The sequence below is a fragment of the Saccharothrix sp. AJ9571 genome, assembly GCF_021725495.1.
Taxonomy (GTDB): Bacteria; Actinomycetota; Actinomycetes; order Mycobacteriales; family Pseudonocardiaceae; genus Amycolatopsis; species Amycolatopsis magusensis.
Map to the genome: position 1 here is coordinate 2,904,843 of NZ_CP091382.1, position 54,935 is coordinate 2,959,777.

A 54,935-nucleotide genomic window follows, 5' to 3' on the forward strand; every position below is an offset into this window, starting at 1 on the left:
TGTTGTCCCGCAAGAAGGACAAGGTCGACGACCTCGCCGCCACCGCCGGGCACAGCCTGGCGCAGCAGGCCATCCGCCGGATGTCGCGCAGCCCGGTGGCGATCACCGGCGCGGTGATCACCGGGTTGTTCGTCCTGCTCGCGGCGTTCGCGCCGCTGCTCACGCCGAAGGACCCGTACGAGCGCTACCTGCAGAGCGAAGTGGCGCTGGGCCAGGGGATCATCCCCGGTCCGCAGGCCGGCTTCCCGCTCGGTGTCGACGACTTCGGCCGCGACCTGCTCTCCCGGATGCTCGTCGGCGCGCAGCAGACCCTGCTCGTCGGCGTGATGGCCACGCTGATCGGCCTGGTCATCGGCATGATCATCGGCGGGATCGCGGGTGCGTTCGGCGGCTGGGTCGACACCGTGCTGATGCGCCTGGTGGACGTCATGCTGTCCATCCCGAGCCTGCTGCTGGCCATTTCGATCGCCGCGCTGGCGGCGAAGCCGAGCCAGTGGACGGTGATCATCGCGGTCGCCATGGTGAGCGTGCCGATCTTCGCCAGGCTCCTGCGCGGCACCATGCTCGCGCAGCGCTCCAGCGACCACGTGCTGGCGGCGACCTCGCTCGGCGTCAAGCGGCACACCATCGTGCTGCGGCACATGCTGCCGAACTCGCTGGGCCCGGTCATCGTGCAGGCCACGCTGACGCTGGCCACCTCGATCATCGAGGCGGCGGCGCTGTCGTTCCTCGGCCTCGGCGACCCGGACCCGACCCGTGCGGAGTGGGGCCTGATGCTGGGCAAGGCGGCCAGGCAGTTCCTGGACATCCGCTCGGAACTGGCCTTCTACCCGGCCATCGCGATCATCATCGTGGCGCTGGGCTTCACCCTGCTCGGGGAGTCCATGCGCGAGGCACTCGACCCGAAGAACAGGCGGTGAGATGACATGGCTCTGCTCGAAGTACGCGACCTGAAGGTCGTCTTCCAGCGCAAGGGCGAGCGGCCGTTCACCGCGGTGGACGAGGTCAGCTTCGACGTCGAACCCGGCCAGACGGTCGGGCTGGTCGGCGAGTCCGGCTGCGGCAAGTCGGTGACCTCGCTGGCGATCATGCGGCTGCTGGCCAAGCGCGGCAACAAGGTCACCGGTTCGGTCAAGTTCGAGGGCACCGACCTGCTGAAGCTCGGCGAGGGCGAGATGCGGGACCGGCGCGGCCGGGACCTGGGCATGGTGTTCCAGGATCCGCTGTCCTCGCTGAACCCGGTGATCCCGATCGGCATCCAGGTCACCGAGGTGCTCGAACGCCACCGCGGCATGTCCCGCAAGGCGGCCATGGTCGAGGCCGGTGACCTGCTGGCCAAGGTCGGCATCCCGGACCCGACCCGGCGCCTGACCGAGTACCCGCACCAGCTTTCCGGCGGGATGCGGCAGCGCGCGCTGATCGCGATCGCGCTGGCCTGCCGGCCGCGGCTGCTCATCGCCGACGAGCCGACCACCGCGCTCGACGTGACCATCCAGGCGCAGATCCTGGCGCTGCTGCAGGAACTGGTGCGCGACACCGGCACCGCGCTGATCATGATCACGCACGACCTCGGCGTGGTGGCCGGCCTCTGCGACGAGGTGAACGTGCTCTACGGCGGCAAGATCGTGGAACGGGCCGAGCGGCACGCGCTGTTCGCCGAGCCGCGGCACCCGTACACCCACGGGCTGCTCGCCTCCATCCCGCGGCTGGACGCCGGGCGCGGGGAGAAACTGGTCCCGATCCGCGGTTCGGTGGCCGACAACATTCCGTGGGACAACGGGTGCGCCTTCGCGCCCCGCTGCCCGAACGCGCTGGACACCTGCCGCCAGGTGACCCCGGCACTGGAGCCGGACGGGGCCGGGCTGCTGCGCTGCCACAACCCGGTGGCGCTGCCGAAGGCGACCGCGGGGGAGGGAGCCCGATGAGCGAGAACAACGACGTGCTGGTCAGCGTCGAGGGCCTGAAGGTGCACTTCCCGATCAAGCGCGGCGTGGTGATCGACAAGACCGTCGGTTACGTCTACGCCGTGGACGGGGTGGACCTGTCGATCGAGCGCGGGGAGACCTACGGGCTGGTCGGCGAGTCCGGCTGCGGCAAGTCCACCCTCGGGCGGGCGATGCTGCGGCTGACCGAGCCGACCGAGGGTTCGGTGGTCTTCGACGGCACCGACGTGGCCAAGCTCAAGGGCGAGAACCTGCGCAAGATGCGCCGGCGGATGCAGATGATCTTCCAGGACCCGCTGTCCAGCCTGGACCCGCGCCAGTCGGTGGAGTCCATCCTGGTCGAGGGCATGCGCGCGCACGGGCTCGACAAGGGCAAGGAGCAGACCGCGGCGCGGTTGCGCGAGCTGCTCAACTCGGTCGGCCTGCCGGAGAGTTCGCTGCGGAAGTACCCGCACGAGTTCTCCGGGGGACAGCGCCAGCGCATCGGCATCGCGCGGGCGCTGGCGGTCGAGCCGGACCTGATCGTGGCCGACGAGCCGGTGTCCGCACTGGACGTCTCGGTGCAGGCGCAGGTGGTCAACCTGATGGAGGAGCTGCAGGACCGCCTCGGGCTGACCTACCTGGTGATCGCGCACGACCTGGCCGTGGTGCGGCACATCTCCGACCGGATCGGCGTGATGTACCTGGGTTCGCTGGTGGAGGAGGCCGACTCCGACGCGTTGTACGAGGAGCCGCTGCACCCGTACACCCGGGCGCTGCTCTCGGCGATCCCGGTGCCGGACCCGGTGGTGGAGGACAGCCGCGAGCAGATCCTGCTCGCCGGTGACCTGCCCTCGCCCGCCAATCCGCCGACCGGCTGCCGCTTCCACACGCGGTGCCCGTGGAAGCAGGAGACGCTGTGCGACACCGAGCGCCCGCAGCTGCGGGTCCTCGAGGGCGCGGCGCCCGGTCACCGGGTGGCCTGCCACTGGGCCGAAGACATCCGCGACGGCCGGATCAAGCCGCACGAGGTGCCGGCGGAACTGGTGGAGGTGGACGCGGGCGTGAACCCCGACGTCCCGCACGTGGCCTCGGTCGTCGAGGCGATGGACGTGTAGGGCTATTGCGATAACGGCCCCACCGGGTTTCCGCCGGTGGGGCCGTTTTCATGGCAACATCACTGTTATGCGGGTCACAGTGCTGGGGGCGTCCGGACGGACGGGGATCCACGTGGTGCGGATGCTGCTGCGGCAGGGTCACACGGTGCGGGCGGGCGTCCGCGGCAAACGTCGTGGCGAGGAAGCCGCCGCGCTCGGTGCCGAGCCGGTGATCGCGGACCTGGCCTCCTTCCCGGAGGCGCTGGTCGACGCCTGCGCCGGGGCCGACGTGGTGATCAACACCGCCGGGGCGGCCGATCCGGACCCGTCCGCGGTGAACCTGGTCGACCGCGACGGCGCCATCGCCGCGGTCCGCGCGGCCGAGAAGGCGGGTGTGGTCCGCTTCCTCCAGCTCTCCGCGCAGTTCGCCGACTCCCCGGACCAGGGCGACCGGCTGGTGCGCTCGTTCCTCCTGGCCAAGCAGGCTTCCGACAGCATCCTGCGCCGGTCCAGCCTGACCTGGACGGTGGTCCGGCCCGGCACGCTCACCGACGACCCGTTCACCGGCCGGGTCCGGCTCGCCGGGCACCTCGAGCCCGGGCGGATTTCGCGGCAGGACGTGGCCGCGGTGCTGGTGGCGTCACTGAGCGAGCCGCTCACGGAGAACCGCGGGTTCGACGTCCTCGCCGGTGAGGTTCCGCTCGGCACGGCGCTGGCGTCGATCAGCTGATCCGCTGGTCGAGCCGAGCAGTACCCCGCCCACCAGCACCAAGCCCGCCAGGATTTCCACCGGGTGCGGCCGTTCGCCGAGGAACACGAACGCGCCCGACATGCCGACCACCGGCACCAGCAGCGAGAACGGCGCGACCCGGCCCGCCGGGTAGCGCTGCATCAGCAGGGTCCACAGGCCGGAGCCGATGATGGTGCCGAAGAGCACGATGTAGGCGAGCCCGGCCATCGAGGTCCAGCCGGTGGGGGTGGCGATCGTGGTCAGCGCGGTCCAACCGGCTCCCGGGCCTTCGACCAGCATCGACAGCGCGAGCATCGGCAGCGGCGGCACCACGGACATCCACAGCGTGAAGTGCAGCGCGTTCGACGGCTTGGCGCGTCGTGTGCTGAGGTTGCCGACGGCCCAGCTCAGCGCGGCCAGCAGGGTGAGCAGCACCGGCAGGAGCGCGGCCGTCTCGGCCTGCTGCGCGGCGATCGCCGCCATCGCACCCATCGCGACGACGATGCCGACGGTCTGGCGGCGGCTGAACTTCTCGCGCAGGAACACCGTCCCGAGCAGCACGGTGAACGGCGCCGACGCCTGCAGCACCAGTGACGCCAGCCCGGTCGGCATGCCGATGTCCATCGCGATGAACAAGAAGGCGAACTGGCCGGTGCCGAAGCCGAGGCCGTAGCCGAGCAGGTGACGCAGCTTCACCTTCGGCCACGGCACGAAGAGGATGGTCGGCACGGCGATGACGGCGAACCGCAGCGCGCCGGCGAACAACGGCGGGAAGTGCCCGAGCAGGGCGTGGATGGCGAGGAAGTTGCAGCCCCAGAGCACGGCGACCAGCAACGCGGTGAAGAGATCTCGGCGGGCCATGCGTCCACTGTGCAGCCCACGATCGTGAAGGACCAGCGAGAATATTTGCAATGACCTTGAAGCGCGTCTTCAGGATTGCTCTAGGCTGCCGCGCATGGACATCGGGCGGTTGCGGACCCTGCGCGAGTTCGCCGACCGGGGCAGCGTGACGGCGGCGGCCAGGGCGTTGCACTGCACGCCGTCGGCGGTCTCGCAGCAGCTCCGGGCGTTGCAGGCGGAGGTCGGCCTGCCGTTGACCGAACCGGCGGGCCGCGGGCTCCGGCTCACCGACGCGGGCCGCGCGCTGGTCGCCCGGGCCGACGAGGTCCTCGCCGCGCTGGAGCGGGCGGAGTCCGAACTGGACACCTACCGCAGCGTGCCGCGCGGCCGGGTCCGGTTGGCGATGTTCCCGTCGGGCGCGCTGTTGTTGCTGCCGGGCCTGCTGCACCGGGTCGCCGAGTTCGACGGGCTCGAGCTGGACGTGCGCGACATCGACATGACCCGGCCCGAGGTGCCGGGCCTGGTCGCCGACTTCGACCTGGTGGTGACCCACCGCGACGAGCACGCGCCACCCTTCGGCTCCGACCGGCACGACGTGGTCCACCTGCTGCGTGAGCCGCTGGACGTGGCACTGCCACCGGGACACCGGCTCGGCGGTGAGGAACGCGTCGACCTCGCCGACCTGGCGGGGGAGCGCTGGATCGGGGTCGACGTCGGGTTCCCGGTGGACGACGTGCTGCGGTCGCTGACCGTGCGGACCGGCGTGCAGCCGACGGTGTTCCAGCGGATCAACGACTTCCGGGTGATCGAGGCGCTGGTCGGGGCCGGGCACGGGGTGGCGCTGCTGCCGCGGTACGCGATCAGCCGCTCGGCGGGCGACTGCCTGCTGCGGCGCCCGCTCGCCGGGATCCGCGCCGCCCGGCACATCGAGGTGGTGCTGCGCAAGGGCGCGGCGAGCCGTCCCGCGGTGGCCGCCGTGCTCGACGCACTGCACGCCGAGGTCGCCGCGACGACCGGGACTTCCGGGCGAATTCCCGGAACCATGCCAGGTTCTGTCATGGTTCGGGCCGATGCTGGGTCTCGTTGATGAACGACGAGAACGGAGCACGCATGGGAAGCGCACTGTCGGGCAAGGTGGCGCTGGTGGCCGGGGGTACCCGCGGCGCGAGCCGGGCCATCGCGGTCGAACTCGGCCGCCTGGGGGCGACGGTGTACGTCACGGGCCGCACCACCAGGACCCAGCGGTCCGAAGTGGACCGCCCGGAGTCCATCGAGGACACCGCGGAACTGGTGGAACGCGCGGGTGGCAAGGCGATCGCGATCCGGGTGGACCACCTGGAGAGCGCGCAGGTGGCCGAGCTGGCGGCGCGGGTGGACCGCGAGCAGGGGAAGCTGGACATCCTGGTCAACGGCCTGTGGGGCGGTGACGGGTTCCTGGAGTGGGACGCGCCCATCTGGAAGCACGACCTGGAGAAGGGCCTGCACCAGCTGCGGCTGGGCGTGCACTCGCACCTGATCACCAGCCACCACCTGCTGCCGCTGATGATCCGGCAGCCGGGTGGGCTGGTGGTCGAGATGACCGACGGCACGCAGGAGTACAACGCGAACTACCGCAAGGGGGCGACGCTGCCGTACTACCTGGCGAAGGCGAACGGGCACCTGCTGGCGATCGGGCAGGCGGCGGAACTGGAGCCGTACGACTGCACGGCGATCGGGTTCACCCCGGGCTGGCTGCGCTCGGAGGCGATGCTGGAGGCGTTCGGCGTCACCGAAGCCAACTGGCAGGACGCGACGGCCGAACACCCGCACTTCTGCATCTCGGAAACCCCGACGTTCGCGGGCCGCACCGTCGCCGCCCTGGCCGCAGACCCGGACCGGGGCCGATTCGCGGGTCAGACGGTGAGCAGCGGCCAGCTGGCCCAGCTGTACTCGATCGACGACATCGACGGCAGCCGCCCGGACGCCTGGCGCTACATCACCGAAGTCGAATCAGTCGGCAAACCCGCCAACCCCACCGGCTACCGCTAACCAATCCCCACCCCCGCCCGAGTCCCACGTTCGCGCACCCGAGTTCGACATTCGTGCATTCGAGTCCTACGTTCGCGCACCCGAGTTCCACACTCGTGCATTCGAGTTCGACATTCGAGCGCGCGAATTCCACGTTCAGGTAGCCGAGTTCCACATTCGGGCAAACGAGTTCTACGTCGGGGTAGCCGAGTCCCACGTTCAGGGGCCGAGTTCTACGTTCGGGCGGGCGAGCCTGCGTTCGGCCGTGGAGCCACCAGCCATGTCACGAATGTGGCTTTCGGGACGCCAGACGTCCCGAAAGCCACATTCATGACACCGGTCCGCGACACGTTCACGTGGATTACGAACGTATCCGCGACGTTTCTCCTGCACCGCGCGAGAAGGCATCACTATCGGCTGTTCTGCCTGCTCGACTACGAGGCGAAAGGCGTGAGCAAGTATCGGCGCCGCAATCCGCGGTCGTTCAGCTGATCAGGGCGCGTCGCCGGCTGATGTGTTCGGCGACGTCCTCCGGGGCATCCGTCATCCCGGTTCGCAGTGGCTGCGTGACCTTCGCCTGCTCATCGGCGGTCAGCGGCTCCAGTGTGATGCGCAGGCCGAGTGCCGCCGCGATTTCGGCCAGCGTGCCGATCGTCGGGTTGCGCTGGCCGGGCGACGACAGGAGCCGCCGTACCACCGAAGGGGTCTCGCTGATCGCCCGCGCCAGCTCGGCCTTGCTCAGTTCGTCGTCCCGCCGCGCCTGGTCGAGGCCGTTGATCAGCCGGTCGACGGTCTCGATCCGGACGCTTTCGACGATGTGGGCCCGCAGCAGTTCCGGGTCACGGAGGTCTTCCACCAGGTCGTCCCAGAACTGGGACCTCGTCATGGGACACCTCCGGCGTAGCGTGACATTTATGCTACGCCTGGCTGGCCGGATCGGCAATGGCGGGCCGCGGGGCGTTTCGGGTGGCCATCGCGGCGCCGACGTCCGCCAGCGCCGCCCGGACCGAGGCGGGTGAAAGGACCTCCACCTCACTCCCCAAAGAGGTCAGCTGTCCGACGGCGATGTGCTCGGTTTCCATCATCAGCCGCGCCTGGATCCAGCCGTCCGCGAGGGGGTGGTGTTCCAGCAGCGACGAACCCATCGACTCCAGCCCCAGCACCTGTGGCAGCCGCCGGAAGGCTCGGGCGCTCAGCCGTAGGGTGACCTCCAGCTGCATGGTCCACCGCTCGAACTCCGCCGACGACTGGCGCCACCAGCCCGCCAGGTCGAAGTCCGCGGGCCGCGGAAAGCGCTGGTCGAGTAGCTCCGCGTCGGTGATCCGGCCCACCCGGTACGTGCGGATCGCGTCGTCCTCCGGGACCCGGGCGACCAGGTACCAGACCCCCGCTTTGAGCACGAGGCCCAGCGGCTCGAGCAGGCGTTCGGTGAGCTTGTCCCGCCGCTGGTAGGAAATCCGGAGCTGCCGCGACTCCCACACCGCCCGCGTCACCACGGCCAGCGAGCCAGCCGAGTCCTCGCCGCGGAACCAGCCGGGCGCGTCCAGGTGGAAGCGCCCGGCCACGTGTTCCGCCTGCTCACGCAGCTCCTTCGGCAGGCTCGCCGACACCTTCGCGTGCGCCGCCGACACCGCGGTTCCCAGGCCGAGCGCGCCCAGCGCCTCCGGGACGCCGAAGGCGAAGATCGCCACGGCCTCCCGCGAGGTCAGCCCGTCGAGGCGGGCGCGCCAGCCATCGACGAGGCGCACCCCGCCGTTGCGGCCCTGCTCGGTCCACAGTGGAACGCCGGCGTCGCGGAGCGCGGCCAGGTCGCGGTGCATGGTCCGCTCGGACACGCCGAGCTCGCCGGCCAGTTCCGCCGCCGTCGCCCCGCGTTTGCGCTGCAGGGTGAACAACAGGGCGACCAGCCGCTCGGCGCGCACGTCCGCCTACCGGTGCGAGCGGTTCACCGCGGACACCACGGCCCGCAGCGAGGCCGTGACGATCGACGGGTCCACGCCGACGCCCCAGAACACGCGGTCGTCGATCGCGCATTCGATGTAGGACGCCGCCTTCGCGTCGTCACCCGGGGTGAGCGTGTGCTCGCTGTAGTCCAGCAGCCGCAGGTCGAAGCCGACCCCGGCCAGCGCGTCGAAGAACGAGGCGATCGGGCCGTTGCCGCGGCCGGTGATCTCGTGCTCGTCGCCGTCCACCCGGACCGTCGCGGCGATCTCGTACTCACCGCCGCCGTTGTCGGTCACGTGCTGGCGCACCAGCTCCAGCGGCACCTTCGGCTCCAGGTACTCGGCCGAGAACGCGGTCCACATGGTGGTCGCGTCGACCTCGCCACCGGCGGTGTCGGTGTGCCGCTGGATGGTCTTGGAGAACTCGATCTGCAGCCGCCGCGGCAGGTCCAGCTGGTGCTCGCTCTTCATGATGTAGGCCACGCCGCCCTTGCCGGACTGCGAGTTCACCCGGATCACGGCCTCGTAGTTGCGGCCGACGTCCTTCGGGTCGATCGGCAGGTACGGGACCTCCCACGGGTGCTCGTCCACCGGCACGCCCGCCTTCTCGGCGGCCTTGCCCAGCGCGTCCAGCCCCTTGTTGATCGCGTCCTGGTGGCTGCCGGAGAACGCGGTGAACACCAGGTCACCGCCCCACGGGCTGCGCTCGGGCACCGGCAGCTGGTTGCAGTACTCGACCGTGCGCTTGATCTCGTCCATGTCGGAGAAGTCGATCTGCGGGTCGATGCCCTGGCTGTACAGGTTCATGCCCAGCGCGACCAGGTCCACGTTGCCGGTGCGCTCGCCGTTGCCGAACAGGCAGCCCTCGATCCGGTCCGCGCCCGCCTGGTATCCCAGCTCGGCGGCGGCGATGCCGGTGCCGCGGTCGTTGTGCGGGTGCAGCGACAGGATCACCGAGTCGCGGCGCTCCAGGTTGCGGTGCATCCACTCGATCGAGTCGGCGTAGACGTTCGGCGTGGCCATCTCGACGGTGGCGGGCAGGTTCAGGATCGCCGGGCGCTCGGGGGTCGGCTTCCAGATGTCGGTGACCGCGTTGCACACCTCGGCGGCGTAGGACAGCTCGGTGCCGGTGTAGGACTCCGGCGAGTACTGGAAGCGGAAGTCGGTGTCGGAGTACTTCGCCGCGTACTCGACCACCAGGTCCGCGGCCTGCAGCGCGATCTTCTTGATGCCCTCGCGCTCCTCGCGGAAGACCACGCGGCGCTGCAGGATCGAGGTGGAGTTGTAGATGTGGACGATCGCGCGCGGGGCGCCCTCCAGCGCCTGGAAGGTGCGCTCGATCAGCTCCGGGCGGCACTGGGTCAGCACCTGGATGTGCACGTCGTCGGGGATGGCGCCTTCGTCGATGATCTCGCGGACGAAGTCGAAGTCGGTCTGGCTGGCGGCCGGAAAGCCGACCTCGATCTCCTTGTACCCCATGCGCACCAGCAGTTCGAAGAACTTGCGCTTGCGGGCGGGCGACATCGGGTCGATCAGCGCCTGGTTGCCGTCACGCAGGTCGACCGCGCACCACAGCGGCGCGCGCTCGATGCGGCGGTCCGGCCAGGTGCGGTCGGCTACTTCGATGTTTTCGACCAGTTCGAACCACGGGCGGTAGCGGTGCACCGGCATGGAGGTGCCGCGCTGGGGATTCCACGGGGGCTGGTCCGCCGGGGCGGGCCGGGAGGGCTTGCGAATCCGGCTGGCCGCGGGCTTTTCGGGCGTGCTCATGATCTGGCTACTCCTGCTGCTTCGGACTTCGGGGAACGACCGGCGCGGTGTTTTGCCAGCACCACAAAGCCCCGCGACGAGGAGCCGGTCTGGTCAGGCCCCGTCGCGGCAGCGAAGCAGGAGAGCGCGTGCCACGCCGGTCAGCTTAACCACGGTCACGGCTCGGGAACAAACCCGCGATCGTTACTCACAAGTAGCCCCCGGTGCGGTCGCCGTGCGAAACTGCCTGGCATGGGTGAGCACTCCGAGAAGCCGGTGAAGGGTCACGACGAGGCCCCGACGCAGGCATTGCCCCCGGTCGCCGGCACGCCGGCGCGCGCGGAGATGTTCCGCGAAGAGGAGGCGCTCAAGAACGACGCCGCTGAGGAGCAGCGCCGGGCGAACCGGCGCGCGACCAGGCTGCGGATCGTCGGCCTGCTGGCCGCGATCGTGCGCTGGGTCGGCCTGGTCTTCGCGCTGGTGCTGGCCGTGCACGTGATTCTGGTGGTCGGCGGCGCGAACCCGGAGAACGGCATCACGCAGTTCATCGGCAGCTGGGCGGAGCCGCTCGCGCTGGGCTTCGGCGACCTGTTCACCAACATCTCCGACCCCAAGGCCCAGGTGCTGGTCAACTACGGCATCGCGGCGATCTTCTGGCTGATCGTGTCGTCGCTCGTGGCGAAGATCATCCGCCGCGTGGGTGGCGCCTGACCGGTCAGAACGCCTGACCCCAGGTCTCGGTGAAGGCGAATTCCGACAGCGGCACCCGTCGCCTCGTGGCTGTTTCGCGGTCCCGGCGCCGCTCGTCCAGCTGGGCGGGATCGCCCAGGGTGCCGACGGCGATGGCGACCAGGGGGGTCACGTCGTCCGGCAGGTCGAACTCGCGCCGCACGAGGTGGGGGTTGAAGCCCGCCATCTGGTGCGCGACCAGCCCCTCCGCGATCGCCTGCAGCACGAGGTTCTCGCTCGCCAGGCCCAGGCCGTACTCGGCGTACGGGATGTCACCCTTGTCGTTCGCGGTCACCACGGCGCCGATCAGCAACGCCCCCGCGCGGTGCGCCCACGACTGGTTCCCCGAGTTCAGCGTGCCGAGGATGCCGTCGAACGTCTTGTCCCCGCGAAAGCCGACCAGGTACCGCGCGGGCTGCGTGTTGCCGTAGGACGGGGCCCAGCGCGCCGCCTCTAGCAGCGCGGTCAGCTGCGCCCTGGTCACCACGGCCGTCTCGTCCAGCGCCCGCGGGCTCCAGCGCCGCCGGATCAGGTCGTGGACCGGCACACTCGTCTCGGCGTCCTTCATCAGATCGCATACTGCCAAATCGTCAGCGAATACGCGCCGAACCACGCGCTGGCCACGGCCGCCGCGCACAGCGTCAGCACCACGGTCGACGTCCGGCGCTTCGCCAGCGCCAGCGCCAGCGGGATGAGCAGGGTGAACGCCGGCACCAGCAGCCTGGCCTTGGAGTTCATCAGCCCGTTCGAGCCGAGGTCCATCAGCAGCACGCCGACCCCGTAGAGCACCAGCGGCAGCTCCAGCCGCTGCTTGATCGCGATCACCACGAGCACCAGCGCGGCCACCAGGATCGCGATGGTGGCGATCTCCAGCACGTTGCCCGACCGGCCGAGCGCCTTGCCCGCGAAGGTCACCGTGGCCTGGCCCCAGTCGAACCGCGAGTCCCACCCGCGCCGCTGCAGATCGGTCCACGCCTGCAGCTGGTCGAACCACCCGGCGTGCGGGCGGAGCTGGACGCCGACCCAGGTCAGGTAGCCGACCAGACCGACCGGCGCGACCAGCAGCCCGGCCAGCGGGTGCCAGAACTCGCGCTTGCGGACCACGTGCAGCAGCACCGCGACGCCGACCGCGAGCAGCACCGCCGCCGCGGTCGGGCGCACCAGCCCGGCCACCGCGGTGCAGGCGCCGGCGGCCAGCCACTGCCGGTCCAGCAAGAACACCAGTGCCCACGCGGCGGCCGCGCAGAACATCGACTCCGAGTAGGCCATCGACAGCACCACGCCCATCGGCGAGGCGGCGAAGAGCACCACGAGGATGTAGCCGGTCCGGTCCGAGCCACCCCGGATCATCCGGCCGAGCTTCATCAGGGCGTAGGCGGTCACGACGCCGAAGAAGCCACTGATGAGGAAAGCCGCCGTGGACAGCTCGAGCCCGGTCAGGCCGGTGAGCCAGCGCACCGCGGTCGGGTAGCCGGGGAAGAAGGCGAGCGGGGTGTCGAAGCCGCGGCGGCCGAAGGCGTCCACCAGACCCGGCGGCACCCCGGCGTAACCGCCCTGGGCGATGCCGAGGAACCACTGCCCGTCCCACGCCGTCAGCGAATCGTGTGTTGTGGTGTTGTTCACTCCGGAAAGGACGGACAGCACCAGCACCCCGAGCTGGCGCACGGCGAGGAAGAGGATCGCCGGCAGGAGGAAGAACCCCGCTCTGCGCAGCCCGTCCCGGCGTTCGTCCGGCTGCCGGTGATGCGCACCGCCGGAATTCCCGTCACGGCCCGCCCCGGCCGCGCCGGTGAGGTCGGTCACCGATGTGCTGGACACGCCGGACAGCCTAGTCGAGCAGGCCATTCGCAGTGGTCGGGGCCACACGACGACACGCCCGGACGGCCTGATCCCGGTAGGCTCACCGACTGAGTCGAATTCGATGGAGCGGGCTCGGCGCCCGCTCGGCGAGGAGGTTCGGGCCGTGGCGCTCGTAGTCCAGAAGTACGGCGGATCGTCGTTGGAGAGCGCTGATCGGATCAAGCGCGTGGCCGAGCGGATCGTGGCCACGAAAAAGGCCGGGAACGAGGTGGTGGTGGTCTGCTCGGCGATGGGCGACACCACCGACGAACTGCTCGACCTGGCCCAGCAGGTGAACCCGGTTCCGCCGGAGCGGGAGATGGACATGCTGCTCACCGCGGGTGAGCGCATCTCCAACGCGCTGGTCGCGATGGCCATCTCCGCCCAGGGCGCGCAGGCCTGGTCGTTCACCGGATCGCAGGCGGGGGTGGTGACCACGGCCGTGCACGGCAACGCGCGGATCATCGACGTCACCCCGAGCCGGGTCAGCGAAGCACTGGAACAGGGTTACGTCGCGCTGGTCGCCGGGTTCCAGGGCGTGGCGCAGGACACCAAGGACATCACCACGCTCGGCCGCGGTGGCTCGGACACCACCGCGGTGGCGCTGGCCGCGGCGCTCAACGCCGACGTGTGCGAGATCTACTCCGATGTGGACGGTGTGTACTCGGCCGACCCCCGCATCGTGCCGGACGCGCGCAAGCTGGATTCCGTGCCGTACGAGGAAATGCTGGAACTCGCGGCGAGCGGTTCGAAGATCCTGCACCTGCGGTCGGTGGAGTACGCGCGGCGCTACGGCGTGCCGATCCGAGTCCGTTCTTCCTACAGTGACAAGCCGGGCACGACGGTGACCGGATCGATCGAGGAGATCCCCGTGGAACAAGCGTTGATCACCGGTGTGGCGCACGACCGCTCCGAAGCCAAGATCACGGTGACCGGGGTGCCGGACCACGCCGGTGCCGCCGCCCGGATCTTCCGGGTGATCGCCGACGCCGAGATCGACATCGACATGGTGCTGCAGAACGTCTCCAACACCTCGTCGGGGCGCACGGACATCACCTTCACGCTGTCGAAGGCCAACGGCCCCAAGGCGGTCGCGGCGCTGGAGAAGATCAAGGAGGAGCTCGGCTTCTCCTCGGTGCTCTACGACGACCACGTCGGCAAGGTCTCCCTGGTCGGCGCCGGCATGCGCTCGCACCCCGGGGTCACCGCCACCTTCTGCGAAGCCCTGTCCAAGGTCGGGGTGAACATCGAAATCATCAACACCTCCGAGATCCGCATCTCCGTGCTGATCCGGGACGCGCAACTCGACGACGCGGTGCGCGCCATCCATGACGCATTCGAACTGGGCGGCGACGAAGAGGCCGTCGTCTACGCGGGAAGTGGTCGATAGAAATGGCTCCTGTTCTGGCTCTGGTCGGTGCCACCGGCGCGGTGGGCACCGTGATGATCGACATCATCAACAACCGGGAAACCGTGCCGTGGGGCGAAATCCGGCTGATCGCGTCGGCGCGCTCGGCGGGCAAGAAGCTCACCGTGCGCGGCGAGGAGCTGACCGTCATCGAGTTGACCGCGGAAGCCTTCGACGGCGTCGACGTGGCGATGTTCGACGTGCCCGACGAGATCTCCGCGGAATGGGCGCCGGTCGCGGCGGCCCGTGGCGCGGTGGCCGTGGACAACTCCGGCGCCTTCCGGATGGACGACGACGTGCCGCTGGTGGTCCCCGAGGTCAACGCGGACAAGGTCGGCGAGCGCCCGCGCGGCATCATCGCGAACCCGAACTGCACCACGCTGTCGATGATGGCGGCCCTGGGCGCGCTGCACCGCGAGTTCGAGCTGAAGGAACTCGTGGTGGCTTCGTACCAGGCGGTTTCCGGTGCGGGCAAGGAAGGTGTCGACCGGCTGTACGCCGAACTCGAAGCGGTCGCTGGCAAGCCGGTCGGGGTGTCCGCCGGTGACGTGCGCAAGACGCTGGAGGCGGCCGGTCTGTCCATTTCGGACTCCCCGTTCCCCGCACCGCTGGCGTTCAACGTGGTGCCCTCGGCCGGTTCCTACAAGGGCGACGGCTGGTACTCCGAAGAACTCAAGGTGCGCAACGAATCCCGCAAGATCCTCGGCATCCCGGACCTGAAGGTCTCGGCGACCTGCGTGCGCGTCCCGGTGGTCACCACGCACTCGCTGGCCGTGCACGCCACCTTCGCGCGTGAGGTCACCGTGGAGGAAGCGCACAAGGTGCTCGAAGCGCAGCCGACCATCGTGCTGGTGGACGACCCGGAGAACGGCGTGTTCCCGACGCCGGCCGAGGTCGTCGGCGAGGACCCGACCTACGTCGGCCGGGTGCGCCAGGCGCTGGACTTCCCGAACACGCTGGACTTCTTCGTGTGCGGGGACAACCTGCGCAAGGGCGCGGCGCTGAACACCTACGAGATCGCCGAGACGCTCGCCCCGCAGCTGGGCTGACCGGTTCGTCTGGGAAGGCCGTGGGTGTCGCTCACCCACGGCCTTTTCCGCGCCCGGATCAGGGGCGGCGGGCCCGGCGGCAGGCTTCACCGCGGGCGAGCAGGAACTTCAGGCGGGGGAACTCGTCGTCGTGCCAGATCCACGCGTCGGCGTGGCGGCCGACGTGGCGGAACTGCTCCACGGCCTGGTCGTAGCGCTTGGTCTCGAGCAGCGCGAGCGCGGCGATGCTGCGATCGGTGCGGGCGTACGGGCTCGTGGCGCCGTCACCGGAGAGCCAGGCGAGCAGCGCGTCGGTCTGCTGGTGGATCCGGCGGTCCAGCCAGACCTTCGGGTTCTTCGTCGAAGCTTCGTAGGCGGCCTGCAGCGGCAGGGACGACAGCGCCGGGTGGTTCGCGGCGGCCGCCTCGGCGAAGCCGAACATCTGCTCGTCGGAGCCGGCCCACTTCGCGCACCAGTACTGCAGCGCCTGGTCGTGCCCGGCGCGGTGGGCGGGGGCGCGCGCGATCAACCCGGCCCACCACTGCCGGAAGCGTTCGTGCCCGACCTGGAGCCCGCGGGCCATGGTGACCAGGCTCAGCCACGGGGTGGGGTCCTCGGGGACCGCGTCGCACGCCAGTTCCGCGGCTTTGTGCGCGTCGATGAGCGCCCGGCGGAAGGCCGCGAACTGCTCGGGTGAGGTGTCCGAGGCGCGGGCCGAACCGCGGAGGTTCCAGGCGTGGCGGACGAGCGCCTGCGCCTGCACCACCAGCGCGTTGACGTCCCCCGGCGCCTGCGCCCGCCAGGTTCTCAGCCAGCTGTTGTCCTCCGCCGCCACCTCGGCCAGCGCCTCCACCTCGACCGCGCGCCGGTCCCAGTCGGTGCGCTCGGCCAGTGCCGCCGCGGCCGGCCTCCAGTCCCCGGCTCTGACCGCCGCCACCGTGCGGCTTTCCGGTGCCGCCACGGTGATCTCCTCGTCCGGGAACAGGCCCCACCGCCGCACGTCCGGCTGTTTCCCTTCCAGGAGAACGAGTTCCTCGGTGCTGATGGTGGCGCTGAGTTCGTCATAGCTGATGCCGCGGCGTTTGGCCTCCTTCGACAGCGCGCGCATGAGCCGGATTTCACGGGGGAGGGACAGCAGGGACAAGGCGTGCTCCAGTCTTCGGTTAGGTCGCGCCTTTATCGCAGCTCACCAGGGTATTGTTGGCCGGATGTGACCTGCGTCACCGGAGTAAAAACGGTTGAGCTGAACGGCCGAACGAGTGATTCTGGGTTCGTCGGAATTCCCTGGGGAAAGGAACAGCCATGTACACCGCGGTGGACGGCGCGCGCGTGCCGATCCGGATGTGGGCGGACCCGCGTTCGGTCGAAGAGCAGGCGATGCGCCAACTCCACAACGTCGCGAACCTCCCGTGGGTGCACGGGCTCGCGGTGATGCCCGACGTGCACTACGGGAAGGGCGCCACCGTCGGCAGTGTGATCGCGATGCGCGACGCGGTGTCCCCGGCGGCGGTCGGGGTCGACATCGGCTGCGGCATGAGTGCCGTGCGCACCTCGCTGACCGCGGCCGACCTGCCCGACGACCTCGGCAAGCTGCGGCGGCGCATCGAATCCGCGGTGCCGGTCGGCTTCGGCATGCACCGCAACCCGGTGAACACCGCGCGCGTGCACGGTGTCGGTGGCTGGTCGGAGTTCTGGAACCGCTTCGGTGAGCTGCACCCCGGCGTGCAGGAGTTGCGCGAGCGCGCGCACCGGCAGGTCGGCAGCCTCGGCGGCGGGAACCACTTCATCGAGGTCTGCCTGGAGCAGGGTGGCGCGGACGAGGGGCGGGTGTGGCTGATGCTGCACTCGGGTTCGCGCAACATCGGCAAGGAGCTGGCGGAGCGGCACATGGGCGTGGCGCGCAAGCTGCCGCACAACGCCGACCTGCCGGACCGCGATCTGGCCGTTTTCGTCGCGGGGACGCCGGAAATGCAGGCGTACCGGCGGGATCTGTTCTGGGCGCAGGACTACGCCGCGCGGAACCGGGCGACGATGGTCGCGCTGGTGAAGCAGGCGCTCAAGGACGAGGTGCCGCAGACGACCTTCGACGACGCCATCTCGTGCCACCACAACTACGTTTCGGAGGAGACGTACGACGGTGTCGAGCTGCTCGTGACGCGGAAGGGCGCGATCCGGGCGGGTTCGGGGGACATGGGGATCATCCCGGGCAGCATGGGGACCGGTTCGTACATTGTGCGCGGGCTGGGGAATGCGGACTCCTTCCAGTCGGCTTCCCATGGCGCCGGGCGGCGGATGTCGCGGAACAAGGCGAAGAAGCTGTACACCGCCGCGGACCTCGCCGCCCAGACCGACGGCGTCGAATGCCGCAAGGACTCGGGCGTGGTGGACGAAATCCCGGCCGCCTACAAGGACATCGACTCGGTCATCGCGGCGCAGTCGGACCTGGTGGAGGTCGTCGCCCACCTGAAGCAGGTCGTCTGCGTCAAGGGGTGAGCCCTGGTTCCGTGACACGAATGTGGCTTTGGGGGCCGATTACGCCCCGAAAGCCACATTCGTGTCCCCAGGGGCGCGGGATCGGTCCACAACAGCACCGGTTGTCCACAGATCCGGTGCATCCCCCCTGCGACCCCACCGATCTCGGTACGCTGGGTTCGGGGACGCCCCCCAGGGAAGGGCCGGGGGATGCACGGGGGCGAAATCGGAAAACAAAAAGGCTTCCCGTCCTGGGGTTGTCGGGTTCGAGTAGGTTGGGCGCTATGACCAAATTTGCTGGACGACACCTGATCGGGATCGCGGTGCTGGGCTTGGTGCTCGCCGGGTGTGACGAGGTGTCCCAGGCGGTGAACCAGGCCAACAACGCCACCAGCAAAGCCGCCGCGTGCACGGAGGCGCTGGGGATCGCCAACTTCGATCCCAGCGTGGACCCGGCGCAGCTCCAGGCGCAGGCCGGCGAGAAGGCCACCAAGCTGCGCGAGCTGGGCAACCAGGTCGCCGAGCAGGACGTGCAGCAGTCCCTCTTCGCGATGGCCGATTCCTACGTCGAGCTCGAGCAGCAGAAGTCCGACCAGCTCGGCAACGTCAACGACTGGCTCCAGCGCAGCCTCACCGACCTCGAACAGCTGCAGAAGGCCTGCCTCTAGGAAGCCGCCGCCGTCCGCGCGCGGAAGCGGAGCCGCAGCAGGATGCCGGTCGAGGCGAGCAGCAGGCCGCCGAGGCCGGAGGCCACGAAGCCCCAGCCCGGCGACGAGTGGTCCATCACGAACCCGACCACCGGACCGCCGAGGGCGAGGCCGATGCGCGTCGCGGAGTCCTGCAGGCCCATCGCTTCCCCGCGGACGCGCACCGGCGCCAGCGAGGTGACCGCCTCCGTGGTGGCGGCGATCGTCGGCGCGCACACCACGTTCGCGGGCACCAGTACCAGCGCCAGCAGCCACCACGGCGAGTCCACCAGGCCGACCGGGATCGTCAGCACCGCCAGCAGCACCATCAGCGTCACCTGCGACAACGACCGGTGCACCGCCCCGTGCGCGATGCCGCCCACCAGTGACGCCACGCACATCACCGCGATGACCACGCCCGTCCAGCCGACCTCGCCGTTCTCCCGCAGCGACGCCAGCGCGGCCAGTTCCATGCCGACCAGCACGAACAACGCGCCGACGGCGATCAGCAGGGTGGCGATCAGCTCTCGGCTCAGCCACGACCGCAGCGGCGGCCGCGTGCCGGTGATCGCCTCGTGCCCCGCGCGCACCGGCGGGTTCGTCAGGTACAGCAGCGCCGCCACCGCACCGGACAGCGCGCCGATCGAAGTCAGCGCGACCGCCGACGAGAACTGCGTGCTGAGCAGGATCCCGGTCGCCGGGCCGATCATGAACGTCACTTCGAGCGACACGGTGTCCAGCGAGTACGCCGTCCGCCGCTGCGTCTCCGGCACCAGCGCGGCCAGCACCTGCCGCGCGATCGAGCCCGCCGGCACGGCCAGCACCCCGGCGGGCAGCGCGACCAGCACCAGCGCCAGGTACGGCAGGTGCGGGGTGGACAGGAAGTAGGTGGCCGAGACCGTGCCGCAGACCAGCACCACCGGCCGCAGCCCGTACCGGTCGATCATCCGGCCGACCAGCGGCGCGCCGAGCGCGCTGCCCGCCGTGGACGCCGTGCCGACCAGTCCGGCCTCGCCGTAACCGCGGCCGAGGTCGCTGACCACGTGCAGCGTCAGCGTGATCCCCATCGCGGTGACCGGCAGCCGCGCGAAGAACATCAGCAGCATCGAACTGGGTACCGACGGCAGCGCGAGCAGGCGGCGGTAGGGCTGGAGCGGCACGGAACCGATCACACCAACTCCTGGTACGCCCGTGCAAGTTTTTTACCCGGCGGCCGCCAGTTTTCTTGACTCGTTCCAGAAAACTCGGCACAGTGGGAGGTGCACGAGCTTCACCCCGCCACTACAGGAGGCCCCGGCGTGACCCAGCCGACCACCAACAACGTGGGCATCCCGGTCGCCAGCGACAACGATTCGCTGACGCTGGGGGCCAACGGCCCGATCCTGCTGCAGGACCACTACCTCATCGAGAAGAACGCGCAGTTCAACCGCGAGCGCGTGCCGGAGCGCGTGGTGCACGCGAAGGGCGGTGGTGCGTTCGGCTTCCTCGAGGTGACCGAGGACGTCAGCCAGTTCACCAAGGCCGCGTTGTTCCAGCCGGGCACGCGGACCGAGAGCGTGATCCGCTTCTCGTCGGTGGCCGGTGAGAACGGCTCGCCCGACACCTGGCGCGACCCGCGCGGCTTCGCGGTGAAGTTCTACACCTCGCAGGGCAACTACGACCTGGTCGGCAACAACACCCCGGTGTTCTTCATCCGCGACCCGATCAAGTTCCCGGACTTCATCCACTCGCAGAAGCGTCGCGCCGACAACCACCTGCGCGACCACAACATCCAGTGGGACTTCTGGACCCTGCGCCCGGAGTCGGCGCACCAGGTCACCTGGCTGATGGGCGATCGCGGCATCCCGTCGAACTGGCGCGAGATGAACGGCTACGGCTCGCACACCTACCTGTGGGAGAACGCCGGCGGCGAGAAGTTCTGGGTCAAGTACCACTTCAAGACCGACCAGGGCATCGGCTACCTGACCCAGGCCGACGCCGACCGCATCGCCGGGGTGGACTCCGACTTCTACATCCGCGACCTGTTCAAGAACATCGAAAAGGGCAACCACCCGAGCTGGACGCTCCACGTGCAGGTGATGCCCTACGCCGACGCCGCGGACTACCGGTTCAACCCGTTCGACCTGACCAAGGTGTGGCCGCAGGGTGACTACCCGCTGATCAAGGTCGGCCGCTACGTGCTCGACCGCAACCCGTCGAACTACTTCGCCGAGATCGAGCAGGCCGCCTTCGAGCCGTCCAACCTGGTGCCGGGCATCGGCCCGTCGCCGGACAAGATGCTGCAGGGCAGGCTCTTCGCCTACCCGGACGCGCACCGCTACCGCATCGGCGCGAACTACACCCAGCTGCCGGTCAACGCGCCGAAGTCACCGGTGCACAGCTACTCGCGCGACGGGCAGATGCGCTTCACCAACCCGGGCGACCCGGTCTACGCGCCCAACTCCTTCGGCGGCCCGCACGCCGACGCGAGCGAGACCGCGTCGGCCTACGGCGTCGAGGACGAGGTCGTCCGCTCGGCCTACAAGCTGCACACCGAGGACGACGACTTCGGGCAGCCGGGCACCCTGGTCCGCGAGGTGATGGACGACGACCAGCGGGAACGGCTGGCGAGCAACATCATCGGCCACGCCTCGAACGACGTCTCCCAGCCGGTGCTCGAGCGTGTCTTCGAGTACTGGCGCAATGTGGACAAGAACCTCGGCGACAAGGTCGCCGCGGCGTTCGGGAAGTAGGACCCCCGCCCGTCGAGGGCGGACGCTCCCACCACACAGCGGCCCGGTGAGTCTTCGGACTCGCCGGGCCGCGCTGGGTCAGCTCTTCTTCTTGCTCAACCCGAGGCGCAGCGCGCCCGCGGCTTCGGCGGTGGCTTCGCGGAATCGGCGGCCGATGCCGAGGAAGTTCACGTAGCCGTGGATCAGGTCCTCCTGGCGGTTCAGCGCCACCGGCACGCCCGCCTCTTCGAGCTTCTTCGCGTACGCCTCGCCCTCGTCCCGCAGCGGGTCGAACCCGGCGGTGGCCAGGTAGGCGGGCGGCAGTCCGCTGAGGTCCTCGGCCAGCAGCGGCGACATGCGGATGTCGGTCCGGTCGACGCCTTCGGGCGCGTAGTGGTCGGCGAACCAGGTCATCTGGGCGTCGGTGAGGAAGAAGCCGTCGCCGAAGATCTCCCGCGACCGGCGCCGCGTGCTCAGGTCCACCGCCGGGTAGAACAGCAGCTGGAACGCCGGGGCCGGGCCGCCGCGCCGGGTGGTCACCAGCGCGGTGACCGCCGCGAGGTTGCCGCCCGCGCTGTCCCCGCCGACCGCGATCCGCGCCGGGTCCGCACCCAGTTCGCCCGCCTTGGCGTGGGCGTAGTCGAAGGCCGCCAGCGCGTCCTCGGCGGCGGCCGGGAACGGGTGCTCCGGCGCCAGCCGGTAGTCCACCGACAGCACGCGCACGCCGGCGTGCTTGGCCAAGAAGCGCGCGGTGTTGTCGTGGCTGTTCCTGGTGCCGACCACCCAGCCGCCACCGTGGAAGAACACCAGCAGGCCGGACGGCTCGGGCAGGCCCTCCGGGGTGTACAGCGTCGCCTCGATACCGCCCGTCGGCGCGGGGATCGTCAGCTCGCGGGTGTGCACCGGCTCGATCGGCTTGCCGCTGACCAGGTGGCGGGACACGTCCAGGTCCGCCCGCGAGCGCTCCACCGAATGCCCGGCCAGCTCGGCACCGGTGAGCTGCTGCAACCTCAGCAGCAACTGCGCGTCGAGCGCGAGCTCCTGCCCGTCCAGCCGGATCGGCGCCCCGGCGATCAGCCGTTTGACCGGCGTCGGCAGGGCGTAGAGCAACTGGGCCGCGGCGGCTTGCACGCGGATCTGCACGGGCACGGTCATGGTGGGTTTCCTCCCGGCCGAGATACTGGCGGTATGAGGCTACTTGCCAGTAGCACCGCTCGCCAGGGGGTGGGTGTGACGCGGAACTCGGGTGGAATGCCTGGTCCTCCAGTTAAGTGGAGGGGCTAGCCTCGAATGAGTGAGTGGTGACAGGCTTGCCGGGGACGTGGAAGGCGCGGTGATGGGGATGGCCATCAAGGTGGTGGGCCTCGGCGGCTCGCTGCGGGACGGTTCCCAGACCGAGCGTGCCCTCCGCATGGCGCTGGCAGGCGCCGAGAGCGCGGGCGCGGAAACCCTCGCGATCACCGGTTCCGAGCTGGCGCTGCCCTTCTACGACGCCGGGGAGATCGACCGCACCCCGGAAGCGGCGTACCTGGTCGAACAAGTGCGCACCGCCGACGGCGTGATCATCGCCTCGCCCGGTTACCACGGCGCCCTGTCCGGCCTGGTGAAGAACGCCCTGGACTACATCGAGGACCTGCGCGGCGACGAACGCCCGTACCTCGACGGCCGCGCGGTCGGCCTGACCTCGATCGCCTTCGGCTGGCAGGCCTCGGTCGCCACGCTCGCCCAGCTCCGCACCATCACGCATGCCCTGCGGGGATGGCCGACGCCGCTCGGCGGCGCGATCAACTCCGCCGAGGTCAAATTCGACGAGGCAGGCGGCTGCTCCTCGGAGAAAGCCGAGTTCACCCTCCGCACCATCGGTACCCAAGTGGTGGAATTCGCGCGTTTCCGCGCCGGGCGCTGATTCGGCCGTCCGCGCCAGGGTATCCGCCCGGGTGACGCCTGTCATGGCACGGCATTTTCGGCCGTCCACCTGGCGTTGTACCGGGTGAAGACCCGATGCACCCGACAGCGGAGGAAGGCGAGGAGATTGGTCCAGGCGCTCTACACCGCCGAGGCGGTGGCCCGCGGCGAAGGCCGGGACGGCGAGGTCACCTCGTCCGACGGGATCATCGACGAGACGCTGACCACACCCAAGGAGCTCGGCGGTCCCGGCGGGGAACACACGAATCCGGAACAGCTCTTCGCGGCCGGCTACGCGGCCTGCTTCCACAGCGCGCTGAAGATGGCCGCGCGCCGGCTCGGCGTCGACCCCGGTGCGTCCGAAGTCACCGCGCGGGTCGGCATAGGCAAGAACGAGCAGGGGAAGTTCGAACTGAGCGTCGAACTCGACACCAAGCTCAGCGGCATGGAGCAGGGCAAGGCGAACGAACTGGTGACCCAGGCGCACCAGCTCTGCCCGTACTCCAGCGCCACCCGCGGCAACATCGCGGTCACGGTCACCGCCACCACCACGGATTGAGAGGACGGCACACCATGGCACACGCGCCGATCAAGAGTCCGCTCAGCGAGAGCGACAAGGAAGTCACCGGGAACGTGCTCCAGGCGACCCTGGTCGACCTCGTGGACCTGTCGCTGATCGCCAAGCAAGCCCACTGGAACGTGGTCGGGAAGAACTTCCGCAGCGTGCACCTGCAGCTCGACGAGCTGGTGGACACCGCGCGGACCTACACCGACTCGGTCGCCGAGCGGGCCAACGCCATCGGCATCTCGCCGAACGGCAAGGCCAAGACGGTGGTCGCCAGCTCGAGCCTGCCGGACTACCCGGACAACTGGCAGTCCGACGAGAAGACCGTCGCCGCCATCGTCGACATCCTCACCGAGCTGATCCAGCGGCTGCGCAAGCGCATCGACGAGACCGACAAGAGCGACCTGGTCACCCAGGACCTGCTGATCGAGATCACCAACAAGCTCGAAGAGGCCCACTGGATGTGGCAGGCCCAAGCCGCTTGACCCCGTCCCAGCCCGCCAGACGAATGCTATGAGTGGGGCATTACTAGCAATGAATGCAAGTAATGCCCCACTCATAGCGTTCAAGCCAGGCCGAGGGCTAGCGTTCAGGCGAGGTCGAGGGCGCGTTGTGCGAAGTGCACTTCGATGGCGGTCTGCTTGACCGTTTCGGCGATCACCAGTGAGCCGTGGCCCGCGTCGTAGCGGTAGAACTCGTACGGTGCCGAGCGCGCGGCCAGCTTGTCCAGGTAGTTCTCGATCTGCCGGATCGGGCAGCGCGGGTCGTTGTCCCCGGCCAGCACCAGCACCGGCGCGGTGACCGCGTCCACGTAGGTGATCGGCGAGCACTCGCGGTAGACCGCGGGCACGTCCTCCGGCGAGCCGCCGAACAGCGCCCGGTCGAACGAGCGCAGCTGCTCCATCTCGTCCTCGTAGGCGGCGACGTAGTCCGCCACCGGCACCCCGGCGATCCCCGCCGCCCAGCGCTCCGGCTGCGTGCCCAGTGCCAGCAGCGTCAGGTAGCCGCCCCAGGAGGCGCCGTTGACCACGCACTTCGCCGGGTCCGCGAGTCCACTCCCGACAGCCCAGTCGTGCACCGCGGCCACGTCCTCCAGCTCGGTCAGCCCGGGACGGCCCTCGATCGCGTCCCGCCAGGCCGAGCCGTAGCCGGTGGACCCGCGGTAGTTCACCTCGACCACCGCGAAACCGGCGTCCAGCCAGGTCGCCCGGTAGGCGGAGAACCGGTCCTCGTCGGCCGCGTGCGGACCACCGTGCAGGGCGAACACCGTCGGCAGCGGACCGTCCGGCGCGCCGACCGGCCGCGAGTACAGCGCGTGGATCCGGCCGCCGACGCCCTCGACGAAGGCGTCGACCACCGGCGCCGACTCCGGCGCGGGCTCGCCCGGCGGGGTCAGCAGCACGCGCTCGTCGCCGTCGGCCGTGCGCGCGCGGATCATCGGTGGCTTCGCCGCGTTCGACCACGAGTACTCGACCGTGCCGTCCGGGCGCACGCCCGCGCCGCCGATGCGCCCCGGCGGGGTGTCCAATGAGGACAATTCGGCGGTCGACAGGTCGTACCGGTACAGCGAGCTGCGGCCCTGGTGGAAGTGCACCACGAGCAGCGCGTCGGCCTGCGGGTACCAGCCGGCGCTGACCTCGCCGGGCAGGTCCAGCTCGAGCTCGGTCTCGGTGTCCGCGGCGGTGTCCCAGACCAGCAGTTCCTCGCGGCCGCGGCGCTCGTGCAGCAGCAACAGGCGCTGGTCGCCGGACACCGGCGAGAATTCCAGCGGGGTCAGGCCCTTGCCCTCGCCGTCCCACTTGTCGGCGACGGTGGCGAAGTCCTCGGTGCGCAGCACGCGGACGGCCGGGTGGCGCGAATCACCGTGCTCGGAGTGCGCGATGGCGACCAGCGTCTCGTCGCGGGACAGCCCGGCGATACCGGCGTCGTCCTCGTGGCGGTAGAAGGTCTTGGTCTCGGTGCCGGTGCGCGCGAACAGTTCGCTGCCGTCGTCGGTGGACACGCCGACCACCACGACGCGGTGGCCGATGTCGAGCCCCGCGGAGTAGCCGTCGTGCACGTCCGGGATCGCGGGCTCCACGGTGCCCTCGCCCTCGAACGGCTGGCGCACCCACGAGCCGAACTCGTCACCGTCGGTGTCGTTGAACCACCAGATCCACCGGCCGTCCGGGGAGGGCACGGCGTGCATGGTGCCGTTCGGCCGATCGGTGACCTTGCGGTGGGCGCCGGTGGCGCGGTTCCAGGCGTAGACCTCCCACACGCCGCTGGCGTTGGAGACGTAGATGCTGGCTTCCGGCGCGTCGACGGCCCAGTCGGGCGCCGACATCCGGGACGCGCCGAAGCGGGCTCGCCACCGCGCTTCGGCGGCCTCGTCGTCGAAGAGGCGGTCAGGGACCTGGGCGGGTGGGTACGGGGTGCTCACGGCTCGATCCTGCCAGCTTGGGCCATCGGGGTGGGGACCCCGGGCTCGGAGAATCTTTTGCTCGAACGTGTCGTGGTCTGGCCGTACTGTGTGCGGAGTGCAGGAGGCATTCGCGCCGGGACGGCCCCCGTTCGAGCTCTCGGAGGTGTCCGCGCGCGTCGGCGCCGAGCGGACGGCGTTCGCCCTGCGCTGGATGCGGCCGGGGATGCGCGTGCTCGACCTCGGCTGCGGCACCGGGGTGACCACGCACGGCCTGGCCTCGGCGGCCGACGAGCTGCAGGTGGTCGGGGTGGACCACGTGCCCGGTCCGGTGGGTGAGACGGCGGGCTACGCGGTCGGGTCGTCCACTGTGGACTTCGTCGCCGGTTCGGAGTACGCGCTGCCGCTGCCCGACGGGAGCTTCGACCTCGCGTTCGCGCACGGCCTGTTCGAAATGGTCTCGCGGAGCGACGTGGTGCTGTCCGAGCTGTGGCGGGTGCTGCGGCCCGGCGGTGTGCTCGCTCTGTCCACACCGGACTGGAGTCGGGCGAAGCTGCGGCCGAAGACGGCGAACGTGGTGGCCGCGCTGCGGGGTCACTACCTGCTCCGCCGCCGCGACGGCGGGGACCCGTTCGCCGGGCGCCACATCGCGGACAAGGTGGCGAGGGCGGGTTTCGGCGGGGTGCGGGAGCACGTGCGGTACCGCGCGGACCTGACCTACCGCGAGCTGTCGCGCGAGGTGGAGAACGGGCTGATCGCCGGTCTGGACTCGGCGGGCGCCGACCACCCGCAACTGGCCAGCGCCGCGCGCAGCGCCTGGGTGTGGTCACGCGCCGGAGACGGCCAATTCAGCCAATGCTGGGTAGACATAATCGCCAACCGATAACCCCACCCACACGCCCCCGGCACCGGTTCGCGGGTTCGCCTCCCAGAAACTCCCGCAACAAGCGCCGCGCCCCCGACCACCCAGGGCCGACAGCCCTCGCCCGCAACCGACAGCCAGAAAACGGCACTCAAGATCAAATGTGCCCCCGCCGTGCCGGGGGAACGGCACCTCAAGATCAGATGTACCCCGGCCGCACCCGGGGATCCAGAGGGCTCGCCCCCAGAAGACTCCCTCAACAAGCGCCTTGGCCCCGAACACTCAGGCCAACGGGCCGCCCGCAACCGACAACCCAGAAACGGCACTCAAAGATCAACTGCACCTCGCCGCGCCCGGGGGAACGGCACTCGAAGATCAGATGTACCCCCGGCCGCGCCCAGGGGAACGGCACCTCAAGATCAGATGTACCCCGTCCGCATTCGGGGGTCCAGGGGGCGGAGCCTCCCTGGCGGGGGCCCGGGGGTCCGACCCCCGGACAAGCACCGCACGAAAAGGCCCCTGTTCGCGATTTCCGCGAACAGGGGCCTCCCCATTTTTCGTGCGTCGGGGTGGCGGGATTTGAACCCACGACCTCCTCGACCCGAACGAGGCACGCTACCAAGCTGCGCCACACCCCGGGGTACTGCTTAACGGGTCGTGGAGAAGTCTAGCGGACGTCGGTGCGGGCTTTGCGGCGGGTGGCCTTGTGGACTCCGCCGGGCCGATCGTCCCTGGCGACCAGGGTCAGCAGGCTGGCCTCCGGGGGGCAGGCGAAGCGCACCGGCGCGTACGGCGAAGTGCCCAGACCAGCGGAAACGTGCAGCCACATGTTCGCGCCCCAGCGGGAGAGGCCGCGGGCGCGGCTGCGGTCGAGGGCGCAGTTGGTCACCAGCGCGCCGTACCCGGGGATGCGGAGCTGGCCGCCGTGGGTGTGCCCGGCGAGCACGAGGTCGTAGCCGTCGGCGGCGAACGGGTCGAGGACGCGCGGCTCCGGCGAGTGCGTGACCCCGATGCGCAGCGCGGCGGCGCGGTCGGCCTCGCCGGAGATGTCGGCGTAGCGGTCGCGGTGCAGGTGCGGGTCGTCGACCCCGGCCGCGAACACCTGCTGTCCGGCGACCTCCACCGTGCGCCGGACGTGGGTCAGGTCCAGCCAGCCGTGTTCGATCAGCGCGGCCCGCAGGTCGCGCCACGGCAGGTGCAGCCCGTGGATCAGTTTCTTGCGGCCCTTCGGCATCAGGTAGCGCGCCGGGTTCTTCGGTTTCGGGCCGTAGTAGTCGTTGCTGCCGAAGACGAAGACGCCGGGTACTTCGAGCAAGGGGTTGAGCGCGCGCAGCACCGACGGCACGGCCTGCCGGTGCGCGAGGTTGTCGCCGGTGTTGACCACGAGGTCCGGCTTGAGTTCGCTGAGCGCGGCCACCCACTGCTGCTTGGACCGCTGGCCGGGCAGCATGTGCAGATCCGAGATGTGCAGCACCTTGATCGGCCGCGATCCCGGTGCCAGCACGGGGATTTCCTCGGTGCGCAGGGTCCAGTGCCTGCGCTCGATCCCGGCGGCGTAACCGATCCCGGCCGCGCCCAAGGCGATCGTGCCCAGTGCGTAGTTGCGGATCCGCCTGCCCCGCCGTCCGGTTTTCCCAGTACTACCCTGCGTGCTCACGTCATCCACAATACGGTGTTACCGACCTGCCCGGGTGAGGATGTCGTCTCAACGGCCTACCGGATCAGCGGCGCCCGGCGCGCTCGAAGCGCGGATCGGACGGGGGCAGCTGCGGGGCGTCCTGTCCTTCCAGGATCTTCGACATCGCCCCGAACCACGTGCGCGCCGGGGTTTTGCCACCGAACATGTTCCCGGTGCCACAGGTGTAGACGTTCCCGACACCACCGTCGCAAATACCGCCCTTGCCGCCTTCTGGCCGGAACACCATCGCCGCGCCCGCCAGCTGCGGGGTGGCGCCGACGAAGGTCGCCGAACCGTTGCCCTGCGTGGTGCCGGTCTTGCCGATCATCGGCCGGTTCCAGCCGACGCCCGCGGCGGCGGCGGCCGAAGTGCCCGGCGGGATCTCGTCCTTGCTCATGCCGACCGCCAGCGAGTTCGCCAGCGGCTCCTCGATCGCCTGCTCGCAGGCCTGCTCCTTGATCGGCACCGGCTTGCCGTCGCGGTCGAGCACCTGGGCGATCGGCGTCGGCGGGCACCAGACCCCGCCGCTCATGATCGTCGCGGCGACGTTCGCCAGCTCCAGGCCGGAGGTCGGGCTCGGGCCGAGGGTGAACGAACCCTGGCCGGGGGAGCGCTCGCTCGGGCCGAAGAACACGCTCTGGCTGACGTTCTCGCCCGATTCCTGCGAGTCCGGCTTCACCTGGCCACCACCGAGGTTGCTGGCCATCGTGTCGCGCAGGCCGAGCCGGCTGGCCATCTCCACCACCGGGCCCATCCCGGTCTGTTCCTCGAGGATGACGAACCCGGTGTTCGGCGAGGTCGCCAGCGCGTTCTGCAGCGTCATCGACCCGCCGTAACCGTCACTGGCGTTGGCCAGGCAGTAGGCGCGGGTGCCGCGGGCCACCGTCGGGCACTGCGGACCGCCACCGGTGAACACCTTCGAGGTGTAGAACTCCGGGGTCTGGATGGTGCTGTGAATTCCCGCGACGCCCTTCTCCAGCGCCGCCGCGGCGGTGAAGATCTTGTAGCTCGAACCCGCGCCACCGGTGTTGTAGATGCCCGAGGGCAGGGCGTACGTGGTTTGCCCGCTGTCCGCGTCCGTCCCGTAGTCGCGGTTGGCCGCCAGTGCCACCACCTCGTGCCGGTCCTTGCCGGGTTTGATCAAGGAAAGCGTGTTCGCCACGTTCTTCTGGTTCTTCTTCACCTGCGCTTCCGCGGACACCTTGGCCTCGTGGTTGGCCCGCTGGTCCATGGTGGTGCGAATGGTGTACCCGCCGGTGTACAGGTCGTCCTTCGACATTCCGCTCTTGAGCAGGTAATCCTCGACGTACTGGCAGAAGAAACCGTTTTCCGGGCCGGCACCGGTGCAGTTCGCGGCCGGCTTGCTCGGGGCGCCCTCGACCACGCCGAGCGGTTCCTTCTTCAGCTTCTCCGCGTCCGCGCGGTCGAGCTTGAAGTTGTCCACCATGCGGTCGAGCACCAGGTTGCGGCGCTCGGTGGCGCGCTCCGGGTTCTTCCACGGGTCGAACATGATCGGGTTGTTCACCAGTCCGGCCAGCAGTGCCGATTCCTTGGCGTCGAGCTCCTTCGGCGTTTTGTTGAAGTACGCCTTCGCCGCGCCGCCGATGCCGTAGATCTGCCGCGAGAACTCGACCACGTTCAGGTAGCCGGCCAGGATCTGGTCCTTGCTCATCTTCGTTTCGAGCTGGATGGCGATCCGGGCTTCCTTGAGCTTTCGCGCAATGGAAGCTTCCTGGGCTTTTTCCTGACCGACCTTGTTGTCCCGGTAGACCACGTTGATCAGGTAGTTCTTCACATACTGCTGGGTGAGGGTGGAAGCACCCTGGGTGTCCCCGTCGCTGGCGTTGGAGATCGCCGCGCGCATGGTGCCCTTCCAGTCCACCCCGCGGTGCTCGAAGAACCGGCGGTCCTCCACGGAGATGAGCGCGTACTTCATCGCGTCGGAGATCTCGTTCGCCGCGGTCGGGATCCGGTACTGCGAATACAGCGTCGCGATCGGCTTGCCGTCCTTGTCGGTCACCGTGCTGACCAGCGGCGGAGGGTCGGTGGCGAGGTCCGACGACATGCTGTCGACGGTCTCGCTCGCCTGGTTGGAGACCACTCCGGCGGCACCGGCCACCGGGAACAGCACACCGGCTACGAGCACCCCCGCGAGCAGGCAGAGGCCGAGCAATTTGAACAGTCCGTCCGCTTTCCGCACGCGCCCAGCCTACGCGTGCCGCGTGTGGCTCGAGTGACCTCGTCGGGCGTGTGCAGAGGTAACGAAAGACCACCGGCAACTTGGCGGGGGAACCGATGGCCAATACAGTCCGTCACAACTCACGGAAGAAGCCAACGGATGGGTGAGTCCGGCGTGACCCGGACTGGTCGGTTCGGCGGTACCGGTGGCCAAGGGAGGGCCACCGGCAGTCGACGTGAGCACAGGGAGAGACCGGCTCGCGGGGTACTCAGGGTGGCTGTGCCGCACCCCGGGGAGGCCCGCCTGCGGGATCGAACAGGTAGGGAGCTTGGGGGCATGGAAAACAACAACAAGGTCGATTGGCGAGTCCACGCGTCCTGCCGGGACACCGATCCGGACGAACTGTTCGTCCGGGGTGCCGAGCAGAACCGGGCGAAACTCGTCTGCATGGGGTGCCCGGTGCGCACCGAATGCCTGGCCGAGGCGCTGGACAGCCGGATCAGCTTCGGGGTCTGGGGCGGGATGACCGAACGGGAACGCCGCGCGCTGCTGCGCCGCCGCCCGGACGTGGGGTCCTGGCAGGAACTGCTGATGACGGCCAAGCGCGAATTCGCCGGGATCGACGCCGAAGACGCCGAAGACGCCGAAGACGCCGTCCGGGTCGGTTAGCGCGTCAGCCGCCGGCCAGCCGGTCCCCGATGTCACGCAGTCCGTCGAGGTCGTGCACGTCACTCGGCAGTGCGGGCACGCTCGCCACGGGGACCCCCGGATGGGCCTTGGTGAACCGGGCCAGCAGCCGCCGCTCGCGGTCGGCCAGCGCCACCCGGTCGGCGTGCAGCCGGAGCACGGCCACCGCCAGCGGCGAGGTCTTGTCCGAGCGTTCGAGCGAGTCGGCCGCGGCCAGTGCCTTCGGCGCGGTCAGCTCGGCGAGCACCGGGTGGGTACGGTTCGCCACCAGCCCGGCCAGCGGCATGGACTCCTCGGACAGCCGGTCCACGAAATAACTGGCCTCGCGCAGGGCGTCCGGCTCCGGCGCGGCCACCACCAGGAACGCGGTGCCCTGCGAGCGCAGCAGTTCCGCGGTTTTGCGCGCCCGCTCGCGGAAGCCGCCGAACATGGTGTCGAAGGCCTGCATGAAGGCCGAGGCGTCGGTCAGCAGCTGCCCGCCGATGATCGTCGAGACGGCCTTGGCGAACATGCTGAACCCGGCGCCGACCACCTTGCGCAGGCCCCAGCTGCCCGCCTTCGCCGGACCGGTCAGCAGCCGGATCATCCGGCCGTCGAGCGCGGTGGACAGCCGGGTCGGCGCGTCCAGGAAGTCCAGCGCGGACCGGCTCGGCGGGGTGTCGACGATGATCAGGTCCCAGTCGCCGGTGGCGGCGAGCTGGCCCAGCTTCTCCATCGCCATGTACTCCTGCGTACCGGAGAACGAGGTGGAAATGGTCTGGTAGAAGGGATTGGCCAGCAACTGCTCGGCGCGTTCCGGGCCGGCGTGCACGCGCACCATGTCGTCGAAGGTGCGGCGCATGTCGAGCATCATCGCCCACAGCTCGCCCTTGGGCTCGAAGCCTTCGACGCTGACCTGCTTCGGGTGGTTGCCCAGCTCGCGCAGGCCGAGCGCCTGGGCGAGGCGGCGGGCCGGGTCGATGGTGAGCACCACGGTCTGCCTGCCGCGCTCGGCCGCGCGCAGGGCCAGCGCGGCCGCGGTGGTGGTCTTGCCGACGCCACCGGAACCGCAGCAGACGATCACGCGGGTGTTCTCGTCGTCGATCAGCGCGTCGGTGTCGAGCACTTCGGCCATCAGCGCACCCCCTGCTCGAGCAGTGCCTCGGCGAGGTCGTAGAGCGCGGCCACGTCCACGCCGTCGTTCAGGTCCGGCAGTTCGATGGTGGGCAGGTCCGCTTCGGACAGTTGCTCGCGGGCGCGCTGCTCGGCGGCCACGCGGATGGCGTGCTCCACGGTCTCCTCGACGAGGGCTTCCAGCGTGTCCTCGTCCAGCGCCAGCCCGGCCGAGGTCAGGCCGTCGCGCACGCGGGAGGCGTCCACCCGGCCGTCGGCGGCGGCGGTGATCGAGCGGGCGGGCAGCCTCGGCGGGCGGACCCGGTTGACCAGCACCGCGCCCGGGCGCAGATCGGCGCCGTCGAGTTCGGCGACCGCCTCGACCGTCTCGCGCACGGGCATCTCTTCGAGCAGGGTGACCAGGTGGACGGCGGTTTCGCCGGAGTGCAGCAGCCGGACCACGCCCTCGGCCTGGCCGCGGATCGGGCCGGTCTTGGCGAGGTCGGTCAGCGCCTTGGTCACGTCCAGGAACTTGACCACGCGGCCGGTGGGCGGCGAGTCCACGATCACCGCGTCGTAGGAGTAGCGGCCGTCGGACTCGGTTCGCCGCACGCATTCTTTGATCTTGCCGGTGAGCAGCACGTCGCGCAGACCGGGCGCGAGGGTGGTGGCGAACTCGATCGCGCCCATGCGCCGCAGCGTCCGCCCGGCGAAGCCCAGGTTGTAGAACATCTCGAAGTACTCGAGCAGCGCGGCCTCGGCGTCGATGTGCAGGGCGCGGACCTCGCCGCCGCCCGGCGCGGAGGCGATCCGCTGCTCGGCGTAGGGCAGCGGCTCGGTGTCGAAGAGCTGCGCGACCCCCTGCCTGCCCTCGACCTCGACCAGCAGCACCCGGCGCCCGCCGTGGGCGAGCGCCAGCGCCAGCGCGGCGGCGAGCGTGGTCTTGCCCGTACCGCCCTTGCCGGTGACGAAGTGGAGCCGGGCTCTGGCGAGTTCGTCGGTCCAGCCGGCCGGGGGAGTGGTCACGTCGCCAGCCTAAATGAGCTCCTACCCGGTGAGCAGCAGAACGCCGACCGCGGCGAGCACCGCCACAGCCGCCACCCAGCTCGCGATCGGGGGAAGGACGGTGAGAACCAGCAGGGTGAGCACGGCCAGCGCGGTCAGCGACACCACGCCGGAGATCACCACCGACGCGGAGGACTGTGTCCGATCACGCACCTTCGCCATGATCATCGGCACCGCCACCAGCCCGGCCAGCACCAGCAACGTGGCCGCGACGATCCGCCAGGTCTCCACTCGGCCAACCTACTGCGCCGGGTTCGTCCCCGGCGGGCTGGACGGGGTCGTTACGCTCGCGGCCATGAGCGCCAAATGGGAGTACGCGACCGTTCCGCTGCTGATCCACGCGACCAAGCAGATCCTCGACCAGTGGGGCGAGGACGGCTGGGAACTGGTCACCGTGCTGCCGAACCCGACCGGTGAGCAGCACGTCGCGTACCTGAAGCGGCAGAAGGGCTGACCATGAGCTGGAGTGCCAGGCTGGCCGAACTGGGCATCGGCCTGCCCGGGGTGGCCGCACCGCTCGCCGCCTACGTGCCCGCGGTGCGCAGCGGCTCCCACGTCTACACCTCGGGGCAGCTCCCGTTCGTCCAGGGCGAACTCGCCGCCACCGGCAAGGTGGGCGCCGAGGTCAGCCCCGAAGAGGCCAAGGCGCACGCGCGCACCTGCGTGCTGAACGCGCTCGCCGCCGTGCACGCGCTGACCGGCGTCGACTCGATCACCCGGGTGGTCAAGGTCGTCGGGTTCGTCGCCTCCGCCGAAGGCTTCACCGGGCAGCCCGCCGTGATCAACGGCGCTTCGGAGCTGCTCGGCGAGATCTTCGGCGAGGCCGGTGTGCACGCCAGGTCCGCCGTCGGCGTGGCCGAGCTCCCGCTGGGGGCACCCGTGGAGATCGAAATCATCGTGGAGGTTTCGTGATGGACCCCGACATCGAGCAGGCGACGCACGAGCTGCTCCTGCGGCTCGCCGGACGGCTGCCCGACAAGACGCTCTGGCGCTTCCGCGACTGGCTCGCCGAGGGTGCCATGGCCACCCTCGCGCGGACCATTCCAAGATCTTTGCTCAAGCACAGCGTCGACCTCGATCAGCCCGAGTACCGCCTGCTTGTCGCTGGATTGATTCCGCACGGCGCCGATTGGCACCAGGTCAGTTCGACCCTTGGGGTAGACGACGGCAACGAGAACCGGTACACATTCACGAAGAGTGCCCCCGAACGGGTGAACTCCGTCGACTCTGTGTCCGTGGTCGTGCACGCAACGTTGCGTGGTCGCCCAGACGTGGGTGAGGTGCGGGCGAGCTGGCGGCATAACGGCACTCCGGGTGATCGTGAACCCAAGAGGGTCCTCTTGGTGAGCGCGGTGTCCGGAATGCCGAGGCTGACCGGTGAGCTGCAGCGGGTATTGCGTGTGCTGGGGGACGAGGAACCCAGCATCGAAGTGCTTCCGCCGCGGTTCGAACTCCCCGAGTACCACCGAGCCGCGCTGGCGAACTCGGAACTCGTCTGCGTGGGCGCCGTGGACGCCGGGCATCGACTCGTCGCCGCGTAACGGCTCGCTACCTCCAGCGAGCTTGGAGGGAGAGATCGCGATGGTGGAGGCCCACGACGGGCTCGGTGTGCCGCTCCGGCTGCACAACCTGCTGCTCGCCATGGCCGGCCGCCTCGACGACAGTGCGCTGTCCGAGGCACGGGAACTGGTCGCGCGTTCGCGCCTCGACGAGGCGGCCGAGCTGACCGCCGGCGCGTTGATCGCGGGCAAGATCCCGGTCCGCTCCGTCGAGCAGCGCGAACTCGCGCTGATCCTGGAGATGAGCCGCTCGGACGCCACACTGGTCGACGAGGTGCTCATCGACGAGAACGAGCCTGACATCACGCACCGGTTCACCGGGGAGAACGAGCCGGAGCGCGGCATCGCCGACGCGCTGGACCGGGCTCTCCAGGTGCTGCCGGACCTGCGTTCGGTGCACGCGGTCTGGCGGAACACGCCGGCCGGGAGCGTGCCCGGTCCGCTGCCGCAGCGGGTGGTGCTGGTGGAGATCGGCCCCGAGGGGCACCCACCGGCCGTCGCCTTCCGGGTGGACACCGCGCTCCGCCGGGTCGGCATCCGGTCCGTGGTCGAGGTGACCGGCCCCGGCGCCGACCGCACCGGCTACTACAAGCACGCGATGACCTCGGCGAACCGCGCCTGGCACGCCGGGACCGCGCCCTCGGGCAGCCAGGCGCCGCCTGCGGTCTCCGCCGCGCCCGCCAAGGCGTCCGCGCACAGCCCGGTCCCGGTGGCCTCCGCCGAGTCGAAGCCCCGGCACGAGCTGGTCGACGACCGGCTCCCCGAACCGCCGGTCGAGCCGCAGCGCACCGAAGTGGTCCAGCGCCCCGAACCGGCGCCGGAACCCGCTCCGGTGGGAAAAGCTGAGCCTCCTGCGATCACCGCCGCACGGCAGGAGGCACTCAGCCATCAGGCCGAGTTCGGCAGCGGCGTGGAGAGCACGACGGACATGAGCTCGGCCGAGGTCGCCCAGTTGCGGCGCGCGCTGGCCGAGGACCACGAGACCGGCCGCGCGATCGCTTCGGCGAAGCTGCCCGGTGGTGACGTCGTCGAGCTGCCCGAACTGGACCTCAACGACCCAAAACTCAGCGACCGGGACCGCAAGCTCCTCCGGGAGCTGCACGCGGAGCTGGCCCAGCGGGAGCGGGCGGAAGCGGCACGCCTGCGCCTCAACGGGGCGGGCAGGGGCGGGGAGGGCAACCGGCGCTGGGTGGACGGTTTCTCCGGCGCCTGAGGCGGTTCGGGCGGCCACGGTGACGTATGTTGCGGGACGTGGCCGAACTACCTGACGAGGTCGTCGTCGACCTGACCAAGATGCCGCTGACGTCGTCTTCCGATCTGCCGACGCCGGAGGGGCCACCGGCCACTCCCAAGGACGCCGCGACGGTCGTGCTGCTCCGCGAGGGCGGGGCGGGCGTCGAGGTGTTCCTGCAGCGGCGCGTGGCCGCGATGGCCTTCGCCGGCGGCATGACGGTGTTCCCCGGCGGCGGGGTGGACAAACGGGACGCGGACGCGTCGATCAGCTGGGCCGGTCCGGACGCGGCCTGGTGGGCGTCGAAGTTCTCGTGTTCCGAGTCGCTCGCCCGCGCCCTCGTGTGCGCCGCCGTGCGGGAGACCTTCGAAGAGTCCGGTGTGCTGCTGGCCGGTACGGAGTCCACTGTGGTCGCGGACACCGCCGAGTTCGCGGGCGTGCGGGACCGGCTGATCTCGCGGGAGCAGTCGCTGGCCGGGTTCCTGGCCGAGGCCGGGCTGACCCTGCGGGCGGACCTCCTGCGCCCGTGGGCGAACTGGGTCACGCCGCCGCAGGAGAAGCGGCGCTACGACACGCGGTTCTTCGTCGCAGCGTTGCCCGAGGGCCAGCGGGCGGACGGCGCCACCACCGAAGCCGACGCCTCCGGCTGGCAGGCGGCCGCGGACGCATTGGGCGACGCCGAAGCCGGCCGCAGCACGCTGATGCCGCCGACCTGGTTCACGCTGACCGAGATCGGTGAGTTCACCAGTGTGCGGGAGGCGTTGACGGCGGAGCGCTCGATCAAGAAGATCACGCCGACCCTGGTCCGTGAAGGCGACCGGGCCCGGATCGTGCTGGAGCCGTCGTGACCCCTCCCGCCTACGGTGTGCTGCGCCAGGTCTCGCCGACCGCGTCGGTGGTGCTGGAGAACAACCCGTCGTCGATGACGTTGGAAGGCACGAACAGCTGGGTGCTGCGGGCGCCGGGGGCGTCCTCGTGCGTGATCGTCGACCCGGGGTATGACGATCGGGCGCACCTCGCCCAGCTGGCCGCGTGCGCGCCGGTCTCGTTGATCCTGCTGACGCACCACCACCCCGATCACGCCGACGGCGCGCCCTGGCTGGCTTCGCAGGTCTCCGCACCGGTGCGGGCTTTCGAGCCTTCGCTGTGCGCGGGCGGTGAGGCACTGCGGCCGGACGAGGTGATTTCGGTGGCGGGGCTGGAAATCGGCGTCCTGCACACGCCGGGCCACACCGCCGATTCGGTGTCGCTCCGGGTGGGCGGCGAGGTGCTGACCGGCGACACGATCCTGGGCCGAGGCACCACGGTGCTCGACGACCTGGGCGCGTACCTGGGCTCGCTGCGCCTGCTGGCCGAGCTGCCGCCGGGCACCCCGGGCCTGCCGGGCCACGGCCCGGAACTGCCGGACCTGGCCGCCACCGCGCGCGAGTACCTGGCACACCGGGAACAACGGCTGGACCAGGTACGGGCGGCCCTGCGCTCACTGGGCCCCGACGCCACGCCGAGGCAGGTCGTCGAACTGGTCTACGCGGACGTGGACCGGGCGCTGTGGCTGCCCGCCGAACACAGCGTCCGAGCCCAGCTCGACTACCTGCGCACGCTGTAGCTGTGCCGCACAGCCAGCGTCCCGAGTTCGTGCCCGCCGTTAGTTCGATCACGTTGGCCGAACTCTCTGGTGTGCGCGCCGCAGCGCGATCGCGTGAGCGGGCGATCCGGCTGGCGAGGTTGCAGCGCGTCGAGGCCCCTGATCAGCGCGGTTGCATGGGCATGACGTAGTACCGCAGTGAGGTGGCTTCCGTGGTCAGGACGGTGGCGCGCAGGCCCGGCTGGATGGCGAGGACGACCTCCCCGCCGGTGAACGGGCGCAGCGCGTCGAGCAGGTAGCGCGCCTGGTACGACGGGGCGAGGCGGTTGCCGTCCACTGTGGACTTGACCTCCTCTTCGGCTTCCCCGGCGCGCGGGTCGGTACCCGCGACGCGCACCACGCCGTCCTGCACGTCGAGGGTGACGACGCCTCGTGGACCCGCGTAGAGGCTGGTGCGGCGGACGGCGGCGGCCAGCGCGTCGGCGGCGATGGTGAGCCGTGTTTCCACGGCACCGATGGAAATGCTGTCCTCCGTGAGGAAACCGCCGTCCAGCACCGCGGTGGTCACCGTGCTGCGCCCCCAGCTCAGGCCGAAGCGGTTGGCGTCGGCGTGCACCGAGACGCTGCCGCTGACCTGCTTGCCGACCTCCGCGAGCAGGGCCGCGGGCACCAGCGCGTCCACCTCGCCACCGGACCACGGCACCTCGGCGGCCGCCATCCGGAACCGGTCCGAAGCCAGCAGCGACAGCTCGCCGGGCCCGGACCGGACCCGGACGCCGGTGAACATGGGCAACGCGTCGTCCCGAGCCGCCGTCGGGGCGACGGCGGCCAGCGCAGGGGACAGCAGCCCGCCATCGAGCGAACCGGCCACCGGCAGCTCGCCACCGTCCAGGTACAACGACCGGTCCAGCAACGGCAACGCGAACCGGCCGCGTGCCGTGCGGATGGCGAGCCGCGAGCCCTCCACGACGAGCCGGACCTCCGGCTCGTCCAGCACCTTCAATGTCTCGGCGAGCGGCCGGGCGGGCACCAGCACCTCGCCGTCGGTGTGCGTCAGCGCGGTGCAGGCCAGCCGCACGGCTCGCTCGTGGTCGTTCCCGGCCAGCACCAGCCCGTGTGCGTCGGCATGTAGGAGCAGGCCGGGCCCGCCGGACGGCAGCAGGCGGACGGCTTCGGCGAAGGCGGCGGCCAGTGCCGAGGTGGGCGCGGTGAGGTCCATGCCGCGGAGGTTAGGCGGCGGTACCGACAAGTTCGGCGGGCGCGGTCGTGGTGGCCGGGCGGATGGTGCGCCGCAGGCTCCACACCACGGCGGCCAGCACGACCGCGGCCACCCCGGCGGCGAGGAACGAAGCGGGCGGCCCGCTGGCCTCGACCAGGTAGCCGCTGACCGACTGCCCGAACGCCAGGCCCAGCGTCACCGAGGTGATCACCCAGCCGAACGCCTCGGCGGCCGTGCCCTCCGGGGCGACCAGTTCGATCGCCGCCGAGTGCGCGGTGGACTGCGGGGTGATCAGCGCACCCGCGCCGAGCATGGCCAGCGCCAGGCCCCAGAGCGAACCGGGCAGCGCGAGCAGTGCCACCATCACGCCGAACGCGGCGAGCAGCACCGGCAACCGCAGGCCCATCGACCGCGGCCACGGGCGCAGGCTGTACGCCACGCCGAAGACGACCGAGCTGACCGACCAGGCCGACAGCAGCAGCCCGCCGACCGTGGCGTGCCCGGCGTTCGTCGCCGCCGCCGGGACGGCGACCTCGACGAAGCCGATCACCACGCCGAAGCCCAGCGCGGCCACCGCGAGCGTGCGCATCCCGGGGCTGGCCAGGGCGCCGAGCAGCGGGCGCCGCCGCGACGGTGCCGAGCCCCAGGCCCGGACGACCGGGCTCAGCGCGAACAGGGTCGAACCGGCGATCATCACCGAAGCACCGATCACCAGGCCGGTGCCCGGCCACGGCGCGGCCACCAGTGCGCCCGCGAAACCCGGGCCCAGGATGAAGAAGACCTCCATGCTGATCGCCTCGTAGGAGAACGCGGCGCTCCTGGCCGGACCGGCGGGCAGCAGGCGTCCCCACAGCGCCCGCGAGGCCGAGCCGACCATCGGTTCGGTGATCCCGATCCCGCCGGCGAGCAGCACCAGCAGCGCGGTCGGCGCACCGGCTTCGATGAAGGTGATCAAGGTCGCGACGGCGACCGCGAACAACGTGGTGCTGATCAGCAGCGGCCGGGTCGGGCCGAAGCGGTCGATCAGCCGTCCCTGCACCACCGAACCGGCGGCCACGCCGACCAGCGAACCGGCCGAGACCAGCCCGGCGGCGGCGAACGAGCCCGTCTCCCGCTGCACGTAGAGCAGTGCGGCGATGCCGATCATCGCGATCGGCAGCCGGGCGAGCACGGACGCGACCGCCGGGCCGCGGGAGCCCGGCGCGGTCAGCGCGGCGCGGTAGTCGGCCAGCGTGGTGCGGCCACCGGAGACAGAGTGGGACATGCGTACCAGTATGCGACGACTGGTACGTCTGTACCACTTATTTTCCGGCGACCTTCGTCACCAATTCGTGACCACAAATCCGCTGCGGACATGGGATGAGACGGGAATGAATCCGGCGCCGACCGCGTTCAACAGGCAAGAGGACAGGGCAGGACCGTCCGCGTTGGGCCAAACGGGTCTCGGTTGGATAACGAAGCGCGTTTTTTGGGTTGAACGGCGCAACAAACTACGGCGCTTGGCGTCCTTGAGGGTGAACGGCCTTGAAGTGAGGGGTGGGGGCCGTGTCATGGTGGATGAATCGTCAGAACTGCATATGACTTCTCAGCTCCCTCCGGCACACGGGTCGGGGCCTGCCACCGGAGGGCGGGGAGCGCGGATCGTCGGGGGATGGTCCGCGCACGGCATGAGGGGCCGGTGCGCCACGTCGGGGGTGGCGCCCGGCCCCTCATGTTGTGTCAGAACAGGGGGCTGAGCCGCGGACCTATCGGGCCCGCCTGGCCAGTCGCTCCGGGTCCAGGATCAGCACACTCTTGCCTTCGAGCCGCAGCCAGCCGCGGTGCGCGAAGTCGGCGAGCGCCTTGTTGACGGTCTCGCGCGAGGCGCCGACGTACTGGGCGATCTCCTCCTGCGTCAGGTCGTGGGTGACCCGCAGCAGGCCGGCTTCCTGACTGCCGAAGCGCTGGGCCAGCTGCAGCAGCGCCCGCGCGACGCGGCCGGGCACGTCGGTGAAGATCAGCTCGGCGACCATGTTGTTCGTCCGCCGCAGCCGCCGGGCGACCACGCGCAGCAGCTGCTCGGCGATCTCGGGCCGGGTGGAGATCCACTGCCGCAGCGCCGGGCGGTCCATCATCACCGCGCGCACCTCGGTCACCGTGGTGGCGCTGGACGTGCGCGGCCCCGGGTCGAAGATCGACAGTTCGCCGAACATGTCGGACGGGCCCATGATCTGGAGCAGGTTCTCCCGCCCGTCCGCGGACTTGCGGCCGAGCTTCACCTTCCCGGACTGGATGATGTAGAGCTTGTCGCCGGGCTCGCCCTCGCTGAAGATCACGTGGCCGCGGGGGAACTCGACGCTCTCCAAGGTCTGCGCCAGCGCTTCAGCCGCGGCAGGTTCCACCCCCTGGAAGATGCCCGCGCGGGCCAGGGTTTCGTCCACCTCGTGCCTCCTCATCGGTGGCGACACCGCGGTTCCAGGGCGGATGAGCGTGTCGCCGATCACTTGCGTGCAGTGTAGGGCGTGCCAGCGAGATCGCCTCATGGCTCGCCGGAGCCGGGGCGATCGGTGTTCACCCGCACACCCCTCATCGCGCGGACGAGAGGAGCAAAAGACGATCTCGGTGGCGGCAGAGCTTAACTCCGCACCCGGCGGGGCCGCAGCTTGGCCGCCCGTCCGCCGAGCCGGCGCAGCCGGAACAGCTCGAGCGCCCGCCCGATGCCGTGTCCGTGCAGTGCCCTGATCTCGTTGGGCTGGGCCTGCTCCAGGAACTGTTCGACCTCTTCCTCCTGCACGGCCACGTGCCGGAGGCGGCTCTCCACGCGCTCCATGATCAGGGCGAAGAACATGATCACGAGCGGTACCGCGATAACGAACCAGACGGTCATAGCTTTCAGATCCTCGCTTGCGGCTCGGTCCTTTTCGCGCCTGAACTGATGGCGCCCGTAGGCTATCGGGGTGCCGCCCGAAGCCCGTAAAGCCCCCCGTAAGGGTGGCGCCCCCGCCCGTTCCGTCGATGGCGAAAGCCGCCTGGCATTGGTGAGACGCGCCCGGCGGATGAAACGTTGCCTCGATCAGGCGTATCCCGACGCGCACTGCGAGTTGGACTTCACCACCCCGCTGGAGCTGCTGGTCGCGGTGGTCCTGTCCGCGCAGACCACCGACGTTCGGGTGAATCAGGTCACCCCCGCGTTGTTCGCGCGCTACCGCACGGCCGCCGACTACGCCGGCGCCGACCGCACTGAGCTGGAGGAATACCTGCGGCCCACCGGTTTCTTCCGGGCCAAGGCGAACTCGGTGATGGGCCTCGGGGCCGCGCTCGTGGAACGGTTCGACGGCGAGGTGCCGGGCAACCAGGCCGATTTGGTCACCCTTCCCGGTGTCGGCCGGAAAACGGCGAACGTGGTGCTCGGTGACGCGTTCGGTGTGCCGGGAATCACGGTCGACACCCATTTCGGGCGGCTGGTGCGCCGCTGGGGCTGGACCGACCTCGAAGATCCGGTGAAGGTCGAGCACGCGATCGGCGAGCTGATCCCGCGCAAGGAGTGGACGATGCTGTCCCACCGGACGATCTTCCACGGCAGGCGCGTCTGCCACGCCCGCAAACCGGCCTGCGGGGCCTGCCCGCTGGCTCGCGACTGCCCCTCCTACGGCACCGGCCCGATCGAGTTCGAAGAGGCCGCGAAGCTGGTCAAGGGGGAGGAGCGCGAACACCTGCTGGCGATGGTGACCGGGTCTTGACCACGGCGACCAAGTGGGCCGTCGCGGCCGGGGTGCTGCTGCTCGCGGTGATCGTCGCCGTGCTGCCGAACCGGGACGGGACCGCGCCGGCCGAAGACCTCGGCCCGGCGCGCGCGAAGGCGGCGCTGGCCGCGTGCACGGCCGGTACCCCCGGTCAGGCCCTCGCCGGGGTGGCGGCGGACTGCCTGGGTGACGGCCGTCAGGTCGACCTGGCGGCCGCGGTCGGCTCCGGTCCGACGCTGGTCAACATCTGGGCGACCTGGTGCCAGCCCTGCCGCACCGAGCTGCCGGTGCTCGCCGCCTACGCGGCCGAGCCCGGGGCCGCGCGCGTGCTCACCGTGCAGGTCGCCAGCTCGCCGTCGGACGGCCTGGAACTGCTCGCCGAGCTGGGCGTCCGCCTGCCCGCCGTGTACGACGGGGACGGGCAGTCCGGGCCGGTACGCAGTGCGCTGAAGGTCCCGCCGGCACTGCCCGCGTCCTATGTGGTCACCCCGGGCGGGGAGGTCCGGTTCATCGACAACCCGCGCCTGCTCGCCGAAGTGGCCCAGGTGCGCGAAGCCGTCGCGAGGTATGCCGCATGACTGAGAACGGACCACTGGTCGACGCGGAGAGCGTGCCGGAGTGGCTGCGCGGGCTGGTGGCCGCGAGCGGGAAGGTGGACGCGTCGGCGTTCACCAAGTTCCACCCGCCGCGGGGCACGAAGACGCGCCCGGCCGCGGTGCTCGTGCTGTTCGGCGAGGGCCCGCGCGGGCCGGACGTGCTGCTGCTGCGCCGCGCCGACACGCTCGGTTCGCACGCCGGTCAGGTCGCCTTCCCCGGTGGTGGCGCCGACGAGGGCGACGGCGGACCTGTCGGCACGGCCTTGCGCGAGGCCGAGGAGGAGACCGGCGTGCTGCCGTCCGGGGTGCGCCCGGTGGCCGTGCTGCCCGACCTCTGGGTGCCGGTCTCCGGCTTCTCGGTCACGCCCGTGCTGGCGCACTGGGTGAACCCTTCGCCGGTCCACGCCGTAGATCCGGGGGAGACCGCGGCGGTCGCGCGGGTCGCGATCGAGGACCTGCTCGACCCGGCCAACCGGTACCAGGTGCGCCGCACGGGATACGACTGGGTGGGGCCGGTGTTCGACGTCGACGGGCTGTTCGTGTGGGGCTTCACGGCCGGTCTGCTGGCCGCCGTGCTCGACCTCGGCGGCTGGTCACGCGAATGGGACAAAACTGACGTACGGGATCTCGATCAAGCGCTGGCCGCGCACGCGGCGCGGGCTCGGGCGGTGTACAACGGTGGCTCCGTGGAGAGGGAGCGATCGTGAACTGGGTTGACGTGCTCGTGGTGCTGCTGGCGGTGCTGGCGGCGGTTTCCGGGGCGCGCCAGGGGGTGCTCGTCGCGCTGCCCGCCTTCCTCGGGGTGCTGATCGGGGCCGTCGTGGGTATCCGGCTGGCGCCGCTCATCGTGGACCTCTTCGACAACCCCGCGCTGCGCGTGGCGATGGTCGTCGGGGTGGTGGTCTTCCTGGTGGCGCTGGGCGAGACGCTCGGCGTGTGGGCTGGCCGCAAGCTGCGGAACAAGATCAGCTCGCCGAAGCTGTCCGGAGTGGACAACACGCTCGGCGCGATCGTGCAGGGCCTGGTGGTCTTCGTCGTCGCCTGGCTGATCGCGGTTCCGCTGACCAGCGTGGCCGGCCTGCCGGGGCTGGCCAAGGCGATCAACAACTCGACCGTGCTCGGCGGGGTCGACCAGGTGATGCCGGATTCGGCGCAGGGCCTGCCGAACGAATTGCGCAAGCTGCTCGACGCGTCGGGCTTCCCGTCCATCGTGGCGCCCTTCCAGCAGGCACCGAAGGCGGACGTCGCGCCGCCCGACGAGAACCTCCAGGCGAGCGCGGTGGTGCGCCAGTTGCGCGGCAGCGTGCTGAAGGTCCGCGGCAACGCGCCCGCCTGCTCCCGCGCGCTGGAGGGCAGTGGTTTCGTCATCGCGCCGCAGCGCGTGATGACGAACGCGCACGTGGTCGCCGGGACCGACGAGACCGCGGTCGAGACGCCGGAAGGCAGGCTCCCGGCCCGCGTCGTCCACTTCGACCCGGCGACCGACGTCGCCATCCTCGCCGTGCCGCGGCTGGAGGCCGAGCCGCTGGAGTTCGCCGCCCGGCCCGCGCAGGCCGGGGACGACGCGATCGCGCTGGGCTACCCGCTCGACGGCCCGTACACCGCGACCTCGGCCCGCGTGCGGCAGCAGATCACCCTGCGGGGGCCGGACATCTACGACACGAACACCGTGCAGCGGGACGTGTTCACCGTGCGCGCCGGGATCCGCAGCGGGAACTCGGGCGGGCCGCTGGTGAACCCGCAGGGTGAGGTGGTCGGTGTGGTGTTCGGCGCGGCGGTGGAGGACCCGGACACCGGGTTCACGCTGACCGCCGCGGAGGTGGCGCCCGAGGTGGCGGGTGCGTCCGGCTACGGCGCCGCGGTCAGCACCGGCCCGTGCGCGGCCTAGCGACTAAGCCTTGGCGAGGAACTGCGCCAGGATCTCGGTGGTGCGCTTCGGGGCTTCCAGGTGCGGGTAGTGGCCCACGCCGGCGAGTGAGGTGAACACCGAATCCTCGCCGCGCCAGCGTGCCGACGCTTCGGCCGTGCGCGGCAGCACGCACCGGTCCTCCTGGCCGTGCACCTGGAGCACCGGCACCGGGCTCGGCTTGTCCGCGGCTTCGGTGAACCGCCTGCCCTCACCGCGGAACTGCGCGCGGAAGGCCCACCGGTAGTACTCGAGCGAACTGTGCGCCACCCCTGGCACCTGCATCGCCTGCCGGAACTTCGCGGCGGCTTCGGTGAACTCGGCCGTCTCCGTCCACTGGGGACCGGACCACCCGCGCATCAGGCGTTCCACCTCGGCCGCGTCGTCCCGGACCAGCTTGCGTTCCGGGGCCATCGGCACCTGGAAGCCGAAGAGGTGGCCGAGCGCGCGAGCCTGGTTGCCGCCCCGGCCGCGCCAGGCCGTCCTGGCCACCGAACCACGCAGGGCCAGCGGGTGCGCGGCACCGAGCGCGCCGACGGACGCGGCGATCCGCGGGTGCAGCGTGGCCGCGGTCCAGGCGAGCATGCCGCCCCAGGCGTGCCCGACCAGGTGCGCGCGGCGTTCCCCGAGCGCCTTGACCAGCCCGGCGACGTCACCGGCGAGGGTCCACGCGTCATACCCGCGTGGTGGCTTGTCGGAATCCCCGTAGCCGCGCAGATCCGCGGCGACCACCCGGAACCCGGCCTCGGCCAGCCCGGTCAGCTGCCGGTGCCAGGTCCACCAGAACTCGCCGAACCCGTGCAGCAGCAGCACGAGCGGCCCGGTGCCCAGTTCGGCGACGTGCAGCCGGATGCCGTTGGCCGAGACGTCGCGATGGGTCCATGGCCCGTCGATCCGGACGATCGAGGGATCGGGACCTGCGCGCACGGCTGGCTCAGTCGCGCACCGCGGGGAGCTCGTCCCCGGAATGCTGACGCGGCTTCAGCGCGGCGGCGGTCTCCTTGACGCTGTCGATCGTGCGTTCCGGCGCGCGGATCTTCTTCACCTTGCGGTAGCCGAGGAAGCCGAACAACGCGGCGACCACCAGCATCAGCGCGAACACGATGCCGAACGCGGCCCAGCGCACGAGCCATTCCGACAGCAGTTCGCCCAGGAAGAAAAAGAAGAAGAACGAGCTGTACAGCGCGACGACCAGGGCGATGACGAAGAAGACGCTGCCCTTGACGCCCTTCTTGACCTCGCCGACGACCTCCGATTTGGCCAGTTCGACCTCGGCCCTGACCAGCGTCGACAGGTGCTGTGTGGCGTCCTTGACCAGCGCACCGATCGACTGGTCCCCGTTCCGCTCGCGGTCGTCGGACAGCGGGAGGTAGGGGACGGCGCCCATGCCATCGGCATCGTTGAGTTGGTGCTTGGGGCTGCTCACGGGCTTCATCGTGCCACGTGCCGGTTCATCGGGCGCGGCGGGCGCGCTATTGGTCGTCGGTGTCTTCGGTATTCGCGTGGGCCCGGCTGCGCCGCAGCAGCAGCGCGGCGGCGGCGAGCGAGGCGATCGCGGAGGCGATCAGCACGGCGGCCTTCGCCTGCTCGGCCAGGTCACCGTCCAGCGCGAGGTCGGCGATCAGCAGGCTGACGGTGAAGCCGACCCCGCCGAGCACGGCCAGCGCGGTCAGATCCCGCCAGCCCATGCCCCGCGGTTTCGCCGCGAACCCCAGCCGCAGGGCGAGCGCGCTGGCGCCGAGGATGCCGATCACCTTGCCGCCGATCAGCCCGATCATCACCGCCAGCGGCAGCGCCGAGGTGAACACCGCGGCGAGCGCGTCGCCGTCGATCTCGATGCCCGCGGCGAACAACGCGAACAGCGGCACGGCCAGCGCCGCCGACCACGGCTGCAGCCGGTGCTCCAGCCGGATCGCCGGCGCTTGCTCCTCGCCGTCGTCCGGGCGGACGCGGGTGAGCAGGCCGAGCGCGACCCCGGCGATGGTGGCGTGGATGCCCGCCGAGTGCACCGCGACCCAGGTGATCACCGCCAGCGGCACGTAGATCCACCACGCCCGCACACGCCGGTGTTGCAGCCAGGCGTAGAGCGCCAGCGAGACCAGCGCGACGCCCGCGGCGAGCAGGTTGAAGCCGGTGGTGAACAGCACCGCGATGACGATGATCGCGCCCAGGTCGTCGACCACCGCCAGGGAGAGCAGGAAGACCCGCGCGCTGCTCGGCAGGTTCGACCCGGTCAACGCCAGCACGCCGAGCGCGAAGGCGATGTCGGTGGCCACCGGGATGGCCCACGCGCGGTCCATGCCGGGCTCACCCCAGCCGATGGCCAGCGCCAGCACCGCGGGCACGACCATGCCGCCGAGCGCGGCGAAGATCGGCAGGATGGCCTGCTTGAACTTCGACAGCTCGCCGACCACCAGTTCGCGCTTGAGTTCCAGCCCGGCGACGAAGAAGAACAGCGCGAGCAGGCCGTCCTTCGCCCAGTCCCCGATGGACAGGTTCAGGTGCAGGAAATGCGGGCCCAGCGAGAAATCCCGGATAGCGCGGTAGACCTCGCCGAGCGGGGAATTCGCCACGAGCAGCGCGAGCGCGGTCGCGGCCAGCAGGATCAGCCCGCCGGTGGTCTCGGTGCGCAGGTAGCGCGCGAATTCGGCGGCCTTGGCGGGGAACCGGGATTCCGGTGTGCTCACGAGTGCTCCGTTTCCGGGGTCGGCTGTTGCCTCGCCGACCAGACTTCCCGGCACACCTTTACGGGATTTTAGTGCCCGAACGGGTGGTCCCGGTGGCGAACGTGGGGCGCGCCACGGGTGACTTGCCGGACAGCACCGTCAAGACGACCGGACCTGTTCGTTGTTCACCGGCAGTCCTAGCATTCGCTTCGACAACGATGTCTCGGAAAACAGGATGGACACATCGTGAGTACTACCTCTACCGAGGTCGGCAAGGACAAGGGGTTCTTCGGGCACCCACGAGGGCTGGCGAACCTCTTCGGCGTGGAGATGTGGGAACGCTTCTCCTTCTACGGGATGCAGGGCATCCTCGCCATCTACCTCTACTACGCGACCACCGAAGGTGGCCTCGGCCTGGAGAAACCGACCGCGCTCGGCATCGTCGGCGCGTACGGCGGCCTGGTCTACCTCTCCACCATCGTCGGCGCCTGGATCGCCGACCGCCTGCTCGGCTCGGAGCGCACGCTGTTCTACAGCGCGTTGCTGATCATGGCCGGGCACATCAGCCTCGCGCTGCTCCCCGGGTTCGCCGGGGTCGGCGTCGGCCTGGTGTGCGTCGCCCTGGGCAGCGGCGGGCTGAAGGGCAACGCCACCGCGCTGGTCGGCGGGCTCTACGCGGAGAACGACGAACGCCGCGACGGCGGCTTCACCCTCTTCTACATGGGCGTCAACGTGGGCGGCTGGATCGGCCCGCTGCTCACCGGGCTGGCGCAGGAGGAACTGGGCTTCCACTACGGCTTCGGGCTGGCCGCGATCGGCATGGCCGCCGGGCTGGTCCAGTACACGCTGGGGCGCAAGAACCTGCCCGAAAGCGGCCGTGTGGTGCCGAACCCGCTGCCCGCGAACCGCCGTCCGCTGGTCGCCGTGGTCGCGGTGGCGGTGGTGGCGCTGATCGTGGTGGCGGTGCTGACCGGGTTCGTCACCGCGGAGAACCTGTCCGACCGCACCATCCTGGTGATCATCGTCGCCTCGGTCGCGTACTTCGCGGTATTGCTGACCAGTAAGAAGACCACCCCGCTAGAGCGCAGGCGGGTGGCGTCGTTCATCCCGATGTTCATCGCCAGCGCCGCTTTCTTCGCGTTGTTCCAGCAGCAGTTCACCGTGATCGCGGCTTACACCGACGAGCGGCTGAACCGGAACCTGTTCGGCTGGGAAATGCCGGTTTCGTGGATGAACTCGGTGAACCCGGTGTTCATCCTGCTGTTCGCGCCGGTGTTCGCGGTGATCTGGACGAAACTGGGCGACCGGCAGCCGTCGTCGCCGGTCAAGTTCGCGCTCGGCACCGCGCTCGCCGGGGTTTCGTTCCTGCTGTTCCTGCCGCTGGCAGGCGGCGGACCGTCGTCGACGCCGCTGCTGGCGCTGGCCGGGATCATCCTGGTGGTGACCTGGGCGGAGCTGAGCCTGTCGCCGGTGGGGTTGTCGCTGTCGACGAAGCTCGCGCCCGCCGCGTTCCAGACGCAGATGGTGGCGCTGAACTTCCTGTCGGTCGCGCTGGGCACGGCGTTGTCCGGCTGGCTGGCGCGGTTCTACAGCGCGGAGAACGAAGGGCCGTACTTCGGCACGCTGGGCGCGATCTGCATCGGGATCGGGATCCTGCTGGTGCTCGGTTCGCCGTTCATCAAGAAGATGATGTCCGGGGTGCGCTGAGGCGTGCCATCATGGAGGCCGCTTTTTCGCGTCGCCGAGGGGGACTCTTGCGGGACCGGATCTATGCCTTGCTGACCACCGCGGTGGGAATCTTCCTGCTGGTCGGCGGCATCGTGACCCTCAGCGATGACACGGTGAAGTGCGGCAGCCAGACGATCAGCGAAGGCGACACCTGCACGGAGATCTCCCGGCGCACGGGTCCCTCGAACGAGCGAACCTTGGCGGAGCAACGCGGGGAGAACACCAAAACCACCTGGTTCCTCCTGGGCGGCGGCGCCTTCATGCTGGGCGGTGGGGCCCTCTGGACCTACACCCAATTCCGGAAGCGCCCCGCCGATCCGCCCCACGCCTAGGCGAACGCTATGAATGGGGCATTACTTGCATTGAACGCAAGTAATGCCCCACTCATAGCATTGGCGGCGGTCAGCCGATGGGGGCCGGGAGCGGGCGTACTCGGTAGGCCAGGTCGATGACGTTTCCGGTGTGGGGGTCGCTGAGTTCGACCTTCCAGGAAGCGGTGAACTGGTCCACGCCGTGGTGCATCGGGATCGTGCCGGAAATGAGGATCACGCCTGGTTCGTACCAGCCGCGGGAGCGCAGGACGTCCAGCCAGTAAGCCGGGGTCAGCAGTTCCGCGAGTTTCCCGTGCTGGATTTCCACGTCGTCCGCCCAGGCGCGTAGGACCAGGTCGTCGAGCCGGTCTTCCACGTCGACCAGTCGCCACGCCTGGCGCGCGAGGACGTCCGGGCCGGCGTTCTTGCTCCACGCCACCCCGTGCACTTCGAGCGCCCGGTCGGTGTGGTCGCACGCGGCGGTCAGCAGGACGTCTTCCGGCGACGGGCCGGTGATCACCAGCGCCCACTCCGCCTCGCCCGAGGTGCGTTCGTGTTGCACCGGGACCTCGTCGGTCTGGCTGGCCAGGTAGGGCGCCACCGGGTACAGCGCGGGCGTGGTCGACGGCGCCGGGACACCCAGTTCGGCCAGTTCGGCCACGTGCGCGGCGACGTCGTCCTGGCTGCGGCCGGCGTAGCCCGCGTTCAGCAGCGTGTGCACTTCCGTGTGCACCTCGGTGCCGTCCGGCAGGGTGAAGCTGAGCCGTGGGTACTCCGGCATGGAACCTCCTGACCTGGTAAAACTCAATTGGGACTTGCGCATGCAAGATGTATACAACCAGTATTACCGCAACTCGGCACCACGGCCAAACGGGATGTGAGCGATGACTGCACAAGAACAGGTGGACCGCCGCTCGCTGCGGCGCGCCTTCGCGGCGAGCCTGTCGGGAACCGCGCTGGAGTGGTACGACTTCGCCGCCTACTCGGTCGCCGCGGCGACCATCTTCGGCGAGTTGTTCTTCCCCGCGGGCGACAACCTGGCGGGCACCATGGCCGCCTTCTCCACCTACGCCGTCGGCTACCTGGCCCGCCCGCTCGGCGGCTTCATCTTCGGCAGGCTCGGCGACGTGATCGGCCGCAAGCGCGTGCTGGTGTTCACGCTGATCCTGACCGGCGTCGCCACCTTCCTGATCGGCGTGCTGCCGACCTACGAGAACATCGGTGGCTTCGCCGCGGTGCTGCTGGTCGCGCTCCGGTTCGCCCAGGGCGTCGGCATCGGCGGTGAGTGGGGTGGCGCGGTCCTGCTTTCGAGCGAGTTCGGTGATCCACGCAAGCGCGGGTTCTGGGCGTCGGCCGCCCAGGTCGGACCGCCGGCGGGCAACCTGCTCGCCAACGGGGTGCTCGCCCTGCTGGCCGTGCTGCTCACCGAAGCCCAGTTCAACTCTTGGGGCTGGCGGATCGCGTTCCTGCTCTCCGGTGTCCTTGTCTTCTTCGGACTGTGGATTCGCCTGAAGCTGGAAGAAACCCCGGTGTTCAAGAAGATCGCGGAGAAGGGCGACCGGCCGCAGGCGCCGATCTCCGAGGTGTTCCGCGACGAGCGCCGCGGCCTGGTCGCAGCCGTGCTGATCCGCGTCTGCCCCGACGTGCTCTACGCGTTGTTCACCGTCTTCGTGCTGACCTACATGACGCAGGAACTGGACATGTCGCGCAGCGAGGGGCTGACCGCGGTGATGATCGGCTCGGCGTTCCAGCTCGTGCTCATCCCCGCCGCCGGCGCGCTGTCCGACCGGGTCAACCGCCGCAAGCTGTACCTGGCGGGCACGATCGCGGCCGGGATCTGGCCGTTCGTCTTCTTCCCGATGGTCAGCGGTGGCTCGTTCCTCGCCGTGGTGGTCGGCATCGTGCTCGCGCTGGTCATCCACGCGCTGCTGTACGGCCCGCAGGCCGCGCTGGTCACCGAGCAGTTCTCGCCGCGCCTGCGCTACACCGGCAGCTCACTCGGTTACACGCTGGCCGGCGTGGTCGGCGGGGCGCTCGCGCCGCTGCTGTTCACCGCGTTGTTCGCCGGTTTCGGCACGTGGCTGGCGATCGCCGGGTACGTGCTGCTGACCGCGATCGTCACGATCATCGGCGTGCTGCTCAGTCGCGACCCCGACCCGGCGGAGTACGAACCGCGCGAAGACGTCGATCAGCTGGTCAACTGAAGTTTGAGGGTGGTGTCGAGGTGGTGGTCGATGGCGGCGTGCGTGGCGGCGAGGTCCCGCGCCGCCAGGCCGTCGACGATCGCCCGGTGCTCCTCGCAGACGGCGAGCTGACGGTTCGGGCAGGCGAACAACGCGACCAGTCCGGCCCGCAGCTGCCGGTCGCGCAGTCCGGCGTAGGCCTTGCTGAGCATGGCGTTCCCGGCGGCGTCGATGAGCAGGGTGTGGAAAACCGTGTCCAGCTCGATGAATTCCCTCGCCTGCGCCGGATCGTCCACATCGGACTGCCGCTGGAGGGTGGCCCGCATCTGCTCCACCGGCGCCCCGGCACCGGCGATCGTCTTCTCCGCGGCGAAGCGTTCCATCATGCCGCGCAGCTCGATCAGTTCGGAGAGGTCGCGGCCGGTGAGCGGGGCGATGTAGGCGCCGCGGTTGGGCACGAGTTGCACGAGGTCTTCGGCGGCGAGCATCAGCAGTGCCTCGCGGATCGGCGTGCGCGAGACGCCGATGCGGGTCGCGAGCTCCTGCTCGCTGATGAACTGGCCCTGCGCTGCGGGGTCCGGCAGCACCGAACCCTTGAGGAACTCGTAGGCCTTCTCGCGGCCGGACCGGGCGGCCATCCGTCCCCCCTAGTTTTGTATACGACCTGTATACGAATAGTACATGCCAGGCAGCTGGAGGACGTGAGCCGAATGAAGGAACACCACTACGCCATGACCGTCACGTGGACGGGGAACCAGGGCGAAGGCACCGCCCGCTACCGCGACTACTCGCGGGCGCACGACGTCTACATCCCGGGCAAGCCGGTGCTCGCCGGTTCGGCGGACCCGGCCTTCCTGGGCGACCGCACCCGCTGGAACCCCGAGGAACTGCTGGTCGCCTCGCTGTCGGAGTGCCACATGCTCTGGGTGCTCGCGCTCGCCGCGGCGAAGAAGGTGGTGATCACCGGCTACGCCGACGAGGCGGACGGCGTGATGGTGGAGGATGCCGACGGCGGCGGGCAGTTCCGCGAGGTCACGCTGCGCCCGGTGGTCACCGTGGCCGAGCCGGGCATGGTGGCGGCCGCGGAGGAACTGCACGCGGTCGCGCACGCGAAGTGCTTCATCGCCCGGTCGATGAACTTCCCGGTCCGGCACGAGCCGAGGACGCTGGCATGAGCGACTGGCGCACGCTGTCCACTGTGGAGGGTCTTCCGCTGCTCGGCGGCACCGGCACCTTCCGTACCAGGGAAACCGTGGATTCCGGGCTGCTGTACGAGATCCGCTATCCGGCGGGCGTCGGCTCGCCGGAGCACCGGCACGACCACGACAGCATCATCTACCTGCTTTCCGGTGAACTTCGCGGCACGATCGACGGCCGCGAGGTCCGGCTCACCCCGGGGGAGACGGTGGTGCACCCGCGCGACGTGCCGCACACCGTCGAGGCGGTGGTGGACAGCCACTGGCTGGAGTTCAAGTCACCACTGCCGTGGCGGACGCCGCTGAGCACCTAAAACAGAATCGGGGCTGCCGCGATGATTCGCGTCAGCCCCGATTCCGTTGTGGAAAAGTCTTACTGCTCGAGTTCCGCGAGCGCCTTCTTGGCCTCTTCGAGCTCGGCCTCGAGCTGGGCCACCTTCTGCGCCTGCTGTTCGCGGGCGGCGTTGATGACCTCGTCGATCGGGCCGGAAAGCTCTTCGTGCAGCTCCTTGGCCGCACGGGACACGGCCGCGGCCGGGATCTCGATGCCCCGGGCGATCCACTTGCTGCCGTGCTTCAGTTCAGCCTGCCATTCGCCGTCGGCGGTGCCGGTGACGGTCAGCGTCAGCTCGACGGTCCGGGTCTTCTTCGCGGTGGTCGGGCCCTTCGGGCGACCGCGCTTGGGCTTGGCGTCCTCGGTTGCCTGGGGAGCCTCCGCCTGGCCGTTCTCGGAGACCGGCTCCGCGGCCGGCGCCTCGGGTTCTGTCAAGGAATCCACGGTCATCGCAGGTCTTGTCTCCTTGCCGCATAGATGGGTTCTCCCAGCGCGACAGCCTAGAACATGCGTTCGATCACCGCGCGCCGGGGGTGGGCAAGCGTAGCGGACCTCGCTATAGTCGAGTTCGACTAGCCGACTTCGACTAATGGGAGCCGTCGTGCGTGCCCGCCGCACCCCGCTGAACCTCGCCGTGCTCAGCCTGCTCAACGAGCAGCCGAGGCACCCGTACGAACTGCAGTCCCTGATCAAGGAGCGCCACATCGCCGACGTGGTCCGGATGCGCGGGGGCTCGCTCTACGACGCCATCGCACGGCTCGTGGCACTCGGGTTCATCGAGGTTTCCGGCACGGCACGTGAAGGGGCACGTCCGGAACGCACCGTCTACGCGATCACCGGCGCGGGTCGCGAGGAGCTGGTCGAATCGCTGCGCGAGTACGTCGGTGAGCGGGCGGAGGAGTACCCCGTGTTCGCCGCCGGACTCGCGCACATCGGCCAGCTTTCCCTTGCGGAGGCGGAAGAACTGCTGCGCCGACGGGAACAGGAGCTGGCCGGGCTGACCGAGCACTGGGAGAACGGGCTGCGCGACGCGCTCGCCACCGGGCTGCCCAGGGCCGTGCTGCTGGAAGTGGAGTACGCGCAGGCGATGCGCCGCGCGGAGTT

Annotated in this window: 58 protein-coding genes and 1 tRNA gene (2 of these 59 cut by a window edge); 33 read left to right on the forward strand and 26 right to left on the reverse strand. The window is 70.2% G+C overall.

The annotated features are described in order from the left end of the window. The 4 genes from L3Q67_RS12940 to L3Q67_RS12955 all read left to right on the forward strand — a co-directional run. On the forward strand, positions 1–920 hold the 3' portion of the coding sequence (locus tag L3Q67_RS12940; protein ID WP_499189732.1) for an ABC transporter permease. It extends 10 nt beyond the left edge of the window; only the last 920 of its 930 coding nucleotides appear in the window; its start codon lies beyond the left edge, outside the window; the stop codon is at positions 918–920. A gap of 6 nt (positions 921–926) precedes the next feature. After that, on the forward strand, positions 927–1,925 hold the full coding sequence (locus L3Q67_RS12945) for an ABC transporter ATP-binding protein (RefSeq protein WP_499189733.1): 999 nt from the start codon (positions 927–929) through the stop codon (positions 1,923–1,925). Further along, on the forward strand, positions 1,922–3,040 hold the full coding sequence (locus tag L3Q67_RS12950; protein ID WP_499189734.1) for an ABC transporter ATP-binding protein: 1,119 nt from the start codon (positions 1,922–1,924) through the stop codon (positions 3,038–3,040). Before L3Q67_RS12945 ends, L3Q67_RS12950 begins: the two co-directional genes overlap by 4 nt. 67 nt (positions 3,041–3,107) lie before the next feature. After that, positions 3,108–3,749 carry an SDR family oxidoreductase gene (locus L3Q67_RS12955; protein ID WP_499189735.1) on the forward strand — a complete coding sequence of 214 codons (642 nt, stop codon included), beginning with the start codon at positions 3,108–3,110 and terminating at the stop codon, positions 3,747–3,749. On the opposite strand, the gene L3Q67_RS12960 is transcribed toward L3Q67_RS12955, so the two are convergent. After that, entirely contained in the window at positions 3,660–4,610 is a 951-nt protein-coding gene (locus tag L3Q67_RS12960; RefSeq protein ID WP_499189736.1) for an EamA family transporter, read from the reverse strand. The two genes, L3Q67_RS12955 and L3Q67_RS12960, sit on opposite strands and share 90 nt — an antisense overlap. 94 nt (positions 4,611–4,704) lie before the next feature. Between L3Q67_RS12960 and L3Q67_RS12965 the strand changes: the two genes are divergently transcribed. After that, positions 4,705–5,676, forward strand: coding sequence for a LysR family transcriptional regulator (locus L3Q67_RS12965; RefSeq protein WP_499189737.1), 972 nt, complete (start codon positions 4,705–4,707; stop codon positions 5,674–5,676). A gap of 23 nt (positions 5,677–5,699) precedes the next feature. After that, positions 5,700–6,617 carry an SDR family oxidoreductase gene (locus L3Q67_RS12970; RefSeq protein ID WP_499189738.1) on the forward strand — a complete coding sequence of 306 codons (918 nt, stop codon included), beginning with the start codon at positions 5,700–5,702 and terminating at the stop codon, positions 6,615–6,617. A gap of 463 nt (positions 6,618–7,080) precedes the next feature. Here L3Q67_RS12970 and L3Q67_RS12975 read toward each other — a convergent pair whose 3' ends face one another. From L3Q67_RS12975 to leuA, 3 genes are read right to left on the reverse strand one after another with little or no spacing between them, the layout of a single operon-like run. Then, positions 7,081–7,482, reverse strand: a complete 402-nt coding sequence (locus tag L3Q67_RS12975) for a helix-turn-helix domain-containing protein (protein ID WP_499189739.1) — start codon at positions 7,480–7,482, stop codon at positions 7,081–7,083. 31 nt (positions 7,483–7,513) lie between these two features. Next, positions 7,514–8,518: a helix-turn-helix transcriptional regulator gene (locus L3Q67_RS12980; RefSeq protein WP_499189740.1), complete on the reverse strand. Its 1,005-nt coding sequence runs from the start codon at positions 8,516–8,518 to the stop codon at positions 7,514–7,516. Positions 8,519–8,524: 6 nt separating this feature from the next. After that, entirely contained in the window at positions 8,525–10,309 is a 1,785-nt protein-coding gene (leuA, locus tag L3Q67_RS12985) for a 2-isopropylmalate synthase (protein WP_499189741.1), read from the reverse strand. Between the two features lie 231 nt (positions 10,310–10,540). On the opposite strand from leuA, the gene L3Q67_RS12990 reads away from it, so the two are divergent. After that, positions 10,541–10,999 (forward strand): hypothetical protein, encoded by a 459-nt coding sequence (locus L3Q67_RS12990; RefSeq protein WP_499189742.1) that lies wholly within the window; start codon positions 10,541–10,543, stop codon positions 10,997–10,999. A 4-nt stretch (positions 11,000–11,003) separates the two neighbouring features. On the opposite strand, the gene L3Q67_RS12995 is transcribed toward L3Q67_RS12990, so the two are convergent. Both L3Q67_RS12995 and L3Q67_RS13000 read right to left on the reverse strand, forming a co-directional pair. Beyond that, a complete protein-coding gene (locus L3Q67_RS12995) occupies positions 11,004–11,585 on the reverse strand; it encodes a nitroreductase family protein (protein WP_499189743.1) in 582 nt (193 codons plus the stop codon). Then, positions 11,585–12,835 (reverse strand): putative hexosyltransferase, encoded by a 1,251-nt coding sequence (locus L3Q67_RS13000; RefSeq protein WP_499189744.1) that lies wholly within the window; start codon positions 12,833–12,835, stop codon positions 11,585–11,587. Before L3Q67_RS13000 ends, L3Q67_RS12995 begins: the two co-directional genes overlap by 1 nt. 145 nt (positions 12,836–12,980) lie before the next feature. On the opposite strand from L3Q67_RS13000, the gene L3Q67_RS13005 reads away from it, so the two are divergent. Further along, the gene (locus L3Q67_RS13005) at positions 12,981–14,246 is read left to right on the forward strand and encodes an aspartate kinase (RefSeq protein ID WP_499189745.1); all 1,266 of its coding nucleotides are present in this window, start codon (positions 12,981–12,983) and stop codon (positions 14,244–14,246) included. Positions 14,247–14,248: 2 nt separating this feature from the next. Beyond that, positions 14,249–15,313, forward strand: a complete 1,065-nt coding sequence (locus L3Q67_RS13010; protein ID WP_499189746.1) for an aspartate-semialdehyde dehydrogenase — start codon at positions 14,249–14,251, stop codon at positions 15,311–15,313. Positions 15,314–15,371: 58 nt separating this feature from the next. Here L3Q67_RS13010 and L3Q67_RS13015 read toward each other — a convergent pair whose 3' ends face one another. Then, positions 15,372–16,436: a hypothetical protein gene (locus L3Q67_RS13015; protein ID WP_499189747.1), complete on the reverse strand. Its 1,065-nt coding sequence runs from the start codon at positions 16,434–16,436 to the stop codon at positions 15,372–15,374. Positions 16,437–16,594: 158 nt separating this feature from the next. Here L3Q67_RS13015 and L3Q67_RS13020 point away from each other — a divergent pair, with 158 nt between their 5' ends. Both L3Q67_RS13020 and L3Q67_RS13025 read left to right on the forward strand, forming a co-directional pair. Continuing rightward, entirely contained in the window at positions 16,595–17,785 is a 1,191-nt protein-coding gene (locus L3Q67_RS13020) for an RtcB family protein (protein WP_499189748.1), read from the forward strand. Positions 17,786–18,048: 263 nt separating this feature from the next. After that, positions 18,049–18,432: a DUF8711 family protein gene (locus tag L3Q67_RS13025; RefSeq protein WP_499189749.1), complete on the forward strand. Its 384-nt coding sequence runs from the start codon at positions 18,049–18,051 to the stop codon at positions 18,430–18,432. Here the strand turns inward: L3Q67_RS13025 and L3Q67_RS13030 are convergent. Continuing rightward, positions 18,429–19,556, reverse strand: a complete 1,128-nt coding sequence (locus L3Q67_RS13030) for an MFS transporter (RefSeq protein WP_499191516.1) — start codon at positions 19,554–19,556, stop codon at positions 18,429–18,431. The two genes, L3Q67_RS13025 and L3Q67_RS13030, sit on opposite strands and share 4 nt — an antisense overlap. A 192-nt stretch (positions 19,557–19,748) precedes the next feature. On the opposite strand from L3Q67_RS13030, the gene L3Q67_RS13035 reads away from it, so the two are divergent. Continuing rightward, positions 19,749–21,182, forward strand: a complete 1,434-nt coding sequence (locus tag L3Q67_RS13035; RefSeq protein WP_499189750.1) for a catalase — start codon at positions 19,749–19,751, stop codon at positions 21,180–21,182. A 78-nt stretch (positions 21,183–21,260) separates the two neighbouring features. Here the strand turns inward: L3Q67_RS13035 and L3Q67_RS13040 are convergent, their stop codons facing one another. Continuing rightward, entirely contained in the window at positions 21,261–22,316 is a 1,056-nt protein-coding gene (locus L3Q67_RS13040; RefSeq protein WP_499189751.1) for an alpha/beta hydrolase, read from the reverse strand. 181 nt (positions 22,317–22,497) lie between these two features. On the opposite strand from L3Q67_RS13040, the gene L3Q67_RS13045 reads away from it, so the two are divergent. The 3 genes from L3Q67_RS13045 (at position 22,498) to L3Q67_RS13055 (ending at position 24,116) form a co-directional block, all read left to right on the forward strand. Then, positions 22,498–23,067 carry an NADPH-dependent FMN reductase gene (locus L3Q67_RS13045; protein WP_499191517.1) on the forward strand — a complete coding sequence of 190 codons (570 nt, stop codon included), beginning with the start codon at positions 22,498–22,500 and terminating at the stop codon, positions 23,065–23,067. Between the two features lie 126 nt (positions 23,068–23,193). Next, the gene (locus L3Q67_RS13050) at positions 23,194–23,625 is read left to right on the forward strand and encodes an organic hydroperoxide resistance protein (RefSeq protein WP_499189752.1); all 432 of its coding nucleotides are present in this window, start codon (positions 23,194–23,196) and stop codon (positions 23,623–23,625) included. 14 nt (positions 23,626–23,639) lie between these two features. Continuing rightward, a complete protein-coding gene (locus L3Q67_RS13055) occupies positions 23,640–24,116 on the forward strand; it encodes a Dps family protein (protein ID WP_499189753.1) in 477 nt (158 codons plus the stop codon). A 104-nt stretch (positions 24,117–24,220) separates the two neighbouring features. Here L3Q67_RS13055 and L3Q67_RS13060 read toward each other — a convergent pair whose 3' ends face one another. Continuing rightward, positions 24,221–26,053, reverse strand: coding sequence for an alpha/beta hydrolase (locus L3Q67_RS13060; protein ID WP_499189754.1), 1,833 nt, complete (start codon positions 26,051–26,053; stop codon positions 24,221–24,223). A gap of 97 nt (positions 26,054–26,150) precedes the next feature. Between L3Q67_RS13060 and L3Q67_RS13065 the strand changes: the two genes are divergently transcribed. Next, positions 26,151–26,918, forward strand: a complete 768-nt coding sequence (locus L3Q67_RS13065) for a class I SAM-dependent methyltransferase (RefSeq protein WP_499189755.1) — start codon at positions 26,151–26,153, stop codon at positions 26,916–26,918. Between the two features lie 540 nt (positions 26,919–27,458). Here L3Q67_RS13065 and L3Q67_RS13070 read toward each other — a convergent pair. The 3 genes from L3Q67_RS13070 to L3Q67_RS13080 form a co-directional block, all read right to left on the reverse strand. Further along, a tRNA-Pro gene (locus tag L3Q67_RS13070) sits at positions 27,459–27,532 on the reverse strand. 29 nt (positions 27,533–27,561) lie between these two features. Further along, complete coding sequence (locus L3Q67_RS13075) at positions 27,562–28,488, reverse strand: metallophosphoesterase (protein WP_499191518.1); 927 nt, start codon at positions 28,486–28,488, stop codon at positions 27,562–27,564. Between the two features lie 127 nt (positions 28,489–28,615). After that, on the reverse strand, positions 28,616–30,772 hold the full coding sequence (locus tag L3Q67_RS13080; protein ID WP_499189756.1) for a transglycosylase domain-containing protein: 2,157 nt from the start codon (positions 30,770–30,772) through the stop codon (positions 28,616–28,618). A 315-nt stretch (positions 30,773–31,087) separates the two neighbouring features. Here L3Q67_RS13080 and L3Q67_RS13085 point away from each other — a divergent pair, with 315 nt between their 5' ends. Beyond that, positions 31,088–31,420 (forward strand): WhiB family transcriptional regulator, encoded by a 333-nt coding sequence (locus L3Q67_RS13085; RefSeq protein WP_499189757.1) that lies wholly within the window; start codon positions 31,088–31,090, stop codon positions 31,418–31,420. A gap of 4 nt (positions 31,421–31,424) precedes the next feature. On the opposite strand, the gene bagB is transcribed toward L3Q67_RS13085, so the two are convergent. Genes bagB through L3Q67_RS13100 form a run of 3 tightly spaced genes read right to left on the reverse strand, consistent with a single transcriptional unit; the run spans position 31,425 to position 33,826 of the window. Further along, entirely contained in the window at positions 31,425–32,552 is a 1,128-nt protein-coding gene (gene bagB, locus L3Q67_RS13090; protein WP_499189758.1) for an ArsA family ATPase, read from the reverse strand. Continuing rightward, positions 32,552–33,556 carry a P-loop NTPase family protein gene (gene bagA / locus L3Q67_RS13095; RefSeq protein ID WP_499189759.1) on the reverse strand — a complete coding sequence of 335 codons (1,005 nt, stop codon included), beginning with the start codon at positions 33,554–33,556 and terminating at the stop codon, positions 32,552–32,554. Before bagA ends, bagB begins: the two co-directional genes overlap by 1 nt. Positions 33,557–33,577: 21 nt before the next feature. Continuing rightward, entirely contained in the window at positions 33,578–33,826 is a 249-nt protein-coding gene (locus L3Q67_RS13100) for a hypothetical protein (RefSeq protein WP_499189760.1), read from the reverse strand. A gap of 64 nt (positions 33,827–33,890) precedes the next feature. Here L3Q67_RS13100 and sp36 point away from each other — a divergent pair, with 64 nt between their 5' ends. The 6 genes from sp36 to L3Q67_RS13130 all read left to right on the forward strand — a co-directional run bounded on the left by sp36 (position 33,891) and on the right by L3Q67_RS13130 (position 37,991). Then, complete coding sequence (gene sp36, locus L3Q67_RS13105) at positions 33,891–34,049, forward strand: Sp36 family protein (protein ID WP_113697922.1); 159 nt, start codon at positions 33,891–33,893, stop codon at positions 34,047–34,049. A gap of 2 nt (positions 34,050–34,051) precedes the next feature. Further along, positions 34,052–34,507, forward strand: coding sequence for a RidA family protein (locus L3Q67_RS13110; RefSeq protein WP_499189761.1), 456 nt, complete (start codon positions 34,052–34,054; stop codon positions 34,505–34,507). Continuing rightward, positions 34,507–35,136, forward strand: a complete 630-nt coding sequence (locus L3Q67_RS13115; protein WP_395905405.1) for a hypothetical protein — start codon at positions 34,507–34,509, stop codon at positions 35,134–35,136. Before L3Q67_RS13110 ends, L3Q67_RS13115 begins: the two co-directional genes overlap by 1 nt. Positions 35,137–35,176: 40 nt before the next feature. Next, positions 35,177–36,367: a hypothetical protein gene (locus L3Q67_RS13120; RefSeq protein ID WP_499189762.1), complete on the forward strand. Its 1,191-nt coding sequence runs from the start codon at positions 35,177–35,179 to the stop codon at positions 36,365–36,367. Positions 36,368–36,447: 80 nt separating this feature from the next. Beyond that, positions 36,448–37,233: an NUDIX hydrolase gene (locus tag L3Q67_RS13125; protein ID WP_499191519.1), complete on the forward strand. Its 786-nt coding sequence runs from the start codon at positions 36,448–36,450 to the stop codon at positions 37,231–37,233. Beyond that, positions 37,230–37,991: an MBL fold metallo-hydrolase gene (locus L3Q67_RS13130; protein WP_499189763.1), complete on the forward strand. Its 762-nt coding sequence runs from the start codon at positions 37,230–37,232 to the stop codon at positions 37,989–37,991. Before L3Q67_RS13125 ends, L3Q67_RS13130 begins: the two co-directional genes overlap by 4 nt. A gap of 142 nt (positions 37,992–38,133) precedes the next feature. Here L3Q67_RS13130 and L3Q67_RS13135 read toward each other — a convergent pair whose 3' ends face one another. The 4 genes from L3Q67_RS13135 to L3Q67_RS13150 form a co-directional block, all read right to left on the reverse strand. Then, entirely contained in the window at positions 38,134–39,189 is a 1,056-nt protein-coding gene (locus L3Q67_RS13135; protein WP_499189764.1) for a DNA polymerase III subunit beta, read from the reverse strand. A gap of 10 nt (positions 39,190–39,199) precedes the next feature. Continuing rightward, positions 39,200–40,453: an MFS transporter gene (locus tag L3Q67_RS13140; protein WP_499189765.1), complete on the reverse strand. Its 1,254-nt coding sequence runs from the start codon at positions 40,451–40,453 to the stop codon at positions 39,200–39,202. 481 nt (positions 40,454–40,934) lie between these two features. After that, a complete protein-coding gene (locus L3Q67_RS13145) occupies positions 40,935–41,609 on the reverse strand; it encodes a Crp/Fnr family transcriptional regulator (protein WP_113694953.1) in 675 nt (224 codons plus the stop codon). Between the two features lie 194 nt (positions 41,610–41,803). After that, positions 41,804–42,055, reverse strand: coding sequence for a hypothetical protein (locus tag L3Q67_RS13150; RefSeq protein ID WP_113694952.1), 252 nt, complete (start codon positions 42,053–42,055; stop codon positions 41,804–41,806). Between the two features lie 169 nt (positions 42,056–42,224). On the opposite strand from L3Q67_RS13150, the gene nth reads away from it, so the two are divergent. From nth to L3Q67_RS13170, 4 genes are read left to right on the forward strand one after another with little or no spacing between them, the layout of a single operon-like run. Then, a complete protein-coding gene (gene nth, locus L3Q67_RS13155; RefSeq protein ID WP_499189766.1) occupies positions 42,225–42,908 on the forward strand; it encodes an endonuclease III domain-containing protein in 684 nt (227 codons plus the stop codon). Continuing rightward, a complete protein-coding gene (locus L3Q67_RS13160; protein ID WP_499189767.1) occupies positions 42,905–43,489 on the forward strand; it encodes a TlpA family protein disulfide reductase in 585 nt (194 codons plus the stop codon). Before nth ends, L3Q67_RS13160 begins: the two co-directional genes overlap by 4 nt. Continuing rightward, the gene (locus tag L3Q67_RS13165) at positions 43,486–44,214 is read left to right on the forward strand and encodes an NUDIX hydrolase (RefSeq protein WP_395905391.1); all 729 of its coding nucleotides are present in this window, start codon (positions 43,486–43,488) and stop codon (positions 44,212–44,214) included. Before L3Q67_RS13160 ends, L3Q67_RS13165 begins: the two co-directional genes overlap by 4 nt. Further along, entirely contained in the window at positions 44,211–45,395 is a 1,185-nt protein-coding gene (locus L3Q67_RS13170) for a MarP family serine protease (RefSeq protein WP_499189768.1), read from the forward strand. The genes L3Q67_RS13165 and L3Q67_RS13170 overlap by 4 nt, the downstream gene beginning before the upstream one ends. A gap of 3 nt (positions 45,396–45,398) precedes the next feature. Here the strand turns inward: L3Q67_RS13170 and L3Q67_RS13175 are convergent, their stop codons facing one another. The 3 genes from L3Q67_RS13175 to nhaA are packed head-to-tail and all read right to left on the reverse strand — an operon-like array spanning position 45,399 to position 48,100. Next, a complete protein-coding gene (locus L3Q67_RS13175) occupies positions 45,399–46,340 on the reverse strand; it encodes an alpha/beta fold hydrolase (protein ID WP_499189769.1) in 942 nt (313 codons plus the stop codon). Between the two features lie 7 nt (positions 46,341–46,347). Further along, positions 46,348–46,848 (reverse strand): phage holin family protein, encoded by a 501-nt coding sequence (locus tag L3Q67_RS13180; RefSeq protein WP_209663035.1) that lies wholly within the window; start codon positions 46,846–46,848, stop codon positions 46,348–46,350. A 37-nt stretch (positions 46,849–46,885) separates the two neighbouring features. Then, complete coding sequence (nhaA, locus tag L3Q67_RS13185; protein WP_499189770.1) at positions 46,886–48,100, reverse strand: Na+/H+ antiporter NhaA; 1,215 nt, start codon at positions 48,098–48,100, stop codon at positions 46,886–46,888. A 225-nt stretch (positions 48,101–48,325) separates the two neighbouring features. Between nhaA and L3Q67_RS13190 the strand changes: the two genes are divergently transcribed. Both L3Q67_RS13190 and L3Q67_RS13195 read left to right on the forward strand, forming a co-directional pair. Continuing rightward, positions 48,326–49,786 carry a peptide MFS transporter gene (locus L3Q67_RS13190; RefSeq protein WP_499189771.1) on the forward strand — a complete coding sequence of 487 codons (1,461 nt, stop codon included), beginning with the start codon at positions 48,326–48,328 and terminating at the stop codon, positions 49,784–49,786. Between the two features lie 47 nt (positions 49,787–49,833). Beyond that, complete coding sequence (locus L3Q67_RS13195) at positions 49,834–50,139, forward strand: hypothetical protein (RefSeq protein WP_499189772.1); 306 nt, start codon at positions 49,834–49,836, stop codon at positions 50,137–50,139. A 70-nt stretch (positions 50,140–50,209) separates the two neighbouring features. Here L3Q67_RS13195 and L3Q67_RS13200 read toward each other — a convergent pair whose 3' ends face one another. Further along, positions 50,210–50,899, reverse strand: a complete 690-nt coding sequence (locus L3Q67_RS13200) for a DUF2848 domain-containing protein (protein ID WP_499189773.1) — start codon at positions 50,897–50,899, stop codon at positions 50,210–50,212. A 103-nt stretch (positions 50,900–51,002) separates the two neighbouring features. Here L3Q67_RS13200 and L3Q67_RS13205 point away from each other — a divergent pair, with 103 nt between their 5' ends. Beyond that, positions 51,003–52,322, forward strand: a complete 1,320-nt coding sequence (locus L3Q67_RS13205; protein WP_499189774.1) for an MFS transporter — start codon at positions 51,003–51,005, stop codon at positions 52,320–52,322. On the opposite strand, the gene L3Q67_RS13210 is transcribed toward L3Q67_RS13205, so the two are convergent. Further along, entirely contained in the window at positions 52,307–52,939 is a 633-nt protein-coding gene (locus tag L3Q67_RS13210) for a GntR family transcriptional regulator (RefSeq protein WP_499189775.1), read from the reverse strand. The genes L3Q67_RS13205 and L3Q67_RS13210 overlap by 16 nt on opposite strands. Before the next feature lie 72 nt (positions 52,940–53,011). Between L3Q67_RS13210 and L3Q67_RS13215 the strand changes: the two genes are divergently transcribed. Both L3Q67_RS13215 and L3Q67_RS13220 read left to right on the forward strand, forming a co-directional pair. Next, complete coding sequence (locus L3Q67_RS13215) at positions 53,012–53,476, forward strand: OsmC family protein (RefSeq protein WP_499191520.1); 465 nt, start codon at positions 53,012–53,014, stop codon at positions 53,474–53,476. Next, complete coding sequence (locus tag L3Q67_RS13220; protein WP_499189776.1) at positions 53,473–53,811, forward strand: cupin domain-containing protein; 339 nt, start codon at positions 53,473–53,475, stop codon at positions 53,809–53,811. The genes L3Q67_RS13215 and L3Q67_RS13220 overlap by 4 nt, the downstream gene beginning before the upstream one ends. 59 nt (positions 53,812–53,870) lie before the next feature. Here the strand turns inward: L3Q67_RS13220 and L3Q67_RS13225 are convergent, their stop codons facing one another. Next, positions 53,871–54,281 (reverse strand): DUF6319 family protein, encoded by a 411-nt coding sequence (locus tag L3Q67_RS13225; protein WP_209663027.1) that lies wholly within the window; start codon positions 54,279–54,281, stop codon positions 53,871–53,873. 151 nt (positions 54,282–54,432) lie between these two features. On the opposite strand from L3Q67_RS13225, the gene L3Q67_RS13230 reads away from it, so the two are divergent. Beyond that, positions 54,433–54,935: the 5' portion of a PadR family transcriptional regulator gene (locus L3Q67_RS13230; RefSeq protein ID WP_499189777.1), read on the forward strand. Its footprint extends 64 nt past the window's final position; only the first 503 of its 567 coding nucleotides appear in the window; it begins with the start codon at positions 54,433–54,435; its stop codon lies beyond the right edge, outside the window.

Coding starts and splice junctions, on each gene's coding strand:
- L3Q67_RS12945 (WP_499189733.1), top strand. CDS start 927: ATGGCTCTGCTCGAAGTACGCGACCTGAAGGTCGTCTTCCAGCGCAAG.
- L3Q67_RS12950 (WP_499189734.1), top strand. CDS start 1,922: ATGAGCGAGAACAACGACGTGCTGGTCAGCGTCGAGGGCCTGAAGGTG.
- L3Q67_RS12955 (WP_499189735.1), top strand. CDS start 3,108: ATGCGGGTCACAGTGCTGGGGGCGTCCGGACGGACGGGGATCCACGTG.
- L3Q67_RS12960 (WP_499189736.1), bottom strand. CDS start 4,610: ATGGCCCGCCGAGATCTCTTCACCGCGTTGCTGGTCGCCGTGCTCTGG.
- L3Q67_RS12965 (WP_499189737.1), top strand. CDS start 4,705: ATGGACATCGGGCGGTTGCGGACCCTGCGCGAGTTCGCCGACCGGGGC.
- L3Q67_RS12970 (WP_499189738.1), top strand. CDS start 5,700: ATGGGAAGCGCACTGTCGGGCAAGGTGGCGCTGGTGGCCGGGGGTACC.
- L3Q67_RS12975 (WP_499189739.1), bottom strand. CDS start 7,482: ATGACGAGGTCCCAGTTCTGGGACGACCTGGTGGAAGACCTCCGTGAC.
- leuA (WP_499189741.1), bottom strand. CDS start 10,309: ATGAGCACGCCCGAAAAGCCCGCGGCCAGCCGGATTCGCAAGCCCTCC.
- L3Q67_RS12990 (WP_499189742.1), top strand. CDS start 10,541: ATGGGTGAGCACTCCGAGAAGCCGGTGAAGGGTCACGACGAGGCCCCG.
- L3Q67_RS12995 (WP_499189743.1), bottom strand. CDS start 11,585: ATGAAGGACGCCGAGACGAGTGTGCCGGTCCACGACCTGATCCGGCGG.
- L3Q67_RS13010 (WP_499189746.1), top strand. CDS start 14,249: ATGGCTCCTGTTCTGGCTCTGGTCGGTGCCACCGGCGCGGTGGGCACC.
- L3Q67_RS13020 (WP_499189748.1), top strand. CDS start 16,595: ATGTACACCGCGGTGGACGGCGCGCGCGTGCCGATCCGGATGTGGGCG.
- L3Q67_RS13025 (WP_499189749.1), top strand. CDS start 18,049: ATGACCAAATTTGCTGGACGACACCTGATCGGGATCGCGGTGCTGGGC.
- L3Q67_RS13030 (WP_499191516.1), bottom strand. CDS start 19,556: ATGCTGCTGATGTTCTTCGCGCGGCTGCCGGTCACCGCGATGGGGATC.
- L3Q67_RS13040 (WP_499189751.1), bottom strand. CDS start 22,316: ATGACCGTGCCCGTGCAGATCCGCGTGCAAGCCGCCGCGGCCCAGTTG.
- L3Q67_RS13045 (WP_499191517.1), top strand. CDS start 22,498: ATGGGGATGGCCATCAAGGTGGTGGGCCTCGGCGGCTCGCTGCGGGAC.
- L3Q67_RS13055 (WP_499189753.1), top strand. CDS start 23,640: ATGGCACACGCGCCGATCAAGAGTCCGCTCAGCGAGAGCGACAAGGAA.
- L3Q67_RS13085 (WP_499189757.1), top strand. CDS start 31,088: ATGGAAAACAACAACAAGGTCGATTGGCGAGTCCACGCGTCCTGCCGG.
- bagB (WP_499189758.1), bottom strand. CDS start 32,552: ATGGCCGAAGTGCTCGACACCGACGCGCTGATCGACGACGAGAACACC.
- sp36 (WP_113697922.1), top strand. CDS start 33,891: ATGAGCGCCAAATGGGAGTACGCGACCGTTCCGCTGCTGATCCACGCG.
- L3Q67_RS13110 (WP_499189761.1), top strand. CDS start 34,052: ATGAGCTGGAGTGCCAGGCTGGCCGAACTGGGCATCGGCCTGCCCGGG.
- L3Q67_RS13115 (WP_395905405.1), top strand. CDS start 34,507: ATGGACCCCGACATCGAGCAGGCGACGCACGAGCTGCTCCTGCGGCTC.
- L3Q67_RS13120 (WP_499189762.1), top strand. CDS start 35,177: ATGGTGGAGGCCCACGACGGGCTCGGTGTGCCGCTCCGGCTGCACAAC.
- L3Q67_RS13125 (WP_499191519.1), top strand. CDS start 36,448: ATGCCGCTGACGTCGTCTTCCGATCTGCCGACGCCGGAGGGGCCACCG.
- L3Q67_RS13135 (WP_499189764.1), bottom strand. CDS start 39,189: ATGGACCTCACCGCGCCCACCTCGGCACTGGCCGCCGCCTTCGCCGAA.
- L3Q67_RS13140 (WP_499189765.1), bottom strand. CDS start 40,453: ATGTCCCACTCTGTCTCCGGTGGCCGCACCACGCTGGCCGACTACCGC.
- L3Q67_RS13150 (WP_113694952.1), bottom strand. CDS start 42,055: ATGACCGTCTGGTTCGTTATCGCGGTACCGCTCGTGATCATGTTCTTC.
- nth (WP_499189766.1), top strand. CDS start 42,225: ATGAAACGTTGCCTCGATCAGGCGTATCCCGACGCGCACTGCGAGTTG.
- L3Q67_RS13165 (WP_395905391.1), top strand. CDS start 43,486: ATGACTGAGAACGGACCACTGGTCGACGCGGAGAGCGTGCCGGAGTGG.
- L3Q67_RS13180 (WP_209663035.1), bottom strand. CDS start 46,848: ATGAAGCCCGTGAGCAGCCCCAAGCACCAACTCAACGATGCCGATGGC.
- L3Q67_RS13200 (WP_499189773.1), bottom strand. CDS start 50,899: ATGCCGGAGTACCCACGGCTCAGCTTCACCCTGCCGGACGGCACCGAG.
- L3Q67_RS13205 (WP_499189774.1), top strand. CDS start 51,003: ATGACTGCACAAGAACAGGTGGACCGCCGCTCGCTGCGGCGCGCCTTC.
- L3Q67_RS13210 (WP_499189775.1), bottom strand. CDS start 52,939: ATGGCCGCCCGGTCCGGCCGCGAGAAGGCCTACGAGTTCCTCAAGGGT.
- L3Q67_RS13215 (WP_499191520.1), top strand. CDS start 53,012: ATGAAGGAACACCACTACGCCATGACCGTCACGTGGACGGGGAACCAG.
- L3Q67_RS13220 (WP_499189776.1), top strand. CDS start 53,473: ATGAGCGACTGGCGCACGCTGTCCACTGTGGAGGGTCTTCCGCTGCTC.
- L3Q67_RS13225 (WP_209663027.1), bottom strand. CDS start 54,281: ATGACCGTGGATTCCTTGACAGAACCCGAGGCGCCGGCCGCGGAGCCG.